This is a genomic window from Micromonospora sp. WMMD1120 (assembly GCF_029626235.1).
In the GTDB taxonomy this organism is placed as follows: domain Bacteria; phylum Actinomycetota; class Actinomycetes; order Mycobacteriales; family Micromonosporaceae; genus Micromonospora.
Map to the genome: position 1 here is coordinate 3,397,929 of NZ_JARUBO010000005.1, position 56,352 is coordinate 3,454,280.

Here is a 56,352-nt window from a genome sequence, read left to right on the forward strand (position 1 = left end):
CGCGCCGCGCAGCTCGGCGTACGCCTGGTCGGGCTGGACGAGCTGCTGCGCGAGAGCGACTTCATCTCGATCCACCTGCCCAAGACCCCGGAGACCGTCGGTCTGATCGGGGAGAAGGAGCTGGCGCTCGTCAAGCCGGGCGTGCGCATCGTCAACGCCGCCCGCGGCGGGCTGGTCGACGAGCAGGCGCTCGCGGATGCCATCGCCGAGGGGCGGGTCGCCGGGGCCGGCGTCGACGTGTACAGCAAGGAGCCGTGCACCTCGTCGCCGCTGTTCGCCTTCGACAACGTGGTGGCCACCCCGCACCTGGGCGCGTCAACGCACGAGGCACAGGACAAGGCCGGTCTGGCCGTGGCCCGGAGCGTCAAGCTGGCGTTGCAGGGCGAGTTCGTTCCGGACGCGGTGAACGTGCAGGCCGGCGGCGTGGTCGCCGAGGACGTCCGGCCGCTGCTGCCGCTCGCGGAGAAGCTCGGTCGGGCGTTCACCGCGGTCGCCGGCGGGGTCGCCGCCAGCGTCACCGTCGAGGTCCGGGGCGAGATCGTCAGCCACGACGTCTCGGTGCTCAAGCTCGCCGCCACCAAGGGCCTGTTCAGCTCCGTCGTCGAGGACCAGGTCACCTACGTCAACGCCCCACATCTGGCCGCCGAGCGTGGCGTCGAGGTCACCCTCGCGACGCTGGCCGAGACCGCCGAGCAGTCCACCCTGGTGACGGTGCGTGGCGCGCTGCCGGACGGCCGGACGGTGAGCGTCTCCGGCACCGTCACCCACTCCGGAGCGCGGGACGTCATCAAGCTGACCGAGGTGGACGGCTTCGACGTGGAGATCGGCGCGGAGGGCATCCTGCTGTTCCTGCGCTACGTCGACCGGCCCGGTGTGGTCGGCACCGTCGGAACCCTGCTCGGCGAGGCGGGCATCAACATCGCCGCCATGCAGGTGGCGCGGCGGGAGGCGGGCGGCGAGACGTTGATGACGCTCACCGTCGACCAGGCGCTCGGCGCGGACCTGCTCACCTCGGCCGCCGAGTCGATCGGCGCCACCTCCGCCAGCGCGGCGGACCTGCGCGACGAGTAGTCGACGGCACGCGTCACGGGGGCCCGGCGAAACCGCTGGGCCCCTGTGTCGTGTCCGGGCTGGGCTGCCCCTGGTCAGCCGGGCATCCGGGCCGGCGGCGGGTAGACCGATCCGTCCTGCGGGTCGAAGAGCATCAGCCCGTGCTCGCCCGCCAGCCGCTCGATGTCCAGCAGCACCTGGTCCGCGCAGGTCGGATGCAGCTTCAGCTCGACGTGGTCGTGGGCCGCGTGCAGGGGCGCCACCGCCCACGGGGTGTCCGGGCCGGGGTGACGGTCCGGATAGGAGGCGGTGATCGCCCGGTAGAAGCTGACCACCCGCGGGTCGGGGTAACGGTCCACGTGCCGACCCTGCCGGCAACCGTCGACCGCTGTCCGCACATCCTCGGGCGTCGCCCCGTCCTCAAGGGCCCACACGCTCAGATCGAAACTCACGGCGGATAGCGTGCCATCCGCCGTTCACCATGTCGAAACTGCCTCGCCGCCGGTGCCGCCGATTCCCGCGGTCGGGGTGACGAAGGTCCGCTGTGGAGACTGTTGCGTCGAGTTGCGTCGATTCGCTAGCGTACGCACTGCGGTCACTGGCCGAGTTCGAGGCGCCGGCCCGTCTTCGGGTGGCGCGGTCGACGTCCGGCCCGACCGGTCCGCACCCCTCGATTGTGCGAGCCACGCACACTCGTCGCTGACCGGCCCCCACGGTCGTTGCCGAGACTGTGGGGGCCGATCGCAGGCCCGACCGGCCGACCACCACCGGCAATGACCGCCGTGCCAGCGGCACTGGCAACGGCCGGCTCACCAGCGGCGGGCGGCCGAGGCGCGAATCGGGCCGGAGCGCCGCGGGGAGGCGGGCTCGGTGCGGCGACGTCCTCAGCGGCGGTGTGCGAAGAGCGCGCGATAGTCGGAGCTGCCCCGGAACCACTGCAGGCCGGTGGGGCCGGCGGCGTACAGCGCTGTGGCGTAGGCGTCGGCGATCGCCAGGTCGGGCCCCGTGACGGTGGCGGCCACCAGATGGTCGGCCGGATCACCGGTGTGCGGGTCCACCACGTGCCCCTGCCGCCCGGTCACACCGGAGGTGCCGACCGCCCCGTCGGTCATCTCCAGCATCAGTGGCGCGCGTTCGGGCGCGGTCGGGTGGTGCACCGCCACGCGCCACGGGCCACCGTGTGGGGCGCGGCCACGGACCACCAAATCGGCGCCGGTGAGGACGGCGTAGTCGTGGACGCCCGCCGCGCGCAACCGCGCGGCGGCACGCTCCACCGCCCATCCGTTGAGCAGGCCGCCCGGGTCGAAGCCGCCGGGCACCGCCCAGGCGTCGAACCATCCGTCGGTGGCCGCCCGCATGGCGGCGCAGCGGTCCACCAGCTCGGCGAGCGGTGGGTACGAGTCCGGGCTGATCTCGCCCCGGCGCAGGCGGGAGACCAGGCTCTCCGGACGATTGGGGCCGTAGGTGAGATCGATCGCACGCAGCTCCGCGACGCTGTCCCGCAGCGCCTCGCCGACGCCCCGGCGGCCGAGCCACTCGGGGGCGTTGAGCAGCAGGGTGTATTCGGCGGTCGCGGTGCGGACGGTGTGCTGCACCGCGATCCGGCCCTCCGCTGCGGGACCGGGCTCCATGCGGTGCCGGCGGCTGCCGAGCCGGAGGTCCGGCCGGCGGCTGCGAAACGCGGACAGGTCCGGCCAGCGGGTCCGCGGCTGCTCGTCGGTGCGCATCGCATTCGCCCCCTTGCGCGAGACGCCGTGTCGTCCCGACCGGCGTTGGTCGGTAGGCCCCCGTGACCCACTGACCATCACGGTAGGCAGCGGAGATGACCGCCTCATGAGTCTTGGCTGAGAGGGTGCTGTGCATTCCGGCGTCCCACTTTCTGGACGCCACGTACCGGGAGGCGGGACAGGGACGTACCGTTGCCGGGACGGAACCGTTGAGCAGAGGAGTGCGGTCGTGGCGCGGATCGCTGTGGTGGCCGGGGACGGCATCGGGCCCGAGGTGGTCGCGCAGGCCCGCAAGGTCCTCGACGCGGTCCTGCCCGACGTGCAGGCCACCGAGTACGACCTCGGCGCCGCCCGCTGGCACCGTACCGGAGAGGTCCTGCCCGACTCGGTGCTGGCCGAGCTGGCCGGGCACGACGCGATCCTGCTCGGCGCGGTCGGCGACCCGACCGTTCCGCCGGGGGTGCTCGAGCGGGGTCTGCTGCTCAAGCTGCGGTTCGCCTTCGACCAGTACGTCAACCTGCGCCCGTCCCGGCTCTGGCCCGGCGTCACCGGCCCGCTGAACACCGTGAAGCCGGGCGAGGTCGACCTCGTGGTGGTGCGCGAGGGCACCGAGGGTCTCTACGCCGGGGCCGGTGGCTCGCTGCACCGGGACACCCCCGCCGAGGTCGCCACCGAGGAGAGCCTGAACACCCGGCACGGCGTGGAGCGGGTCATCCGTGACGCGTTCGCCCGCGCCAATCGCCGGGAGCGGCGCAAGGTGACGCTCGTGCACAAGACCAACGTGCTGACCCACGCGGGCTCGCTGTGGTCGCGCGCTTTCGACGCGGTCGCCGCCGAACACCCGGACGTCGCCACCGAGTACCAGCACGTCGACGCGGCGGCCATGTTCCTGGTCACCCAGCCGCAGCGCTACGACGTGGTGGTCACCGACAACCTCTTCGGCGACATCCTCACCGACATCGCCGCCGCGGTGACCGGCGGGATCGGGCTGGCCGCCAGCGGGTGCATCAACCCCGAGGGGGCGTACCCCTCGATGTTCGAGCCGGTGCACGGCTCGGCGCCGGACATCGCCGGGCAGGGCGTGGCCGATCCGGTCGCCGCGGTGCTCTCCGCCGCGCTGCTGCTGGAACAGCTCGGGCACGGCGAGGCCGCCGCCCGGGTGAACGCGGCGGTCGCCGCCGAGCTGGCCGGTCGGACTCCGGGCGTGACGCTGCGTACCGAAGAGGTGGGCGACCGGCTCGCCGCCCACGCCGTAGCCTGACTGTCCCGACCGGGAGGGACGGGCGGCCCGACAGGGGCCGCCGGGGCGGCCGGTATCGCCCGACCGGCGCTACCCGCTGAACGACCGTTCGGGGTAGGTTTCTGGCACAGCCATGTCGGTGTGCGGTCCCGCATGCCGTTGTCCCCCAGGGAGGTCAGCGCGATGAGCGGTGGTGACAAGATCGATTTCGAGATCCGTCCGAGTGCCGCGCCGGTATCCGCCGCCGACCGGGCCGCACTGCTGGTAAACCCCGGTTTCGGTCGGGTCTTCACCGACCACATGGTCACCGTCCGTTACGCCGACGGCAAGGGGTGGTACGACGCCCGGGTGGAGGCGCGCGCCCCGATCCCGATGGACCCGGCCAGCGCGGTGCTGCACTACGCGCAGGAGATCTTCGAGGGGCTCAAGGCGTACCGCACCTCCGACGGTGGCGTGACGATGTTCCGGCCGGACGCCAACGCCGCCCGCTTCGCCGCGTCCGCGCAGCGGATGGCGATGCCGGTGTTGCCGGCCGAGGCGTTCGTCGACTCGTTGCACCGGCTCATCGAGATCGACAGGGAGTGGATCCCCACCGGCGAGGACGGCAGCCTCTACCTGCGGCCGTTCATGTTCGCCAGCGAGGTCTTCCTCGGCGTCCGCCCGGCCAACGAATACCTCTACATGGTGATCGCGTCGCCGGTCGGCGCGTACTTCACCGGTGGCGTCAAGCCGGTCACGGTCTGGGTCTCGCCGGACTACACCCGGGCCGCGCCCGGCGGCACCGGCGCGGCCAAGTGCGGCGGCAACTACGCCGCGTCGCTCGCGGCCCAGGCGGAGGCGATCGAGGCCGGCTGCGACCAGGTCGTCTTCCTCGACGCCGTCGAGCGCCGGTTCGTCGACGAGTTGGGCGGGATGAACGTCTTCTTCGTCTACGACGACGGCACAGTGGTCACCCCGCCGTTGACCGGCACGATCCTGCCCGGCATCACCCGCGACGCCGTCCTCACGCTGGCGGAGGCCGCCGGGCACCCGGTCGAGGAGCGGCCGGTCAGCTTCGCCGACTGGCAGGCCGACGCCGCCAGCGGCCGGCTCCGCGAGGTGTTCGCCTGCGGCACCGCCGCGGTGATCACCCCGATCGGTGGTGTGCGCTTCCCCGACGGCGAGTTCCTGATCGGTGGTGGGGAACCCGGCTCGGTCACCATGGCGCTGCGCCAGCAGTTGGTCGACATCCAGCGCGGCAAGGCGGCCGACACGTACGGCTGGGTGCGGCGCGTCCTCTGACCCGGACGCCGGTCGGCCCGTCCGCACGGACGGGCCGACCGCGCGGGGTCTACGCCTCGTCCAGCAGGTGGTCGCGCAGCGCCGCGAGCTGCTCGTCGGTCACCCCGGCGTGACGCAGGTACGCCTCGACCGAGCCGTGCCCCTCGCGCAGCTCGTCCAGGAAGATCTGCATCGCCTCGGCGGGTGAGCTGAGAAACGGCGCCGGGATGTCCACGCCGTCCGGCTTGATCGAGGCCAGCCAGGCGCTGTACCGCGCCGACGCCTCGGTGCTCAGCGCGTAGTCGGCGGTGATGTCGGCGTCGTCGACGCCGAGCACGGCGAGGGTCAACGCGCAGACGATGCCGGTGCGGTCCTTGCCGGCCACACAGTGCACCACCACCGGCGCGTTGGCGGAGTCGGCGATCAACCCGACCGCCTCGGCCAGCCCGGCGGTGCCGGTCTGGGCCAGATCCGCGTACCGGTCCGCCAGGTAGCGGGCCAGGCTGGTGCCCGACTCGTGCGGTGTGGCCGACCAGTCGTCGTGCTCGGGGTGAATGTGCCGGTAGCTCAGCCCCTGGTACGCGGGCACCCGCCCGTCCCGCTCCACCTCGGTGGGGCGACGCAGGTCGATGACGGTGCGGATACCGATCGCCGCGAACGCGTCGGCGTCCTGCTCGGTCAGGCGGTGCAGCGAGTCGGAGCGGAAGAGGCGACCCCGGCGTACCGTTCGGTCGTCGTGGCCGAGATAGCCACCGACGTCGCGGAAGTTGAAGGTGGCGGGCAGCGAGGTCTGACGGTTGTCGTCGATGGCGTCCACGTTCACACGGTAACGGCCGGTGGGGTCGCGCCCCACCGGCCGACGGGTCGGATGGTCACCGTGCCGTGCCGGGCGGCAGCGCGCCGTACGTCTCGTCGTAGTAGCCGCCCAGCCGATCCCGGTAGGTCGGGTCGCTGTGGCTGGCCTCGTCGTACTCCGGTGCGGCCTTGATCTGGTCCCGGGTCCGGTCGACGGAGACGGTGCGCTGGTCGTGGTTCACCTGGTTGACGGTGCCGGCGGGCAGCATCACCTTCTTGCCGAAGATCCATGGCCCGGTGTCCACGACCAGGTAGCTGCCACCCACCTCGTGGCTGGCGCTGTCGATCTTGCCGACGCCGCCGTCGGTCGCCTCGACCTTGTAGCCCACCAGGTCGGCGTCGGCGACGCCGGCCTGGTCCCGGTAGCGCCAGGGGTCGAACATGCCGGTCGGCGCGCCCCCGGGCACCGTGCCCTGGTCGCCGTCACGCAACGGGTCCGGCCCGGCGTGGGTGGCGTGCGGATCGATCCTGTCCATGCCGCTCACTCCTGACTGTCGACGAGCACCTCGTGTCCCCGCAGGAGCTACCCGGCCGCCGGGCACGGGAAACGACGACGGATGTCCCGCTATGTGGGTTGTTCCTCCCAGATCCAGGAAGGGGTGGCAGAGTTACCGTCGTGACCAGCACCGCCCTGATTATTGCGACCTAGCGCGCCGGCTCTCCCTCCGCCGAGCGCGCAGACCTCCCGCATCCGCGGGAGGTCTTTTTGTTGCTCCGAGAAAGGATCCTGATGACGTTCCAGGTGTACGACACGACGTTGCGCGACGGCGCCCAACGCGAGGGACTCACCTACTCGGTGGTCGACAAGCTGGCGGTCGCCCGCCTGCTCGACGAGTTCGGTGTCGGCTTCATCGAGGGTGGATGGCCGGGCGCGGTGCCCAAGGACACCGAGTTCTTCCGCCGAGCGCGCACCGAGCTGAACCTGCGGCACGCCGTGCTCGTCGCGTTCGGCGCCACCCGCAAGGCGGGAGTGCCGGTCGCCGACGACCCGCAGGTGCGCGCCCTGCTGGACGCGGAGACCCCGGCGGTGGCGCTGGTCGCCAAGGCCGACATCCGGCACGTCGAGCGCGCGCTGCGCACCACCGGCGCGGAGAACCTGGCGATGATCCACGACACCGTCAGCCACCTCGTCCGCGAGGGCCGACGGGTCTTCGTCGACGGCGAGCACTTCTTCGACGGCTACCGGCACGACCCCGCGTACGGCGCGGCGGTGGTGCAGACCGCGCTGGCCGCCGGCGCCGAGCGGATGGTGCTCTGCGACACCAACGGCGGCATGCTGCCGTCCCAGGTGACCGCCGCGATCGTCGCCCTGACCGACACGCTCGGCATCGACGCGGGACTGCTCGGCATGCACGCGCAGAACGACACCTCCTGCGCGGTCGCCAACACCGTCGCCGCCGTGGAGGCGGGCGTCCGGCACGTGCAGGGCACCGCCAACGGGTACGGCGAACGCCCCGGCAACGCCGACATCTTCGCGGTCGTCGCCAACCTTCAGCTCAAGCTGGGCATGCCCGTCCTACCGGAGGGTTGCCTGGCGCAGATGGTGCGGGTCTCGCACGCCATCGCCGAGATCGCCAACATCGCCCCCGACACCCACCAGGCGTACGCCGGGGCCGCTGCCTTCGCCCACAAGGCGGGGCTGCACGCGAGTGCGATCAAGGTGGACCCGTTGCTCTACAACCACGTCGACCCGTCGGTGGTGGGCAACGACATGCGGATCCTGGTGACCGAGATGGCCGGCCGGGCCAGCGTCGAGCTCAAGAGCCGCGAGCTGGGGCTCGACCTGGCCGCCAGCCCGGACGCGCTGAACCGGGTCACCAAGCGGGTCAAGGAGTTGGAGGCCGGGGGCTGGTCGTTCGAGGCCGCGGACGCCTCGTTCGAGCTGCTGGTCCGCTCGGAGCTGCCGGAGGGCGGTCCGGTCCGGCCATTCACGCTGGAGTCGTACCGGGTGCTCGTCGAGCACCGCGAGGACGGTTCGGTGGTCTCCGAGGCCACCGTCAAGATCCGGGTACGCGGGGAGCGGGTGATCGCCACCGCCGAGGGCAACGGTCCGGTCAACGCGCTCGACGAGGCGCTGCGGACGGGGCTGGCCCGGCACTACCCCCAGCTGCGCGACTTCGAGTTGGCCGACTACAAGGTGCGCATCCTGGAGGGCAGCCACGGAACGGGGGCGGTGACCCGGGTGCTGCTGGAGACGGCCGCCGGCAGCGGCCGGGACTGGACCACGGTGGGCGTGCACCCGAACGTGGTCGAAGCGAGCTGGCACGCCCTGGTAGACGCCCTGACCTACGGCCTAGCCCCCACCCACGCCTAGAACTCCCACCCTCCCCGCCCCGCCCCCACCTCGCCCCGTCCCCACCCCCCACCCCGCCCTCGCCCCGCCCCGCCCCGCCCCGCCCCCGCCCTCGCCCCGCCCCGCCCCCGCGATCTTGCACTTCCGGAAGTCCTTATGCGGCTTTTGGATACCTATGTCGCCACAGAAAGTGCAAGATCGCGCGGGAGAGCGCGGGAGAGCGCGGGAGAGCGCGGGGGAGCGCGGGAGAGCGCGGGGACGGGGCGCGGGAGGGCGCGGGGACGGGGCGCGGGGTGGGTCAGGGGAGGGTCAGGGTGGCCAGGACGGGGCGGTGGTCGGTGTTGGGGAGGGGGAGGACGCGTACCGAGCGCACCGCGATGCGTCTGTCGACGAGCACGTGGTCGATGGTGACCGGGGGGATGAGGTCGCCGTCGTACGGACCCCAGGTGCCGGTCAGGCCCTCCCCGGCGGCGTCGGCGGCGTCGACGTAGCCGGTGGCCAGAAGGGCCCGTAGTGGACTGTGGTCGAGGGTCGCGTTGAAGTCCCCGGCGAGGATGCGCAGGCCGCCGTCCGGCGTGGCCGGTGGTTGCGCGGTCAGGTCCGCCCGCCAGGCGCCGACCTGGTCCAGCGCGTACGGCGCCGACGGGTGGGCCGACTCGACCCGTACCGGGGGCCCGCCCGGGACGCTGACCGTCCCGTACGCCTGGGTGAAACCCCAACCGTTCAGGTTGTGCCGCAGGCCGACGTCGCTGAGGGGCCATCGGGAGTAGAGCCCGGAGCCGGGGGTGCCGACCTCGGCGTTGAGCTGCCGGTGGGGCAGTAGCCGGTCGAGGCCGAGGCGGTCCAGGGCGGACTGCGCGTCCGGCGTGAACTCCTGCACGGTGAGCACGTCCACGTCGTGCCGCCGCACCAACTCCACCAGCGTCCGCGCGTCGGCGCCGCCGGCGAGCAGGTTGGCGGTGAGCAGCCGCACTGTCGGCCCGTCGGCGGCCGGCTGGCTGGCGGCCACCGCCCGCGGCGCGACGACGCCGAGCAGTGCCACCGCCGAGAGGGCCGCGAGCGCCGCCGGCCACCAGCGCCGCAGGGCGAGCGCGAGGAGCAGGGTCAGCACGCCGACCCCCGCGGCGTACGGCGTGAAGGCGAGCGCCTGCACCAGGGGCCCCCGGTCGAGGCCGATCAGCCGGACGGCGGCCCAGAGGGCGGTGGGCGCGACGGCCAGCCAGCAGAGCGCCGTGCCGAGCCGGGCGCTCCGCACGGACCGCACATCGACGATCATGACGGCAATCCTAGTCGGCCCGGCGAAACCATTTCGTGAATGGTCAGGGGTTCACATTTCACAATTATCTGACGGTTGCCTGACAGCTTGGAAAAGTGAGATCAACTATTGACTCTCCGCTTTTTCTGGTGCTACGTTCCATCTGGCTAAAACGACGCAACTCTGAGTAGTAATACCAGCTCAGATGCGGTGTTGGTCGTTAACAATTCGACCCAAACCGGGGGTGGGGCAGCCGACTTTCCCCGCTTTGTTGTCGTCGCTCGCCTATTTCTGGGCAGCCATCCGTCCCGCCCCGCGGGTCGGCCGAATTCACCCGGTCACACAAGGGGGACCTGTCATGAGCACATCCTTCCGACGTAAGGCGGCGGCGATCACCTTCGCCGTCCTGGCGCTCAGTCTGGCCGGTGGGGGCATCGCTGTCGCCCAGCCGTCGGCGAAGGCGCCGCAGGGGGCCGTCCAACCGGCGGCCCGCGACACGGGCAACCAGCCGCCGGTCACCGCCGAGTCGGCGCGTACGGCGAGGGCCGCGTTGCAGGCGGGTGGAGCCACCACGTTGGCGGCCACCAACGTCTTCACCGTCGTCAACGCCAACGGCACCAAGGCGCGCGGCACCGGCACCGTGATCAAGTACGGCGCCGGCCAGTACGAGGTGGTGTTCGGCTACAACGTCTCGGCCGGCGCCTTCCTGGCGACCATCTCGTACGCCGGCTCCTGCTGCATCCCACCGGCCGGCGAGGTCTCTGTCGCGCCACGGCTCAGCACGCCCAACGCGGTCTTCGTGCAGACCCGCAACTCGGCCGGAACCCCTGCCGACCTGGGCTTCACCCTGCTCACCCACACTCCCTGACCGAACCGGTTGCGGCCCCCGCGTCCCGTGCGCGGGGGCCGTACCCTGCCGTCTGTCGAAAAGCGCCCGCGATGGTCGGGTCGTCCCGGCTCGGGCCGACCCGCGCCGCTCGTCACTCTTGCGCGCGGCTCGTCCCCGATCCGGCCACTCCGGTGCGGTCCGTGCCGCACAATCCGACGTTTGCCCGGCGGGTGCCCGGGAAGCAAGGACCGTGACGGACATCTCGGACACCCTGGCCAGCATGCCCAGCCCGGTCGATCCGGAACCGAGCGGCATCGAGCTGGAGCAGACCCTCTTCGAGGTCAAACGCGTGATCGTCGGGCAGGATCGCCTCGTCGAACGCCTGCTCATCGCCCTGGTCGCCAACGGGCACTGCCTCCTCGAAGGGGTACCCGGGGTGGCCAAGACACTCGCCGCGCAGACCCTCGCGACAGTGGTCGGCGGCACCTTCTCCCGGATCCAGTTCACCCCGGACCTGGTGCCCTCCGACATCGTTGGCACCCGGATCTACCGGGCCTCCAAGGAGACCTTCGACATCGAGTTGGGCCCGATCATGGCCAACCTGGTGCTCGCCGACGAGATCAACAGGGCGCCGGCGAAGGTCCAGTCGGCGCTGCTGGAGGCGATGGCCGAGCGGCAGGTCTCGATCGGCGGCCGCAGCTGGCCGATCCCCGAACCCTTCCTGGTGCTGGCCACCCAGAACCCGATCGAGTCCGAGGGGGTCTACCAGCTCCCGGAGGCGCAGCGCGACCGGTTCCTGATGAAGGTTCTGGTGGACTACCCCAGCGACGCCGACGAGTTGTCCATTCTCTACCGGATGAGCACCGACCGGCCGAGCCCTCGCCAGGTGCTCGACCCGCAACGGCTGCGCGACCTCCAGGCGCAGGCCGAACGGGTCTTCGTGCACCACGCGCTCGCCGAGTACGTGGTGCGGCTGATCCTCGCCACCCGTGACCCGGGCCGGTTCGGGCTGCCGGAGATCGCACCGCTGTTGGCGTACGGCGCCAGCCCGCGCGCCACCCTCGGCCTGGTCGCGGCGGCCCGGGCGCAGGCACTGCTGCGCGGGCGGGAGTACGTGCTGCCCGAGGACATCAGGGAGTTGGCCGTCGACGTCCTCGCCCACCGGCTGGTGCTCTCCTTCGACGCGGTCGCCGACGGGGTCTCGGCCGAGCACGTGGTACGACGACTGGTGGAGGCGGTACCACCGCCACGGCTGGCCAACGGGCAACCTCAGCCGGCGTCCGACCTGGCGGCGGCATGAGGCGCGCGGCCACGGCGCCCGCCGACCCCGGCCTCGCCGAGCTGGCCCCGGACCAGCGCCTGCGTCGCCTGGAGCTGACCGTCACGCGCCGGCTCAACGGGCTGCTGCACGGCCAGTACCGGGGCCTGCTCCCCGGTCCGGGCAGCGAACCGTCCGGCAGCCGCGAGTACCGGCCGGGCGAGGACGAGGTGCGGCGGATGGACTGGGCGGTCACCGCCCGTACCGCGGTGCCGCACGTCCGCCAGGTCGACGCCGACCGGGAGCTGACCACCTGGCTGCTGGTGGACGGCAGCGCCAGCATGGAGTTCGGCACTGCCGAGCTGGACAAACGGGAGCTGGCGGTGGCCGCGGTCGCGGCGGTCGGTTTCCTGACCGCGGGAGTCGGCAACCGCCTCGGCGCCCAGGTGCTGCGCGTCGACGGGGTACGCCGCTTCCCGGCGCGCAGTGGGCGTACCCATCTGCTCGCCCTGCTCCGCACGCTGCTCGCCGCCCCCCGGGCCACCGCGCCCACCGACCGGCCGGGGCGCGGCCCGGCTGTCGCGTCGCCGGACCTGGCGGACGGCCTCGACGCGCTGCACCGGGTGGCGACCCGGCGCGGTCTGGTGGTGGTGGTCTCCGACTTCCTCGACGGGCTGCCCGACGACCCCGGTCAGCCCGCGCCCTGGGAGCGGACCCTGCGTCGGCTGGCCGCCCGGCACCAGGTGCTGGCCATCGAGGTCACCGACCCGCGTGAGCTGGAGCTACCGGATGTCGGCCTGATCACGCTCGTCGACCCGGAGACCGGCCGCCACCGCGAGGTGTGCACATCGGACCGTCGGCTGCGCGAGCGGTACGCCGAGGCCGCCGCCGCCCAGCGCACGCAGGTGCGGCAGTCGGTGCGCCGCAGCGGGGCCACCCACCTGCCGCTGCGCACCGACGGGGACTGGAGCGCGGACATCGTCCGGCACGTGCACGCCCAGCGTCGGCTGGCCGCGGCGCCGGTCGGCCAGCCCCGGGGAGGTGTGGCGTGAGCTGGCAGTCGCCGCTGCGACTCTGGTTGCTGCTCGGCGTGCTCGCCCTCGTCGTCGCCTATTTGGTGCTACAACGGCGGCGCAGCCGGTACGCGGTGCGTTTCACCAACCTGCGACTGCTCGACCGGGTGGCGCCGGATCGGCCCGCCTGGCGTCGGCACGTGCCGGCCGGGCTCTTCCTCGCCATGCTGGCCCTGCTCGTGGTCGGCTTCGCCCGGCCCAGCGCCGAGGTGCGGGTGCCCCGCGAACGCGCCACGGTGATGGTGGCGGTGGACGTGTCCACGTCGATGCTCGCCACCGACGTCGAGCCGGACCGGTTGGGCGCGGCAAAGCAGGCGGCCCGCCGCTTCGCCGAAGGGCTGCCCGACGAGTTCAACGTGGGACTCGTCGCGTTCGCCGGCAGCGCTGCCGTCCTGGTGCCGCCGGGCACCGACCGGGACGCCCTCGACGAGGGGATCGGCCGGCTCGCCGAGGGGATCACCGGCGTGCAGGGCACCGCTATCGGTGAGGCGATCAACACCTCGCTCGGCGCGGTGAAGAGTCTGGACAGCGCGGCCGCGAAGGAACCGCCGCCGGCCCGGATCATCCTGCTCTCCGACGGCGCCAACACCGCCGGGATGGACCCGATGGAGGCGGCGACGGAGGCGGTGTCGGCGGAGGTGCCGGTGCACTCGATCTCCTTCGGGACGCCGAACGGGTTCGTCGACCGGGGTGGTCGGCCCATCCAGGTGCCCGTCGACGGGCAGACCCTCAGGGAGGTCGCCGAGGAGACCGGCGGAATGTTCCACGAGGCCAGCACGACCGACGAGCTGCGCGCCGTCTACGACGACATCGGCAGCTCGGTGGGCTACCGCACCGAGCGGCAGGACGTGTCGGCCCGGTTCATCGGCCTCGGACTGGTGTTCGCGATGGGCGCCGCCGCCGGTTCGATGCGGTGGTTCTCCCGACTGCCCTGACCGCCGCGCCGATGTCGACAGTGAGGAGTACGCATGGCAGTGCAGACCGGACTGGGCGAGCCGCGTGGTCCCTGGTTCATCTCCCCGGAACTCGGTCCGGACGGGCGCGGGTGGTGGGACGCGCCGGACCGCGACCCGGGCGGGCAACGGCCGCGACGGCTGCTCGCCGTGCTGGCCGTGGTGGCGGTCTCCGCCGTTTCGGGCGCGCTCGCCGGCGGCGTGGTGGCCTCCCGGGACGGCGGTGCCGGACCGGCCGCCGCGTCCGCCGCCCCGGTGCCGGCCGAGTTGGTCACCGCTGCCGAGCGGACCGTGCCCGGGGTGGTGTCGGTGCTGACCGGCGGTACGACGAGCGGGTCCGCGACCGGCTCCGGCTTCGCGGTGGACGACCAGCAGCACCTGATCACCAACGACCACATCCTGGCCAAGGGCGGCGGTGGGCCGGTGACAGTGGAACTGCCCGACGGCCGGCGGTTCGCCGCCGAGGTGGTCGGCCGGGAGCCGCGCAGCGACCTGGCGGTGCTGAAGGTGCCGGCGTCGGCCGGCCTCACCCCGTTGCCGCTGGCCAAGCCGGGTGGAACCCGGGTCGGTGAACCGGTGCTCGCGGTCGGGTCGCCGCTCGGTCTGGCCGGGACGGTGACGGCGGGCATCGTCAGCGCGCTGGACCGCGAGGTGCGGCTGGGCAACAACCGGCACACCGCGGTGCAGACCGACGCGTCCATCAACCCCGGCAACTCCGGTGGGCCACTGGTCAACGCGCGGGGCGAGGTGGTCGGCGTGAACACCGCCATCGCCACCATCGACGGCAACGGGTCGATCGGCATCGGGTTCGCCATCCCGATCGAGCAGGTGCAGCAGACTGCCGACACGATCATCGGCAAGGGCGGCTGACCTGCCCGGACGGCCCGTGCCGCCGGCTCTGTCGGATATCCGGCGCGGCGGGATCGAATTATGGAAATATCGCCGGCGGTCTGGATACTGGCGGAGGTGGAGCGTCCTCTTCTCGTGGTCCTCCTGCTGGTGGGCCTCGTCATCGGGTGTGCGGTGGGGTCGGCGTACGCGCGGGCACGACGCGGGTGGAACGACTACCAGACGGTCAAGAGATCGGTGCCCGGCGCTCGTCGGGGCGCCTGGTCGCTGATCCGCGGGGTCACCGTGAAGGCCGTGGTGATCGCGCTGTTGCTCTTCGGCGCGGTGGCGTACGCGGCGGTCGGCGCCGACGAGGAGACCGCCGGTCCGGCGCCCAGCCAGTCGCCGGGCGGGAGCGGGCAGCCGCACCGGTGACCCGGACGGCTCGTTCCGGGTTAGCCTCGGGACGTGGACGACGGACTGCGGGTGACCGACCGGTGGGTCGTCCCCGCCGGGGAGCTGCGGGAGCGCTTCTCCCGCTCGTCCGGGCCGGGCGGGCAGGGCGTGAACACCGCCGACTCCCGGGTCGAGCTGAGCTACGACCTGGCCAACTCTCCGGGCGTACCGGAGTCGCTGCGCGCGCGGGCGTTGGCCCGGCTGGCCAACCGGCTCGTCGACGGGGTGCTGACGATCGCCGCCAGTGAGCACCGCGCGCAGTTGGCCAACCGGGAGGCGGCCCGGGAACGGATGGCCGCGCTGCTGCGGGAGGCCGCCGCGCCGCCACCGCCGCCCCGTCGTGCGACCCGTCCGTCGCGCGGGGCCAAGGAGCGCCGGCTGGCCGAGAAGAAGCGCCAGTCCCAGCGCAAACGCGACCGCCGCGTCGACGGCGAGTAGTCCACGCCTCTGCACGAGGCTTGATCGGCTGGGGAACCGTAACGGCAGCAGTTCGAGGGTCGTTGCTACCTGTGCGAGGCCCGCCAGGACCGCAGGCCCCGGCGTGCCCACGATCAGCGACGGAGTGGAACCGATGACGATAAGACGGCGAGTGGCGAACCTGCTGACTGGTGGTGTCAGTCCGGCACTGACGGCTCGGGTCGGCTCGGCCTATCTGTCCGCGCTGCACCGGACCCGTTGCCGGGTGCGGTACGTCGACGGCGAATGGATCCACCGCTACCCGAGCGGCACCGTGGTGAACACCTACCTCTGCCCGATCACTCCGGAGCAACAGGATCGGGAAGCCGAGGACTACTCGCTCCACGACTACCGGATCCAGCCGGGCGACACGGTTGTCGACTGCGGCGCGGGGGTCGGCGGTGAGGTCCGGCTCTTCTCCCGGCTCGTCGGGCCCAGCGGAAAGGTGGTCGCGATCGAGGCACACCCACGGACCTTCGGCTGCCTGCGCCGCTCGATACAGCTGAACGGCCTGACGAACGTGGTGCCGGTGGAGTGCGCGTTGGTCGAGGAGCCGGGCACGGTCCACCTCGACGACGACCAGGAAGGGCACATCAGCAACGGGCTGACAACGGATCTGGCGCACTCGGTCGCAGTGACGGGGCGCACTCTTGAGGAGCTGTTCACCAGTCTGGGCATCGAACGCGTCGATCTCCTGAAGATGAACATCGAGGGTGCCGAGCTTCCCGCGCTCCGTGGCGCATCGGGCGCGCTGAAGCGGGTTCGCCGGCTCGTCGTCTCCTGTCACGACTTCCGGGCGGACCGACCCGGGTGCGAGTGGCAACGCACCTTCAAGGAGGTGGTCGAGCTGCTGCAGGAGGCCGGTTACACGATCAAGACCCGCCCCGACGACCCCCGCCCCTGGGTGCCCTACTACGTGTACGCCACCCGCCCCCCGGTCGCCGGATGGATGCCGTAGTCAGCGCCGTGTCGGATCGCGTCCCGTCGCTCGGTGCTGACAAAATCTGGAATCTGTTAGCCAGATGATGTACGTTGGTGTCGTCACCCAGGGAAGGACGACATCATGAACAACCGCACCCTCGGCACCACCGGCCCCACCGTCTCCGCGCTCGGCCTCGGCCTGATGGGCATGTCCGACCTCTACGGCGCCGCCGACGAGGCGGAGAGCATCGCCACCATCCACGCCGCGCTCGACGCCGGTATCACGTTGCTCGACACCGGCGACTTCTACGGGATGGGCCACAACGAGATGCTGCTGCGCGACGCGCTGCGCGGCCGCAACCGCGACAACGCGGTGATCAGCGTCAAGTTCGGCGCGCTGCGTGACAGCGAGGGCGGCTGGAACGGCAACGACGTCCGACCCGTCGCGATCAAGAACTTCCTGGCGTACACGCTGCGCCGGCTCGGCACCGATCACGTCGACATCTACCGCCCGGCCCGGCTCGCGCCGGACGTGCCGGTCGAGGACGTGATGGGCACCCTGGCCGACCTGGTCAAGGCCGGTCACATCCGGCACATCGGCCTGTCCGAGGTGAGCGCGGAGACCCTGCGCCGCGCGCACGCCGTGCACCCCGTCGCCGATCTCCAGCTCGAATACTCGTTGATCTCCCGGGACCCCGAGGCCGCGATCCTGCCCACCGCCCGCGAGCTGGGCGTCGGCGTCACCGCGTACGGGGTGCTGTCCCGGGGCCTGATCAGCGGCCACTGGACACCGCAGCGGGAGACCGACTCCACCGACTTCCGCAGCCACCTGCCCCGGTTCGCCGGTGCGAACCTGGACCGCAACCTCGCCCTGGTGGACGCGCTGCGCACCGTCGCCGAGGCGCGTGGCGTCACAGTGGCGCAGATCGCCATCGCCTGGGTGCTGTCCCGGGGCGGGGACATCGTGCCGCTGATCGGCGCCCGCCGCCGGGAGCGGCTGACCGAGGCGCTCGGCGCGGCGGAGGTCACCCTGACCGAGGCCGACCTCGCCGCGATCGAGGCCGCCGTCCCGTCCGGGGCGGCAGCCGGCTCCCGCTACGACGAGGCGCAGATGGCGTTCCTGGACAGCGAGCGGGCATGACCGCGGTGCCGTGGCGCGACCGTCGGCCGGGGGTCGCGCCACGGTCGGCGGCCCGGTCAGGAAGGCTGGGCTCATGAGCGACACCACCGCCCTGACGGCCGACCGCATCCTGGACACCGCCGAGGAGGTGCTGCGCCGCTACGGGCCGGCCAAGGCCACGGTGTTGGACGTCGCCCGTGCCCTGAGCGTCAGCCACGGCAGCGTCTACCGGCACTTCGCCAGCAAGGCCGCTCTGCGCGAGGCGGTCGCCGAGCGCTGGCTGGCCCGGGTGTCCACCCCCCTGATCGGCGTGGCCACCGGTTCCGCCTCCGCGCCGGAGCGGCTGCGCCGGTGGCTGGCCGAGCTGAGCGGCACCAAGCGGCGGATGGCCCGGGAGGACCCGGAGCTGTTCGACAACTTCCACCAGCTCGCCACGCTCTCCGAGGGGGCGGTCGCCACCCACCTCGAGGTGCTCGCCGGCCAGCTCAGCGTGATCGTGGCGGACGGGGTGGCGGCCGGCGAGTTCGGCGTGGCCGATCCGGCGGTCGCCGGTCGGGCGATCCTCCAGGCCACCGCCCGCTTCCACCACCCGGCCCACCGCACCGAATGGGACGAGCCAGGGCTCGCCGACGACCTGACGGCGGTGGTCGACCTGCTGATCGACGGGCTGCGCACCCGCGCCCCGAGCTGACCTCTCCGGGTCAGGCCGGTACCGCGGCCAGCAGCCGCTCGCGCAGCACCGCGGCCCGCTCGGCGAACCCGCGCTGCGCCGCCGCGTACTCGGCGCGTCCCTCCGGGGTCTCCACCCGCACCGGTGGGTAGCCCAGCGCCGCCAGGTCGTACGGGCTGGCCCGCATGTCCAACGTGCGGATCTCCCGGGCCAGGTCGAACGCGTCGGCCACCAGCTCCGAGGGGACCAACGGCGACAGCTTGTACGCCCACTTGTAGAGATCCATGTTGGCGTGTAAGCAACCCGGCTGCTCGTTCGCGTGCTGCGTCTCCCGGGTCGGCGTGAGCACGTTCAGCGGACGGGCCGGCGGGGTGAAGAACCGGAACGCGTCGAAGTGGCTGCACCGTACGCCCCGGTCCTCGACGACGGCGGCGGTCCGCTCCGCGCTCAGTCGCAGCGGCCACGCGTTGTGGCGCAGCTCCTCCTGCGTCTGCCGGTAGACCATCGCCCACTCGTGCATCCCGAAACAACCGAAGTGCGGCGCCCGCCCACCCGTCGCCAGCAACAGCGAGCGGATCCACGCGATGGACTCGCCGCGCCGCGCGCGTACCCCAGCGGTGTCGAGGGTGACCCCGGCGGCGGTGGCGCGGTAGTCCCGGCCGAACTCGGCGGTGGCGGCGTCGCGCAGCTCGACCCCCGCGCCCGGATGCCACCGGCGCAGCTGGGCCGGGCGGTGCGAGTAGTAGGTGAACAGGAAGTCGGCCACCGGATGCCGTTCACCACGGCGACGGCGCGAAAGGTGCGGGGTGAGCCAGACGTCCACCCGCTCCTCGTGGGCCAGCCGGCGGGCCCGCCACTGCGCCGCGTCGAGCACGGCGGGGGCGAGGGCGGCGGTCACGCACCCAAGGGTACGACCGCCGCCCCGCCCGCCGATCAGGGCATCTGCACCCGGACGCCGGCCGAGAACACCCCGCTGCGCAGCTCCAACTGTCGGGGCGGGTCCCGTCCGTCGACGGTGAACACCAGTGGAAGAACCACCCGGCTGCCCGCCGCCATCGGGTCGGCGAAGACGTCCCGCCCGAGGTTGGCCGCGCGGGTGGCCGTCTCGTCGGTGCTCACCCAGCGCCCGCCGGGCAGGTACGCCCGTTGCAGCTCGCTGTGCCACGGCTGGTGCTCGCCGGTGACGTTGCGCACGCCCACGGTGGCCTGGCAGCGCTGGCCCCTGGCCGGCGCCGCGGTGCCGCCGGTCGGGTCGGGCGCGCCGCAGGTCATCCGGTACACGGTGAACTCGAAGGCCGACTCGCGCAGCGGCACCCCCACCGGCCCGCTCACCCCGGTCCCCATCCACGCGCCGTTGGTCGGCTGCTTCTGCGTGTCGATGCCGGCGACCTGCCGGGTGGCCGTCCAACCGGCGGTGCCGACGACGCCGGCCAGCACCGCGACCGCGGCGCCCACCAACAACCAGACCGGCGGGGTACGCCGACGCCGCGCCGCCGGCGGCGCCGACGGACGGGGATAGACGGTTCCGCGTTTCCCGTCGCCGGTGCTCAGGGCGGCGGCCGTCAGCCGTCGCCCGCGTCCGCGCCGCCGTCGCCACAGCCACACCACCGCGGCGCTGACCAGCAGCAGGACGGCCAGCCCGGCGAGCAGCACCGGATAGCGGCGCCAGGGCGGCGCCTCGGTGACCTCGGCCGCCGGTGCCGCCGCCGCCTGCCAGGTGGCGGTGGCGCAGTCGTACGGCCGGCTGCCGTCACTGGTGAACGCGCAGGTCGGCGCGGTCAGGGGCCGGCCCGGCGCGGTCGCCGCGAGCGCGGTGCCCAGGGTGGTGGTGCTGTGCGCGGGCAGCCGCAGCCGCCAGGTGACCTCGGTGGTGGAGGTGCCCGCCCGGGTGGATCGGCCGCCGGCGCTGATCGCGGTCGGGGACGACCCGGGTGGTAGCTCCTGGCGGACTGTCGTGTCCACCGGGGCGTTGCCCACGTTGCGGACCTGGATCCGGTACCTCGGCGCGGGGCTGCTCTCCGGGGCGACCGCCACCGTGACCTGCTGCGGCGGCGGCTTCGCCGGTGCCCGGCTGGGCGGCGCCATCGCCGGTGGGGCCGACGGCGGGGTGGGCTCGGCCGTGCGGGTGACCACCGCCACCGGTCGCGGCGCGGCCGCCGGGCCGGCCGTCGGTGGCGGTGTGGTCGCCGTCGCTTCCGGCGTGGTCGCCGCCGGGCGCGGCGTGGCGGCTGGTGGGCGTGGCGCGGCGGCCGCCTCCGGGGCCGTCGCCGGCAGGGCCGGTACGGCGGCGAGGATGCCGAGGCAGTGCACGAACACTGCGAGGGCTCTGTGGTGTCGTGTCGATGCAGGCATACGAACGAACCTCCGGAGCCGACGCTAGGGGCCCGTCGCGTCCGTGCGGGTACGAAGTCGGGAAGCCGGCCCCGGTCACCTCCGGCTCCGGTAAGCTGCCGCGCGGTGCCGCGTTGCGCACATCCACGGGCCGGTCCTGGCCGGTCGCGGCGCTGGCGGAGCTAGATTGGCCGGGTGCGTATCGCTCGTTTCGCCCATGCCAAGGGAATGTCGTTCGGTGCCGTCGAAGGCGAACCGGAGGCCGGGCCGCAGGGCCTGACCATCGCCGAGATCGAGGGCCACCCGTTCGGCAAGCTCTCCTTCACCGGGGCCCGCTGGGCCCTCTCCGACGTCCGGCTGCTCTCCCCGATCCTGCCCAGCAAGGTGGTCTGTGTCGGCCGTAACTACGCCGACCACGCCGCCGAGCTCGGCAACGAGGTCCCCAAGGAGCCGCTGCTCTTCCTCAAGCCGTCCACCTCGGTGATCGGCCCCCGCGACGCCATCCGGTTGCCGATCTTCTCCAAGCAGGTCGAGCACGAGGCCGAGTTGGCGGTCGTGATCGGCGCACCCGGCGCCCGCCGCGCGGACCGGGCCGCCGCCGAGCGCGCCATCTTCGGCTACACCTGCGCCAACGACGTGACCGCGCGGGACCTCCAGCGCTCGGACGGGCAGTGGACCCGGGCCAAGGGCTTCGACTCGTTCTGCCCGATCGGCCCGTGGATCACCACCGGGCTGGACGTCTCCGACCTGGAGATCCGGTGCGAGGTGGGTCGTAACCCGGAGGAGATGGAGGTACGCCAGCTGGGCCGGACGAAGGACATGGTCTTCGACGTGCCGGGCCTGGTGTCGTACATCTCGCACGTGATGACGCTGCTGCCCGGCGATGTCGTTCTCACCGGCACTCCGGCCGGGGTTAGCCCGCTGCTCGAGGGGGATACGGTCACCGTGCGGATCGAGGGCATCGGCGAGCTCACCAACCCGGTGGTGCCCGTCGCCTGATCCGTCCGGTGCCCCTGTTTCCGCAGCTCAAGGGTGGTTCGGGGGGATCGGATTTGGCCTGCCGGCACCGGGAGGGTAAAGTTCACTCCCGGCGCCGCAAGGGGCCAATGGGGTATGGGGTAATTGGCAGCCCGACTGATTCTGGTTCAGTTAGTCTAGGTTCGAGTCCTGGTACCCCAGCGCTGCTGGAATTCGCGAGAGTTCCGGACGCTGGATTCTGACGGAGTTCGACTCCGCCCCGACGGGGCGGAGAGATGATCTCTGGTAGAGTGCAGCTCCTCCGCCCGTCAGGGTGGGGGAGCGAAACAGTTCTGGCCCCGTCGTCTAGCGGCCCAGGACGCCGCCCTCTCAAGGCGGTAGCGCCGGTTCGAATCCGGTCGGGGCTACACCGCGCACAGCCCGTCTCACCTGTTGAGGCGGGCTGTTGTCGTTGTCCGTCGTGAACGGGCTGTTGTCGTTGTCGGTCTTGAGCGGGCTGTTGTTCTCCGTCCGCATGCGCCTCGGTGGTGCTACGGGTGGCCCGCCGCAGCCCCAGGTACCCCGCGCTCGGGCCACCTGACAGTGCCGCTAGACTACAGTCGCACCGCCCGCGAGGGTGGTGAACGGAAAAGTTCTGGCCCCGTCGTCTAGCGGCCCAGGACGCCGCCCTCTCAAGGCGGTAGCGCCGGTTCGAATCCGGTCGGGGCTACACCCCGAAAGCCCGTCCCGCCCCCGGCAGGACGGGCTTTCGCCATCCCACCCCCGCCCCACCCTCCCTGCGCCCCGCCCTCCCTGCGCCCCGCCCTCCCTCGCCCCGTTGATCATGAAGTTATTGCCATCCGCGTCGGCGTGTCGTGGCCACGACTTCATGATCAACCGGGAGTGGGCGGGGGGAGGGGGCCGGGGCGGGGGGAGGGGGGCGGGGGGTTAGAGGCCGGATAGGCGTTGGCCGGCTCTTACCACTGCCATGGCGTGGCGTTCGCCGGGGCGGCGGCCGAGGCGTTCGATCGGGCCGGAGATGCTGACCGAGGCGATCACGCGGCCGGTGCGGTCGCGGATCGGGGCGGAGACGCTCGCCACTCCCGCCTCGCGTTCGGCGACGCTCTGCGCCCAGCCGCGGCGGCGTACCTCGGCGAGGGTGCGGCCGGTGAACTTGCTCCGGGGCAGCAGCGGCATCACCGCCTCCGGCGGCTCCCAGGCGAGCAGGATCTGCGCCGCGGAACCGGCGGTCATCGGCAGCACCGAACCGACCGGCACGGTGTCCCGCAGGCCGCTGGCGCGTTCCGCCGCGGCCACGCAGATCCGCTCGTCGGCGCGGCGCAGGTAGAGCTGGGCGCTCTCGCCGGTGGCGTCGCGCAGCGCGGCCAGCAGGGGCTCGGCGGCGGTCAGCAGCACGTCCGGTGCGGCGTTCGCCAGTTCGCCCAGGCGGGGGCCGGGTCGCCACCTGCCCTGGGTGTCCCGGACCAGCATCCGGTGAATCTCCAGGGCCTGGGCCAGCCGGTGTGCGGTGGCTCGGGGCAGCTTGGTGCGTTCAACGAGTTCGGCCAGGCTGGCGCCGTCGACACAGGCGGCCAGGATGACCACCGCCTTGTCGAGAACGCCGACACCGCTCATACTGTGTCCCACAAGCCGAAATTTACCTCCCAGAATTTAGGATGTCCAGATGGTGGGAGTCACTCCTGAGCCGAGGACCCTGGCCGAGAAGGTCTGGGACGCGCACGTCGTACGGTCCGCCGCCGGTGAGCCGGACCTGCTCTTCATCGACCTGCACCTGCTGCACGAGGTGACCAGCCCGCAGGCGTTCGACGGGCTGCGGCTCGCCGGGCGCCGGGTGCGTCGTACCGACCTGACCCTCGCGACCGAGGACCACAACACCCCGACCGGGTACGCCGACCCGGCGTTCCGCCTCCGCCGTGGTGACCTGCTCACCATCGCGGACCCCACGTCGCGTACGCAGATCGAGACGCTGCGCCGCAACTGCGCCGAATTCGGGGTGCGGTTGCACGCGCTCGGCGACGACAACCAGGGCATCGTGCACGTGATCGGCCCGCAGCTCGGTCTCACCCAGCCGGGCATGACCATCGTCTGCGGCGACTCGCACACCGCCACCCACGGCGCCTTCGGCGCGCTCGCCTTCGGGATCGGGACCAGCGAGGTGGAGCACGTCCTGGCCACCCAGACACTGCCGCAGAGCCGGCCGAAGACGATGGCCGTGAACGTCACCGGCCAGCTCGCCCCCGGTGTCACCGCCAAGGATCTGGTGCTCGCGCTGATCACCCAGGTCGGCACCGGCGGCGGACGCGGGCACATCGTGGAGTACCGCGGCGAGGCGATCCGGGCCCTCTCCATGGAGGGGCGGATGACCATCGCCAACATGTCCATCGAGTGGGGCGCCAAGGCCGGCATGATCGCGCCGGACGAGACGACATTCGCGTACCTCAAGGGGCGTCCGAACGCGCCGCAGGGCGCGGACTGGGACGCGGCCGTGGCGTGGTGGCGGACGCTGCCCACCGACGAGGGCGCGCGTTTCGACGCCGAGGTCACCCTGGACGCCAGCCGGATCACGCCGTTCGTCACCTGGGGCACCAACCCCGGGCAGGGTGCGCCGCTGAGCGCGCCGGTGCCGGACCCGGAGGAGTTCAGCACCGACGCGGAGCGTGCCGCCGCTCGGCGCGCCCTGGAGTACATGGAACTGCGCCCCGGCACGCCGCTGCGGGAGCTGCCGATCGACGTGGTCTTCGTGGGCTCCTGCACCAACGGCCGGCTGGAGGACCTCCGGGCCGCCGCCGACGTGCTGCGGGGTCACCGGGTCGCCGACGGCGTCCGGATGCTCGTGGTGCCCGGCTCCGCCGCCGTACGGGAGGCGGCCGAGGCGGAGGGCCTGGACAAGGTCTTCGCCGACGCCGGGGCCGAGTGGCGGTTCGCCGGGTGCTCCATGTGTCTGGGGATGAACCCCGACACGCTGAAGCCGGGCGAGCGCTCCGCCTCCACCTCGAACCGCAACTTCGAGGGCCGTCAGGGCCGGGGTGGGCGCACCCACCTGGTCTCGCCGCCGGTGGCCGCCGCCACCGCAGTGGTCGGCCGGCTGGCCGCACCCGCCGACCTGTAGAAGGGGACCGAGGAGATGGAGAAGTTCACCACCCACACCGGCACCGCCGTGCCGCTGCGCCGGTCCAACGTGGACACCGATCAGATCATCCCGGCCGTGTACCTCAAGCGGGTGACCCGGACGGGTTTCGCCGACGGGCTGTTCAGCGCCTGGCGGGAAGATCCGAAATTCGTGCTCAACGATGAAAACTATTCCGGGGCGTCGATCCTCATCGCCGGTCCCGAGTTCGGCACCGGCTCGTCCCGGGAGCACGCCGTCTGGGCGCTGCGGGACTGGGGCTTCCGGGCAGTCGTGGCACCCCGCTTCGGTGACATCTTTCGCGGCAACGCCCTCAAGGAAGGTCTGTTGCCGGTCGAGTTGGAATTGAAAGCCGTAGAAGAGTTGTGGGCTCTGGTCGAGGCCGATCCGACCACGCAGGTGACCGTCGACCTGACCGCCCGGCAGCTCTCCGCCGCAGACGCCAGCTGGTCCTTCCCGCTGGACGACTTCAGCCGGTGGCGGCTGCTGGAGGGCCTCGACGACATTGGACTCACCCTCCGGCATGCCGCCGACATCGACTCGTACGAGGCGCGTCGACTGCCGTTCCTGCCCTCGGTGGCATAGCCGTACACCTCGGCGGAGAGCGGATTTCACCCCCATCGGGCCGACCGGTGGGGGTGAATCCGTTACGACACAAGGCCTTTTTTCTACCGAATGTTTGTGTCTCGGCAGCACAGGGCATACCGTGCGCGCAGAATGGCTCGCGTCGAGTCAGTTGCACAATCGGGAGGAAGTCGTGAACAAGGCCGAGCTCATCGAGGCGCTCGCCGTTCGCCTGGGGGACCGGAAGATGGCGACGGCCGCGCTCGACGCGGTCCTCACCGAGGTCCAGGCGGCGGTCACCAAGGGCGAGAAGGTGGCGATCACCGGATTCGGAGCATTCGAAAAGCGTGTGCGTGGCGCACGAACAGCGCGCAACCCGCGTACCGGCGAGGCGGTGAAGGTCAAGAAGACGTCAGTCCCGACCTTCCGCCCCGGCGCCGGGTTCAAGGAGATGGTGGCCAGCGGCAAGGTGCCGAAGGCCACGGTGGCGACGAAGAAGGCCACCACCGGCACCACCACGGCCAAGGCGGCGGGCACGAAGGCGACCACGGCCGCCAGCAAGAAGACCACCGCGGCCAAGGCGAGCAAGAGCACCGCGGCGACCAAGACGGCTGCCAGCAAGAAGACCGCCCCGGCCAAGGCGAGCAAGACCACGGCGGCGACCAAGACGGCTGCCAGCAAGAAGACCGCCCCGGCCAAGGCGAGCAAGACCACCGCGGCGACCAAGACGGCCGCCGGCAAGAAGACCACCGCGGCGAAGAAGACCACCGCGGCGACCCGGTCGACGGCGGCGAAGAAGACCACCGCGTCGGCGAGCAAGAGCACGGCGGCCAAGAAGTCGCCGGCGAAGAAGGCGGCCAGCAAGCGCTGACCGACCCCGCTACCGAAGGGCGTCCACCCGTGGGGTGGGCGCCCTTCCGGCGTACGCGGGCCGTTGACCCGGTTGACGCCCTCGCGCAGAATCGCCGTGCCGGCCCCTCCGCCGGCCCGCGAACGGGAAATGGGGCGCCGGTGCGCTACCGCCAGCTCACCACCGGGACGCTCGCGCTGGGCGTCCTCCTGCTCATCGACGTGCTGCGGGTGTGGCTGCCCGGCATCATCACCATCTTCGGCCAGGCGGCGTCCACCCCGGCCGAGCTGATGGGCGCGTTCGCCCTCGGCTGGTTCGTGCTCGCGCTCGGCGCGCCCGCGCTGGTCCGCGCTGTCGGCGCGCGCCCGGTCACCGTCGTCGGCGCCGTCCTGCTCGCCGTCGCCCGGCTCGCGCTCACCGCCGCGCCCGGTGGGCGTGCGCAGCTCTGGCTGGCCACCGCCGGGTTGCTCGCCGGGCTGGTCTGGTTGGTCGGCGTCGCCGCCGACACCGACCGCCCGGTTCCGGGGCTGGCGCTGGGGCTCGGAGTCAACGCGGCGGCGCACGCGGTGCTGGACACCGTCGACCTCATCTGGCGCGGCGACGCGTTGGCCTGGCTGCTCAGCATCGTCGCGGTGGCGCTGTTCCTGCTCGGCGTGGTCCGAAGCGGCCCGAGCGCCGCTGCGCCGACCGATTCGAGCGCCGCTGCGCCGACCGATTCGAGCGCCGTTTCGCGGACCGGCCCGAGCGCCGTTTCGCAGACCGGGCGGGACGCCGGTTCCTCCGCCCGCCGGGGTGGGGCGCGGGCCTGGCTGCTGGCCGGGCCGGCGCTGCTATTGGCCGGCATGGTGGCGCTCTCTCCGGCGCTGGCCCGGACCGGGATGTCGTACCTGGTCGCCGGGGACGGCGTCGCGTCGTCGCCGCTGTTCGGCCTGGCTCCGCTGCCGGTTGCGGTCGCCGGATTCCTGTACGCCGCGCTGACCCGGCCGCCCCGGGGGTGGCGCCGGACGTACGGCCCGCTGGCGCTGCTGGCCGGCGCGGTGCTGTTCGCCCTCGACAACGGTGACCTGCTCGTCCCGGCCGTTCTGCTCGCCGCGCTCGGCCTCGGCGCCTGCCTCGCCCTGACCGACGACGCCGTCCGCGCGCCGGCCGACGACGCCGTCCGCGCGCCGGCCGACGACGCCGTCCGCGCGCCGGCCGACGACGACGCCGGCAGCCCGACCGCGACCGGGGTACGGCGGGGATACGCGGTCGCCGTCGGCATGCTCGTCTTCGCGCTGGCGGCGGTGGGGTACTACTCGGCCTACGACCTCGGCTACCCCAACGCCGCGGTGCCCGTCGTGGTGGCCGGGCTGGTCGCCGTGGTGGCGTTACGGGCCCGTCCCGTCGTCCACCGGCTCCCCGGACCGTTCCCGCCGCTGCGGACCGCCGCCGCGGTCACCGCGTTGGCCCTGCTGTCACCGGTGTACGCCGACGAGGTGCCGGTCGCCAGCAACCGGATCGGTCCACCGCAGCGGCTGACAGTGGTGGCGTACAACGTGCGGATGGGCTTCGGGTTGGACGGTCGGTTCGACTTGGTAGGGCTGACCGAGACCATCCAGCAACGACGACCCGACGTGGTGTTGCTGAGCGAGGTGGACCGGGCCTGGCTGCTCAACGGCGGGCACGACACCCTGGACCTGCTGGCCGAGCGGCTCGGTATGCCGTACGTCTTCGCGCCGGCGGCCGACGCCGTGTGGGGTGACGCGGTGCTGAGCTGGTGGCCGGTGACCGACCTGCGTACCCTCCCGCTGCCGTCCCTCGGCGCGCCCACCGGCGCGCAGGCGCTCGCCGCCACGCTCGACCTCGGCGACGGCATCCGTACCGCTGTGGTGAGTACCCACCTGCAACCACCACCAGGACAGGGCCCGGTGGTCCAGGCCCGCGCGGTCGCCGACTTCGCCGTCCGGTACGCGGCGGGCCGCCCGCTGGTCGTGGCCGGCGACCTGAACACCGAGCCGGGCGACGAGGCGTTCGCGCAGTTCGAGGCCGCCGGTCTCGTCGACGCGCTGGCCGCCGCCCGACCACTGCCGACCAGCCCGGCGGACGACCCGCGCGAGCAGATCGACCACATCTTCGTCTCGCCCGACCTGATCCCCGGCGACCCGGGGGCGCCGCGTGGCACGGCCAGCGACCACCTGCCGGTCGTGGTGACGGTGACCCTGCCAGCCCGCTGACGGCGCGCCTGCCCGGCCGCCGGCCTACAGACGGTCGGTCGCCAACAGCCGGTCGGCGGCGAAGGCGAGCAGCCAGCCGCCGCCCTTCGGTGTGGTGAAGTCCTCGTCGGTACGGCCGGTCAGCCGCTCCAGGGCGCCCGGCAGCACCTTGCCCTGGGTGCAGACCGCAACCTGTCCACCGGCGACGGCCAACTCCAGCACGCGTGCGGCGGTGGCCAGGACGCGCTCGTCGCCCTGCTGGCCGGGCTGGGGTTCGTCCAGGTCCCCGCAGACCTCGATGGGCAGGTCGAGCAGCGTGGCGGCCGGATCGAGGGTCTGCACGCAGCGACGCGGCGACGCCGACACCAACCGCCCCGGTCGGATCAGCGCGATCAGCGCCGCCAGCGTGGACGCCTGCGCCCACCCCTCGGCGTCCAGGGGACGCCCGACGTCCGGGCCGGACCAGGTCGCCCGCTTGCCGGCGTGCGCGTGCCGGACCAGCGCCACCGTCGCGGTCACCGTCGGCAGCGCGGCGAACGCCGCCAACACCTCGGCGTCGTGGGGATAGCTGACCAGCCGCATGGCGTCGTCCACGGCGAGCCAGCGGATGTCGTCCACCTCGGTGCCCGGCTGGAAACCGCCGCTGGCCACCGCCCGCATCGACCAGTAGTCGACGAGCTTGGCCTGCCCCTCGCTGCGGTAGCGCACCGACGGCAACCGGACCTGCGGCACACCCCGTACGTCGGCCTCCTCGGCCACCTCACGGACCGCCGCGGCCAGCGCGTGCTCGCCGGGCTCCAGCTTGCCCTTCGGTAGCGTCCAGTCGCCGTAGCGGGGGCGGTGCACCACGCAGACGCGTACGCCGTCGTCGGACCGCCGCCAGGCCACCCCGCCCGCCGCCCGGATGCCCGTCACGGCAACCAACCGGTCCGTCGGGGCCGGGTCGCCCGGTGCCAGGCGGCCGGGAAGAGCGCCCGCATCCGGCGTACCGACTCGCGTTCCCGCTCGGCCAGCCGTCCGGCGGTGACCGCGAGGTCGTGGTCGTCCGGCCGCTCGGCGGCGATCTCCAGCCAGGTCTCCGCCGCCACCGCCGCGTCCTGGTGCTCGCCGAGCACGTCCTGCACCCGGGCGAGGGCACGGGACAGCCGGCGGGCGCGCTTACCGACCGTCGGGGCCACCGCGGTGACCGCGTACCGGGCCTGTTTGCCGTCCTTGCGGACGGCGTGCCACCGGTCGTCCGGCGACCGTGCGTCCAGTCCGTCCACGCCCTCCGGGCCGGTCAGCCGCCGCCACGGTCGCGCCACCAGCGCGGGCAGCGCCTCCGTCGCCGGCGCCGCCGCACGGCCGGTGAGCCGGGGCGCGCGGGCGGCCAGCACCAGGGCGTCCACCAGGGCCACGTACCGCGCCGAGCGCAGCGCCTCGTCGATGGCGGCGAGCGCCGTGCGCTGCCGTCCGGCCAGCACCTCGTCGAGCCGCCGCACAGCACCCCGGTCGAGCGGGCTGAGCGGGTCGGCGTCGGCGGTACGGCGTAGCCGCGCGCGCAGCACCTCGGCGTCCCGGGCCGCACCCAGCACACCGGCCAGCCAGCGCAGCTCGGTACGCAGCGGACCGGACCACGTCTTGCGCAGCAGCGGTTTGAAGGTGCGCAGATCACTGCGGAGCCGGCGACAGGCCACCCGCATCTGGTGCACACCGGTGTCGCCGCCGTCGCCCGGGGCGCGCATCCTGACCAGCGGATCGTGGGTGAGCAACCGGCCGGTCTCCTTGCGGATCGCCTCGGTCACCACGTCGCCGGCGCTCGGCTCGTCGCCCAGCCCGGCCGGCGCGACGAGGTCCGGCTCGGCCTGCGCCGTGGCTCCCAGCGCCCGTACGTGCTTCGGGGTGAAGGAGCCCTGCCGCGCGCCGGCCCCGCGCAGCACCGCGCCGACCCGGTCGAGCAGCTTCCGGTCACCGGCCTTGAGTTCCACCTCCACCTCGCGGAACGTGTCGGTCACCAGGTCGGCGTCGTCGAGCACCGTCACCCGGTCGTCCATGACCTCGGCGAGCACCGTCCCGGCCCGGTCACACACCTCGTACCCGTGCCGGACCGTCCGCACCACCGCCACCGGGCCCAGCGGCGCCCCTCGGTGCAGGACGGTGACCAGCTCCACCAGCTCCGGCGGCGGCCGCCCCTTCGGGCCGGGACGGGAGACCTCGTGGCGCACCCCGGGGGTGCCGGTCGGGAGTTTCACCGTCCAGGGCAGCTCGTCACCCTTGCGGTGCCGCAGCGAGGCCCCGGCACGGGCCAACCGCAGGTCGACGGTGTCGAGGTAGCGGGCGACCAGCGTGACCGGTGGCAGCGCCCGGACCCGCCCACCGGCCGGGGCCGTGCCGGCCAGATCCGGCAGCACGAAGGCGTCGTCCACCTCGTACTTCTGCTCCTCCTCGATCATCACACCAGCCTAAGCGCTGCGCGGTCAGCTGGCCGTGCCACCGACCCGGCGCAGCAGCAGTTCCTGGAGGTGGGCGCCGGTGCTCTCGTCGTCGCCGGTACGCCGGGTCCAGGTGCCGTCACCGGCCAACTCGAACGCGTCCACGTCCGGGCTCATCGCGGCGGTCAACACCTGATCCAGCTCGGCACGGGCGATCGGGTCGCTCACCTGCACCAGCGCCTCCACCCGACGGTCGAGGTTACGGTGCATCAGGTCGGCCGAACCCATCCAGAACTCGGCCTCGCCGTTGTTGCCGAACCGGAATACCCGGGAGTGCTCCAGGAACCGGCCGAGGATCGAACGGACCCGGATGTTCTCCGACAACCCCGGCACCCCCGGGCGCAGCGTGCACATGCCCCGGATGAGCAGGTCGACGTGCACGCCGGCCTGGGAGGCGCGGTACAGCGCGTCGGTCACCTCCTCGTCGACCAGCGAGTTCACCTTGAACTGGACCAGGCCGGGCATGCCCAGGCGGACGTGCGCGATCTCCCGCTCGATCCGTTCGATGAGCCCTCTGCGGATGCCCTGCGGGGCGACCAGCAACCGCCGGTACGCGGTCTGCCGGCTGTACCCGGTGAGCACGTTGAACAGGTCGGTGAGGTCCGCGCCGATCTCCGGGTCGGCGGTGAGCATCCCGAAGTCCTCGTACAGCCGGGCGGTCTTGGGGTGGTAGTTGCCGGTGCCGATGTGGCAGTAGCGGCGGATCTGGTTGCCCTCCTGCCGGACGACGAGCGCGGTCTTGCAGTGCGTCTTGAGGCCGACCAACCCGTACACCACGTGGCAGCCGGCGCGTTCCAGCGTGCGGGCCCAGCCGATGTTGGCCACCTCGTCGAAGCGGGCCTTCACCTCCACCAGCACCACCACCTGCTTGCCGGCGGCGGCCGCGTCGACGAGCGCGTCGACGATCGGGGAGTCGCCGCTGGTCCGGTAGAGGGTCTGCTTGATGGCCAGCACGTTCGGGTCGGCGGCGGCCTGCTCGACGAAGCGCTGCACGCTCGTCGCGAACGAGTGGTACGGGTGGTGCACCAGGATGTCCCCGTCCCGCAGGGTGGCGAAGACGCTGCGCGGCACCTCGCCCTCGGCGAGCCGGGGATGGGTGGCCGGCACGAACGGCGGGTCCTTGAGGTCCGGCCGGTCGGCCTCGCCGTAGACCTGCCAGAGCGCGGACAGGTCGAGCAGGCCGGGCACCCGCAGCACGTCCTGGTCGTCCATGTCCAACTCGCGGACGAGCAGCTCCAACACGTGGTCGGAGATCGACGCGGCGACCTCCAGGCGTACCGGCGGGCCGAACCGTCGCCGGGCCAGCTCCCGCTCCAGGGCCTGGAGCAGGTCCTCGTCGCGGTCCTCGTCGACCTCCACCTCGGCGTTGCGGGTCACCCGGAACAGGTGGCACTCGACCACCTGCATGCCGCTGAAGAGCTGCCCCAGGTGCACCGAGATCAGGTCCTCCACCGGCAGCATCCGGACGCCCGGCTGGTCCCGGTCGACACGGACGAAGCGGGGGACGTTGTTCGGCACCTTCACCCGGGCGAACAGCTCCGAGCCGCCGTCCGGGTCGCGGACCGCCACCGCCAGGTTGAGCGACCGCCCGGAGATGTACGGGAACGGGTGCGCCGGGTCCACCGCGAGCGGGGTCAGCACCGGGAAGATGTGCTCCCGGAAGTAGGTGCGCAGCCGCTCCCGCTCCGGGTCGCCCAGCTCACCCCAGCGCAGGATGCGGATGTCCTCGTCGGCGAGCTTGGGCAGCACGTCGTCGACGAAGCAGGCGGCGTGCCGGGCGACCAGCGCCGCGGTCCGCTCGGCGATCAGCTCCAACTGGGTGCGCAGCGGCAGCCGGTCCCCGCCGCGTACCGGCAGGCCGGCGGAGAGCCGCCGCTTCAGGCCGGCGATGCGCACCATGTAGAACTCGTCGAGGTTGCTGGCGAAGATCGCCAGGAACTTCGCCCGTTCCAGCAGCGGGGTGCGCTGGTCCTCGGCCAGGGCGAGCACCCGGGCGTTGAAGTCGAGCCAGGACAGCTCCCGGTTGAGGAACCGGTCCTCCGGCAGCGGTGGCGCCGCCGGCGGTTCGTCGTCCGCCACCACGGGGTTCGACAGGCCGTCGGGCAGGGCCGGATGCACGTCGGCGGCGCTCGGGGTCGCGCCTTCGGTGACCGGCTCGGGTTCGATGACCTCGTCCAGCCCGGAGGAGGCGGCCGCGGGGTCGTCGGCGAGGGTGTCGGCGCGGGCCGCGCCGGCCCGCTCGGCGCGGGACGGCCGGAAGCGCCCGTCGGCGCCGCGCGCGGGGGAGCCGTTGCGGAGGTCGGTGGAGGGCGGGGTGGCCTGGTGCTCGCGAGGGGTGCTCACCCGCTCATAATCACCCGATTACGGTGAACGCAAAATGAACTTGGGCTCGCCAGCTCAGATCATCGTCGGCAATGTCACCCGGACGACCTCACCGTCGGGATCGGTGTCGATCCGCACCCGCTGCCCGAGCCGGAGTAACCGCAGCCCGGAGGCGTCGAAGGCGCGGGCGGGAAAGCGCATCTCGGTGCCGTCGTCGAGCAGCAGGACACCGCTGCGCGTCGCCGCGTCGTAACTGGCCACCGTGCCCTGCATGCTGAGACCGTACACCCGGATAGGGCCGATCAGCCCGCGGAGCGGGCGGTGCCGATCAGCCCGCGGAGCGGGCGGTGCGACCGGCGGCGACCAGCGCGGCGGTGCGCGGCCCCAGCCCGAGCCCTGCGGCGGCGGTCAGGTCCGCGGGGGTGTCCACGTCCCGGCGCAGGCTGGGCCAGTCGCCGGCGAGCGGCAGCGCCCCGCTCGCCGCGTGCGCGACCGCCGAACCCACCCCGAAGCGGGGGTCCAGCGGCACGCCCGGTGGGGCGGCGAGCAGCACCGTGCCGCTGCCGGGCGCGTCCGGCAGGAACCGGCGTACCCCGGGGTGACCGTGCTGCGCCGCGAGCAGGGCGGCGGCCAACTCGGCCGGGCGCAGCGCGGGCAGGTCAGCGGTGATCCCGGCCACCCAGCCGGCGGCGGCCCTCGCCGCCCCGTGCCGGAAGGCCGCGTTCAGGCCGGCGTCCGGCTCGTCCGGCGACACCCGCGCGCCGGCCGCCAGCGCCGTCGCCGCCACCCGCACGTCGTCGGTGACCACCAGGATCTCGGCGACCACCGGGCAGGCCAGCGCCGCGCGGAGCGTGTCGGCCGCCAGGGCCAGCGCCAACTCCTCGTGGGGTACGCCCGGCAGCGCGCCCCGCAGCCGGCTCTTGGCCGTGGACAGCTGCTTCACCGGCACCACCACTGCCCACCTCGGCTGACTCACGCCGGCAATCCTGCCAGCCGGACGACGGGACCCTCGCTGGCCGTACCGGGGGCGAGCAGGCATGATTTCCGCTGCGGGTGTCGCGGGCGGGGTTTCGCGGCGGGGTCGGGCGCGACGAGGAGGCACAGTGGCACGGCGAAGGCTGGGATTCTGGCAACGGTTCGCCGTGGGGCTGGTGAAGCCGGTGATGACCGTCTGGACCCGGCGTACCTGGCGCGGTCAGGAACACCTCCGCCGCGACGGCGGCATGATCATTGTGGCGAACCACATCTCGCACGCCGACCCGCTGGTCTCCGCGCACTTCATCTACGACGCCGGGCGCTGGCCGCAGTACCTCGGCAAGGCCAGCGTCTTCCGGGTGCCGGTGGTCGGCTGGATCCTGCACCGGTGCCGGCAGATTCCTGTCGAACGGGGCAGCGTCGACGCGGTCCGCTCACTGGACGCGCTGGTCGCCGCGCTGAAGCAGGGCGGCGCCGTGGTGATCTACCCGGAGGGCACCACCACCAGGCAGCCGGAGCTGTGGCCGATGAAGGCGAAGACCGGTGCGGCGCGGCTGGCCCTGGCCACCGGCGCTCCGGTCGTACCGGTGGTGATGTGGGGGCCGGAGCGGATCTTCGACCCGCGCACCAGCCGGGTCAGCCTGCGCCCCCGAATCCCGGTGACGGTCGCCGCCGGTGAACCGATCGACCTCAGCCGGTGGGCGGACGCCCAGCCGACCCGGGCCACCCTCGAAGAGATGACGGAAACCATCATGCTGCGGCTGCGGGACATGCTCGCCGAGATCCGGGGCGGCACCCCGCCGCCACTCTGGGAGCGGCCGTCGCGGTCCTCCGCCGGGCGCGAGCAGCAGGGTGAGGCGGCGTGACCGGCCACGTCGCGGTCCTCGGCGCCGGCTCCTGGGGCACCGCGTTCGCGAAGATCCTCGCCGACGCGGGGCGGGACGTGACGGTGTGGGCCCGTCGCGCGTCCATCGCGGAGAGCATCCGGGTCGACCGGCGCAACCCGGAGTACCTGCCGGACCTGCTGCTTCCGGCCCGGGTCACGGCGACCGCCGACGCCGTCGAGGCGATCACCGACGCCGAGGTGGTGGTGTTGGCCGTTCCGTCGCAGACCCTGCGCGGCAACCTCGCCGAGTGGGCTGCGCACCTGCACCCGGACTCGACCCTGGTGTCGTTGATGAAGGGCATCGAACTCGGCACCACGAAGCGGATGAGCGAGGTCATCGTGGAGACCGCCGGGGTCGCCGCGGACCGGGTGGTGGTCGTGTCCGGTCCGAACCTGGCCCCGGAGATCGCCGCCGAGCAGCCGGCCGCGACAGTGGTCGCCGGTACGAACAGCAACCGCACCGCCCTCGTGCAGGCGTCGATCCGGACCCCCTACCTGCGCCCCTACACCAACGACGACGTCATCGGCTGTGAGCTGGGCGGGGCGGTCAAGAACGTGATCGCCCTGTCGTACGGCATCGCCACCGCGATGGGTTTCGGCGACAACACCCGGGCCATGCTGATGACCCGTGGGCTGGCCGAGACGGCCCGCCTGGGCGTGGCGCTCGGCGCGGACCCGATCACGTTCGCCGGCCTCGCCGGCATGGGCGACCTGGTCGCCTCCTGCTCGTCCCCGCTGGCCCGCAACCGCACCTTCGGCGAGCACCTGGGCCGGGGCGAGACGTTGGAGCAGGCCCAGGCCGCCACCCGGCAGACCGCCGAGGGCGTCAAGAGCTGTCTGGCGATCCGCGACCTGGCCCGTGCGCACGGCGTGGAGATGCCGATCACCGAGCACGTCGAGCGGATCTGCCACGAGGGCATGGACCCGCGCCTGGCCGTGGAGACCCTGATGAGCCGCACCGCCAAACCCGAGTCGTACGAGTGAGGGACCCGATGAGCGAGTGGGGGGACGGCACCCGCTGCGTCCGCGCCGGCCTGCCGGAGCCGAAACCGGGGGATCCGTTCCTGCCCGGTCCGGTCTTCGCCGCGCCGTACCACCTGGACCCGTTCCAGGGGCCGGAGGCGTCGCCGAACGGCTACGGTCGGCCCGACAACCCGACCCGGCGGCTGTTGGAGGCTGCCGTGGGCGAGCTGGAGGGCGGCGACTGCCGGGTCTTCGCCAGCGGTCAGGCGGCCATCACCGGCCTGTTGCTCACAGTGCTCCGGCCGGGGGACACAGTGGTGCTGCCCACCGACGGGTACTTCCCGGTGCGGGCGTTCGCCACGAACGTGCTGGAGGCAATCGGCGTCCGCGTCCTGCTCGTGCCGACCGTCGGGCCGTACCCGTCGTTCGAGGGGGTCCGCCTGGTGCTGGTGGAGACGCCGGCCAACCCGGGCCTCGACGTCGTCGACGTGGCGGTCCTGGCCGAGCGGGCGCACGCCGCCGGCGCGCTGCTCGCCGTGGACAACACCACGGCGACCCCGCTCGGCCAGCGTCCCCTCGACCTCGGTGCCGATCTGGTGGTCGCGTCCGGGACCAAGGCGCTCACCGGCCACTCCGACCTCCTGCTGGGCTACCTGGCCAGCCGCTCCGCCGAGCTGATCGAGGCGGTGACCACCTGGCGCACGACCACCGGCGCCGTTCCGGGGGCATTCGACGCCTGGCTGGCGCACCGTTCGCTGGCCACCCTCGACCTGCGCCTGGCCCGGCAGAGCGCGAACGCCGCCGCGGTCGCCGACCTGCTCGCCGCTCGAACGGACGTGACCGGCGTGCGCTGGCCCGGGCGACCCGACGATCCCGCGTACCCGGTGGCCGCGAGGCAGATGCGCCGGGTTCCCGGGGTGCTCTCGTTCGACCTCGGTGACGCCGACCGGGTGGGGCGTTTCGTCGAGACGGCCCGGCTGGTGGCGGCGGCGACCTCCTTCGGTGGCCTGCACACGACAGCGGACCGGCGGGCGCAGTGGGGCGACGACACCGCTCCCGGCTTCGTGCGGCTCTCCTGCGGGGCGGAGGACACCGCGGACCTGGTCGCCGACATCACCGCCGCGCTGGACGCCGCCCCGCCGGCATGAGGCTCCCGGTGGAACCGGCCCACCGCGCCGCCCTGGTGGGCCGGTTGCGCTCCGCCGGCTGCGTCTTCGCCGAGGACGAGGCGGAGCTGCTGCTGGCCGCCGCCGACTCGCCGGCCACGTTGACCGACCTCACCGACCGCCGGGTGGCCGGCGAGCCGCTGGAGTACGTGCTCGGCTGGGCCGAGTTCTGCGGCCTGCGGATCGCCGTCGACCCGGGTGTGTTCGTGCCGCGTGCCCGGACCGCCCTGCTGGTCGAGGTGGCGGCCGAGCTGACCGGCCCGGCGCCGGCCGTCGTCGACCTCTGCTGCGGCTCCGGGGCCACCACTGTCGCGCTGGCGCACCGGCTCGCGCCGCGTTTCCTGGCCGCCGCCGACATCGATCCGGCGGCCGTGGCCTGCGCGCGCCGCAACGTCGCCGGGCTCGACGTCGAGGTGTACGAGGGCGACCTCTTCGCGCCGCTGCCCCGGCACTGGCGGGGTCGGCTGGACCTGGTGCTCGCCAACGCCCCGTACGTGCCGACCGACGCGGTGGCGCTGATGCCGCCGGAGGCGCGGCTGCACGAGGCGGCGGTGGCGCTGGACGGCGGACCGGACGGGCTCGCCGTGCTCCGCCGGGTGGGCGCGGAGGCGGCCGGTTGGCTGGCCCCCGGTGGACACCTGGTGGTCGAGGCCGGCACCACGCAGGTGGCGACGCTCCGCGCGGCGCTCGAAGCCGCCGGCCTGACCACCGAGGTACGCCACGACGAGGACCGAGACGCCACCGCCGTGCTGGCCCAAAGCCCGCGCTGACCCGCCCTCGCGCCCCGCCCCTGTTCTCCGCGATCTTGCAGTTGTGGTTGACGTTTTGGGGTGAAGTGTTCTTTATGTTCCCGCAGTAAGTACAAGATCGCGGGGGTGGGGAGGTGGGGCGTGGCGGGGGAGGGAGCTTGGCACTAGCCTCGGCTCACACTCTTACGGCAGGGGGCGGTTTCGGTGGGCAGCGCAGGTGTGCCGGTGGTCGTCGGGTTGGACAACGGCGGCACGAGCAACAACGCCACGGTGCTGACGGTGGACGGCCGGTTCCTGGTGGACGGGCTGCTGGAGATCCCCAGCGAGGTGCAGGCCGGGCCGGACGCGGCGATCGAGGCGCTGGCGCAGGCGCTGGACGGCGCGCTGGAGCGGACCGGGGTACCACGCGAACTGGTCCAGGCGGTCGGGCTGGACACGCCCGGACCGGCCAGCGCCGACGGGGTCATCTCGTCGCGCGGCTCCACCAACTTCTCCCAGCCGGCCTGGCGGGGCTTCGACGTGCGCGGCGCGCTGGAGCGCCGGCTCGGCCTGCCGGTGATCTACCACAACGACGGCAACGCGGCCGCGCTCTACGCCCACCACGTGCACTTCGGCCCCGATGCGATGAGCCGCTCGTCGGTGTCCGCGATCGTCGGCACCGGCCTCGGCGGCGGTGTGGTCGAGAGTGGTCGGGTGATCGCCGGGGCGGCGGGGATGGCCGGCGAACTCGGGCACGTGCACATCCCGCTGGCCGGGCTGCTCGGCCCCGGCCAGCCGGAACCCACCTGCGCCTGCGGCTTCACCGGAGATGTGGAGAGCATCGCCTCGCTGACCGGCATCGAGCGCAACCTGCTGCCGTACTGGCTGACCCGCCACCCCGACCACCCGCTCGCCGCCGAGCCGCCGCGGCGCGCGGCGAAGCTGGTCCGGGGGTACGGCGAGCGGGCGGACACCCTGGCCCGGGAGCTGTTCACCCAGCAGGCGATGGCGCTGGGACGACTGTTCACCGTCGCCGCGAACTTCACCGACCCGCACGCGTACTTCGTCGGTGGTGGTGTGGTGGAGGCGGCCCCGGAGTTCCGGGACTGGTTCCTGGCGACGGTCCGCGAACACACGGTGCTGCGGGAGGAGCAGGCGGCGGTGGCCACCTTCGCGCTGGTGCCGGACCGGGACATGGCCGGCGCCCGAGGCGTCGCCATCGCCGCGTTGGAGGCGCTGCGCGCGGCCCCGGAGCCCCGTCCGCTGGTGGCCTGAGCCCCGGTCCGGCCAGGCCCTTCCGCACCCGACCCGGCCCGCCGCGCGCCGTGGTCAGCGGCGTGCGACGGGCCGGGTCAGCGGGTGGCGCGTCTGGTTCGTGCGGCGGGCCTGATCAGCGGTGGGGTGGCGCCTGGGCGAAGGCGGCCCAGGCGGTGGTCGCGAACAGCAGGGCCGGCCCGGCCGGGTCCTTGGAGTCGCGCACGGCCACCAGCCGCGGCAGAGCGGCCACCTCCACGCAGGCGCCCTCGTCGCCGCTGCGACTGCTCTTGCGCCAGGCCGCCGCGGCCAAGGCCGCTGTGATCGTCGGTGTCATCGGTCCTACCGTCCTTTCAGGACTGACAGGAGCATCTCGCGGCTGTCCGCCGGGCTGAGCGCCACGCTTCGGAGATGCTCCATGATCTTGGTGCAGGTACGTGTCTCGCCGGCCCGGTCGAGGATCATCTGACCGGCCACGGTCTCCACCGAGGCGATGATCGGGTCCTCCGGGTCGGCGAACTCGAGGATGTGCAGGGAACCCCGGGTGCCCCGGTGGTAGCCGGCGGAGAGTGGGATCACCTGGACGCTGATGTTCGGCAACTCGGCCATCTTGACCAGGTGGCGCAGTTGCCCGTCCATCACGGACTGGTCGCCCACCGGGCGGAGCAGCGCGCCCTCGTCGATGATCGCGTCGAAGATGGGCGGCTGCTCGGCGACGAGTCGCTGCTGCCGGTCGAGGCGGGCCTTGACCCGCTGCTCCACCAGGTCGTCGCCGAGGGTGTGCGGCCCGCCGCGCATCACGCCCCGGATGTAGTCGGCGGTCTGGAGCAGGCCGGGCACCACCGACGGCTCGAAGTTGGCGATCGCTGTCGCCTCGGCCTCCAACGCGATGAAGTCGATGGTGCGCCGGTCCAGCACGTAGGAGTACGACACCCACCAGCCGGGCTTGCGGGCGTCCTTGGCGAGCTGCACCGCGTCCGCCACCTCGTCGGCGCTCACCCCGTACGCGGTGAGCAGGGCGCGCACGGTGGCCGGAGTGATCAGTGTCTGCGCGTTCTCGTAGCGGGAGAGGGTGCTGCGGGTGCTGTTGATCTCATCCGCGGCGGTCTCCAGCGTCATCCCTGCGGCTTCCCGGTGGTGGCGTAGGGCGATGCCGAGCCGGCGGGCGCGGGCGGTCTTCGGGGCCATGCATCGATGGTCGCACACATTTACGGGAACGTCTGCATGAGAGAACACCGATGAGAGTTGCATTCACGGCTGTATACGTGTCAATCTGTTGTCGCGTCCTCACCGCCGGTTGTCGTGGCGACGGTGGTGGTGAGCGACCGGAGGGGATGGGGCGCGCGGCGATCGGGTTTCTCCCCCGTACCCGATCGTCGCGTGCCGCACCCGTCATCCCGGCCCGCCGGAAGGAGACGACGTGCGAACCGGCCCGGAGCCCCCCGCCGCACCCCTGGTCGGTGTGCGATGACCCGCTTCCTCGTGGTGCTCACCGACGTGCGTCCGGTCGAGGGCGTCGAGCGCAACGAGCGGATCGCGCCGGAGCGGCGCCGGCAGGTGGTCGGCGCCAGCAGCAGGGAGGCCGCGGACCGGATCGCCGGGGCGTTCATGGCCCTGGGCATGGTGCGGGCGGGGCGGCAGCGGGTCAAGGTCATCGCCGTCGGTCGCCGGCACGCGAGGGACTGAGGTCGCCGGCACGGCCGGAGCTGCCGTCGCCGGCCCGCCCGGGGCCGAATAGGCCCAGGTCAGCGACGTGCGACACGGTCGATCGTCCGATCACGCACCGTATATCCTCTGCTGACCGATTGCCGTGTCGCGCTGCGGCTCGCCGGGTATCGCCTCGCTCCATCGCCACGCACAGTAAGGTCAACCGGGTGAGCGCCACCGGCGAGCACGACCAGCCGCAGTCGCGTACGAAGAGGTGACCGGAGTTGACCACCCCAGGCAAGACCCGCGTGGCGATCGTCTTCGGCGGCCGCAGCCCGGAGCACGGCATCTCCTGCGTCAGTGCCGGCAGCGTGTTCAGCGCGCTCGACCCGGACGAGTTCGAGGTGGTGCCGGTCGGCATCACCCGGGCCGGCCAGTGGGTGCTGACCGACGGGGACCCCGCCCAACTGGCGATCAACGCCCGCCAACTGCCCGAGATCACCGCCGACTCCGGCGACGATGTCGTGCTGCGCGCCGACCCCACCGGCAACGGGTTGATGGTGCTCGACCCGACCGAGGGCCCGCGGGTGCTGGCCGATGTGGACGTCGTCTTCCCGGTGCTGCACGGCGCGTACGGAGAGGACGGCACGATCCAGGGCATGCTGGAGATGGCCGGCATCCCCTACGTCGGGGCGAACGTGTTCGCCTCCGCCGCCGCCATGGACAAGGAGTTCACCAAGAAGCTCTGCGCGGTCGAGGGCATCCCGGTCGGCGCGTACGCCGTGCTGCGCAGCGGGATGACGCTCAGCGAGCAGGACAAGGAGCGGCTCGGTCTGCCGGTCTTCGTCAAGCCGTCCCGGTCCGGGTCGTCCTTCGGTGTCAGCAAGGTCACCGACTGGGCCCAGCTCGACGACGCTGTCGCCGCCGCCCGGCAGTTCGACCCGAAGGTCATCATCGAGGCCGCGATCGTCGGCCGCGAGGTCGAGTGCGGCGTGCTGGAGGGCGAGGCCGGCGGCGCTCCCGAGGCGTCCGTGCTGGCCGAGGTGCGGGTCGTCACCGACCACGACTTCTACGACTTCGAGGCGAAGTACCTCGACGACTCCTGCGAGTACGACGTCCCGGCCCAGCTGCCGGAGCGGGTGACCCGTCAGGTGCAGGAGTACGCGGCCCGCGCGTTCACCGCGCTGGACTGCGCCGGTCTGGCCCGTGCCGACTTCTTCGTCACCCCGGAGCTGGACATCTACCTCAACGAGCTGAACACGATGCCGGGCTTCACGCCGACGTCGATGTTCCCGCGGATGTGGGCGGCCTCCGGGCTCGAATACCCGAAGCTGGTCAACCGGCTGATCCGTACCGCCCAGCGGCGCGGCGTCGGCCTGCACTGAGTCGGTCGGCCCGACCCGCGCCCGTCGTCGGACGGCGCGGGTCGGCCCGGCTCAGCGCTGGCAGCCGGACGGGATGGCCCCGCCGGACGGCACCGTCTCCACGATCGCGCTGGAGATCGTCGGCACCCACTGCAACGGCTGCTCGTACGAGCGCGGAACGCGCACGGTGATCGGCGTCTCCCGGTCGACGGTGGTCAGGACCGCCGCGTCTTCCTGTTCGGCCAGGTGCCAGCAGACCCGGTTGACCGTCCAGACCTCGTCCGTGCTGGGGAACGTCGGCTCGGTACCGCCGCAGGCCACAGTGAGCGCCGGGTCGCCGTACGCGGCGTTCTGCTCCGGGCCGGCGGTGACGGGTCGCTGCGCCCGGTCCCGGATGCGGTCCGGCAGTTGGGAGAGCAGCGCCCGGCAGACCGTGGCCGGACGGGCGGCCAGCGCCGGGGCGGCCATCTCCACCGGGGTCGTGGCCTGCGCTCCGACAGTGGTCGCGGAGGGGGTCGGCGTCGCCGTCGACGTCTCCGGACTGATCTTGTTGAAGGCCAGCACCGCCACCAGCAACGTGATCGGCAACGCGACGAGCGTGGCCAGCAGGGCGGCGCCCCGCATGGTCCGGTCCCGCCCGGCCGGCGCGTCGGCGGCCGGATCGGCAGGTTCGCGGTTACCGTCGGCCGGCTCGGGCGTCCCGTCGGCCGCGTCGCGCGCCGCGTCGCCGTCCAGGGCAGCGGAGGACTTCGCCATCTCGTCCACTTACAGCCGCACCACCGAACACGTGAGGGTACGGGTGATGCCGGGCACCATCTGCACCTTGCTGACAATGAGTTTGCCGAGCTCGTCGACGGTGTTCGCCTCGGTGAGCACGACCACGTCGTACGGCCCGGTGACGGCGTCGACGCGAACCACGCCGGAGATGTCCGCGATGAGACCCGCCACGTCACGTGCGCGGCCGACCTCGGTCTGGATGAGGATGTACGCCTGTACCACGACTCGACCTCCGTCCGTCGCCGCCCAGGAGCGGCCCGAAGGGTGAAACTACCTTACGGACCAGGTCTGATCCCTATCGGTGGTCAAGGAGCAGCGGTGAGCGAGCAGGGCCGAGCCGGGCGCGACGGGCGGAGCACCGAGGGTGGCGGAAGTGTGTCCGGAATCGGGGAGTTCGGGCTGATCGAGCGGATCACCGCCCGGCTGTCGTACGGGCCGACGACCCTGCTGGGCCCGGGTGACGACGCGGCGGTGGTGGCCGCGCCGGACGGCCGGGTGGCAGCCTCCACCGACGTGCTCGTCGACGGGCGGCACTTCCGGCGGGACTGGTGCTCGGCCGGCGACGTCGGGCACAAGGCGGCGGCGGCCAACCTGGCGGACATCGCCGCGATGGGTGCCACGCCGACAGCCCTGCTGGTCGCCCTCTGCGTGCCGGCCGACCTGGACACCGCCTGGGCCGAGGAGCTGGCCGACGGGCTCGCCGCGGAGGCGGCGACGGTCGGTGCCAGCGTCGTCGGCGGGGACATGTCCGCCAGCCCCACGTTGACCATCGCGGTCACCGCGCTCGGCGACCTGGAGGGCCGTCCGCCGGTGCTGCGCTCCGGCGCACGCCCCGGGGACGTGCTCGCCCTGGCCGGGCGCACCGGCTACGCGGCGGCCGGGCTGACGGTGCTCACCCGGGGCTTCCGGACCCCTCGGCTGCTGGTCGAGGCGTACCGCCGGCCGGTGGTGCCCTACCCGGCCGGCCCGCAGGCCGCCCGGCTGGGCGCCACCTCCATGATCGACGTGTCCGACGGGCTGCTGGCCGACCTCGGGCACGTGTCGGCGGCCAGCCGGGTGGGCATCGACGTCCGCCGGGGCGCGTTCGAGGTGCCCCGGCAGATGGCAGACGCGGCGCAGGCGCTCGGCGTCGACCCGTACACCTGGATCCTCGCCGGTGGCGAGGACCACGCCCTGGCCGCGACCTTCCCCCCGGCGGTGGCGTTGCCGTCGGGCTGGCAGCCGATCGGCGTCGTCACGGACGGTGTCGGAGTGACGGTGGACGGCGCGCCCTACGAGGGCGTGACCGGCTGGGACCACTTCCGGTGAGGTCCGGCGCTCTCCGTACCCTGGATACCGTGAGTGAGATCGAGATCCGGACGGTGCCGTTCGACGCGCCGGTGGCGCAGCACCTGATCCGTGCCGCGCTGGCCGACCTGGGTGCCCGTTACCACAGTTCCGGCGACGAGACCCCTGTCGACGCCACCGAGTTCGAACCGCCCGACGGTGTGTTCCTCGTCGCCTACCTGGCCGGTGAGCCGGTCGGGTGCGGAGGCTGGCGCAGCCACGGCGAGGGCACCGCCGAACTGAAGCGTATGTACACCGCGCCGGCGGCGCGCGGCCGGGGCGTCGCCCGGACGGTGCTGGCGGCCGTCGAGCGCTCGGCCCGCGACCAGGGCCGCAAGCGGGTGGTCCTGGAATGCGGCGACAAGCAGCCGGAGGCGATCGCCATGTACCGCTCCGCCGGGTACGAGCGGATCCCGAACTTCGGCTTCTACAAGGACGCGGAGGGCTGCATCTCCTTCGGCCGTACCCTCTGAGCGGTGTGCCGGTGCGTCGCGGGACGGACCCGCGGCGCCGCCGGCCGGGGGAAACACGACTCAGCCGGCGGACCGCTGGTCCGCCGGCTGAACCGAACGAGAGGGTGGTGCTACCGCGTCAGGCGCGGGTGACCTTGCCGGCCTTGATGCACGACGTGCAGACCTTCAGCTTCTTGGTGTTGCCGCCACCGGCCGGGGTACGCACCGACTGGATGTTCGGGTTCCAGCGGCGGTTGGTCCGCCGGTGCGAGTGGGACACGTTGTGGCCGAAGCCCGGTCCCTTGCCACAGACGTCGCACACGCTAGCCACGGGATACTCCTGGGATTGATACGTTCATGGGGTCGCCGGCAGGTGCTGCCCGGGCAACCTGGTCAGGTTACCCGATGACTCGTCGACCCGGCCAACCGGCCCGGCGGCAACGGTACCGGAAGGGCTGGTCCACGACCCGGCCCGTGCCGGAGCGGGGCACCGGGGGACACGCCGGACGAGTCCGGCGCGTGTCGGTGCGCGCCAGTAGGCTTCTGCCGTGCTGGACACCCTCGACGCCGCCGCGGTGCGCCGCTGGTGCGCGGGCGGGTTGGCCGCGCTCAAGCGCCACCAGGGCGAGATCGACCAGCTCAACGTCTATCCGGTCCCCGACGGCGACACCGGCACCAACCTGGTGCTCACCCTCACCTCGGCCCAGCAGGCCCTCGCGATGGATCTGGACACCCTGCCCGACAGCGGGCCGACCGCGCACGGGCACGCGCTGCGGCTGATGGCCCAGGGGGCGCTCCTCGGCGCGCGCGGCAACTCCGGGGTGATCCTCTCGCAGATCCTGCGCGGCTTCGCCGACGAGATCGCGACGGCGCCGACGGTGCGGGGCCGAGGGCTGGCCGCCGCCCTGCGGTCCGGGGCCGCCGCCGCGTACACCGCGGTGGCCCGACCGGTCGAGGGCACGGTGCTCAGTGTGGTCGCGGCGGCGGCCGACGCGGCCGAGCGAGCCGGCACCGACGAGCTGCCGGTGGTGGCCGACGTCGCGGCGCGGGCGGCGGCCGACGCTCTCGCCCGGACCCCGGAGCAGCTACCCGCGCTGGCCCGCGCGGGAGTGGTCGACGCGGGTGGTCGGGGGTTCTGCGTGCTGCTCGACGCCCTGGTGGAGGTGCTGACCGGGGAGAGCGCCGCGGCGCCCGCGCCGGTGCCGCGCGCCGTCCGCCCGGCGGCCACCGTCGCCCGGGAGACCGGTTCCGAGGAGTACGCCTACGAGGTGCAGTTCCTGCTCGACGCCCCGGCCGAGGCGGTCACCGGGTTGCGGCGGGCGCTCGACGCCCTGGGTGATTCCCTCGTCGTGGTCGGCGACGGGCGTGAGCCGGTCGCCACCTGGAACGTGCACGTGCACGTCAACGACGTCGGGGCGGCGATCGAAGCCGCAGTGGTCGCCGGCCGCCCGTACCGGATCTCGGTGACCCGTTTCGCCGACCAGGCGGAGCACCTCGCCGGCCCGGCGACGGCCGGCCGGGCCGCGGTGGTGGTGGCCACCGGCAGCGGAATCGCCGAGCTGTTCGCCGCCGAGGGTGCCACCGTGGTGCCGGCCAACCCGTCCACCGGTGAGTTGCTGGACGCCGTCCGCGGCACCGGCGCGGCGCGGGTGGTGGTGCTGCCCAACGACGCCAACACGGAGGCGGTGGCGAGCGCCGCGGCCCGCGAGGCGCATCGGCACGGCATCAAGGTGAGCGTGGTGCCGACCCGCTCACCGGTGCAGGCGTTGGCCGCCCTCGCCGTCCGCGACGAGGACCGCCGCTTCGAGGACGACGTGATCGCGATGGCCGAGGCGGCGGGCGCCTGCCGGTACGCCGAGGTCTGCCACGCCAGCCGCGAGGCGCTGACGGTGGCCGGTCCCTGTCGTCCGGGCGACGTGCTGGCGCTGGTGGAGGGAGAGGTGCACCTGGTCGGCACCGACCTCACCGACATCTGCACGGGCGTCGTCGACCGGATGCTCGGCGGCGGGGGAGAGCTGGTCACCCTGTTGGCCGGGGTGGACGCCCCGGAGGGGCTCACCGACGCCGTCCGCGCGCACGTCGCCGGGCGCTGGCCGTTCGTCGAGGTGCACGCGTACCCGGGCGGTCAGCCGTTCTACCCGCTCCTGGTAGGGATCGAATGAGCGAACCAGCCACCGTGGACACGCCGCTGAAGAAGCTGGTGGGGGACAAGACAGCCAAGGCGTTGGCCGCGCACCTCGACCTGCACACGGCGGGTGACCTGGTCTACCACTTCCCGCGCCGCTACGACGAGCGGGGCGAGCACACCGACATCCGCTCGTTGGACGTCGGCGAGCAGGTCACCGTCATGGCCCAGGTGCAGCGCACCACGGTCCGCCCGATGCGCCAGCGACGCGGCAACCTGCTGGAGGTCACCGTCGGCGACGGCTCCGGCGGGGTGCTGACGTTGACCTTCTTCGGCAACCAGGCGTGGCGTGAGCGGGAGCTGCGCCCCGGCCGGTGGGGGTTGTTCGCCGGCAAGGTCACCGAGTTCCGGGGCAAACGGCAGCTCAACGGCCCGGAGTACGTGCTGCTCGGCGACGGCGGTGACGGTGAGGCGGCGGTCGGCGACGACATCGAGGAGTTCGCCGGCGCGCTGATCCCGGTCTACCCGGCCGCCGCCGCCGTGCCGACCTGGGTGATCGCGCGGTGTGTGCGGGTCGTGCTGGACACGTTCACCCCGCCGGACGACCCGCTACCGGCCGACCTGCGCGCCAGCCGCAAGCTGGTCGGGCTGGGCACCGCGCTGACCGACATCCACCGGCCGTCCAGCAAGGAGGCGCTCTACCGGGCGCGTCGGCGACTCAAGTGGGACGAGGCGTTCGCCGTCCAGTTGACACTGGTACAGCGCAAGCACCGGGCGGCCGACTGGCCGGCCCGACCCCGACCGGCACGCCCGGGTGGCCTGCTGGAGGCGTTCGACGCCCGGCTGCCGTACGAGCTGACGGCCGGCCAGCGGGACGTGGGCGTCGAGATCGCCGCGGACCTGGCCGCCCCGCATCCGATGCACCGGCTGTTGCAGGGCGAGGTCGGCTCGGGCAAGACGGTGGTGGCGCTGCGGGCGATGCTCCAGGTCGTCGACGCGGGCGGGCAGGCGGCCCTGCTGGCACCCACCGAGGTGCTGGCCGCCCAGCATTACCGCGGCATGCTCGACCTGCTCGGCCCGCTCGGCCGGGCCGGTGAGCTGGGCGCCGCCGAGCACGCGACCGGTGTGGAGTTGGTCACCGGCTCGCTGGGCGCGGCGGCCCGCCGCCGGGCGCTGGGCGAGGTGGCCAGCGGCGCGGCCGGCATCGTGCTCGGCACCCACGCCCTGCTCTACGAGGGCGTCGACTTCGCCGACCTCGGCCTGGTCGTCGTCGACGAGCAGCACCGCTTCGGCGTGGAGCAGCGTGACGCGCTGCGGGCGAAGGCCGACCAGCCACCGCACGTGCTGGTGATGACGGCCACCCCGATCCCGCGCACTGTCGCCATGACCGTCTACGGCGACCTGGAGGTCTCCACGCTGTCCCAGTTGCCGCGGGGCCGGTCGCCGATCGCCTCGCACGTCGTGCCGGCCGCCGAGAAGCCCGCCTACCTGGACCGCGCCTGGCGCCGGTTGCGCGAGGAGGTGGCCGCCGGCCATCAGGCGTACGTGGTGTGCCCGCGGATCGGCGCGGGCCCGGCGTCCGAGGAGGAGCCGCCGGCGGTCGACGACAACGGGCGTCGTCCGCCGCTGGCGGTGACCGAGGTGGCCCCGTTGCTCGCCGAGGGCCCGCTGCACGGTCTGCGGATCGGGGTGTTGCACGGCCGGCTGCCGGCCGACGAGAAGGACGCGGTGATGCGCTCCTTCGCCGCCGGCGACCTGGACGTGCTGGTCGCCACGACGGTGGTCGAGGTCGGCGTGGACGTGCCGAACGCGACAGTGATGATCGTGCTGGACGCCGACCGCTTCGGTGTCTCCCAGCTGCACCAGTTGCGGGGCCGGGTCGGTCGGGGCGCAGCCGCCGGGCTCTGCCTGCTGGTCACCGAGGCGGCCGAGGGTTCGTCGGCGCGGGAGCGGCTGGACGCCGTGGCGTCCACGAGCGACGGTTTCACGCTCGCCGAACTCGATCTTGAGCAGCGCCGCGAGGGCGACGTGCTCGGCGCCACCCAGTCCGGGCGCCGCTCGCACCTGCGGCTGCTGTCCCTGCTGAAGGACGCCGACCTGATTCGCGACGCCCGTGCCGAGGCGATCACCCTGATCGAGGACGACCCGGAGTTGACCCGCAACCCGGCGCTGGCCGCCTCCATCGCCGCGCTCGTCGACGAGGACCGCGCGGAGTACCTGGAGAAGGGCTGACACCGACCCGGCTGCCCTGATCCGCCCCCGGTTCCTGGAAACCGGGGCTACTCGCCGTCGGGTGAACCGGGTCATCACACTCGGCCCCGCACGGCGAAGGGCGCGCCGACCGGATGGTCGGCGCGCCCTTCGTTGTCAGCGCGGGTTGCCTCAGGCGGTGAAGCGCACCCGACGACGACGGGCCATCACGAACAGGACGGCACCGGCCGCGAGCAGCACCAGCGCGCCGGCGATGATGCCGCCGGTGGCGGCGCCGGTCACCGGGAGACCCGGCTCCTCGCCGCCAGCGCCACCGCCGCCGCAGTTGCCCTCCGGCGTGTAGATCGCCTCAAGCTCGAGGTCCATGTCCGGCAGGGCGACGATCGCGGTCTTGTCCTTGCCGGCCTTGAAGGTCACCGTCTCCGCCGCGCCGGCGGCGACCGTACGGGTCTCGGTCTTGCCGTCGTACGTGAAGGTCGCCTTGACCGGCAGCCCACCCTCGGGGTTGGTCGCGGTGAGGGTGAAGTTCTTGCAGTCGGCCTCGGTGGTGATGGCCGGCAGCGGGCAGTCCTCGGGGCGCTGCCACGAGTACGTGCCGTTCTCGACGACCTTGCCGTCGACCAGCACCTCGATCTTGCCGGCGTCGGCGGCGGGAACCACGACGCTGGTGTCGGCCTTGCCGGCCGGGACGGAGACCTTCTTGGTGAAGCCGTTCTCGCCCTTGACCTCGAACTCGACAGCGTACTTGCTGATCTTGCCGTCGTTGCTCAGCGAGACGGCGACCGAACCGTCGCAGTTGGACGCGAAGGTCGAGGCCGGGGTGGTGCAGCTCTTGCTGCCGCCGTTGTACCAGCCCTGCGGGCCCGTCGACCGGTTGCCCGGGGCGCCCTTCGAGCCGAGCTTCTCGTTGCCGTACCGCTTGCCGCCCTCGACCAGCTCCTCGATGACGCCCTCCTTGCCGCCCCAGATCAGGTCGACCTGGGTGTGGCAGTCCGGGATCTCGACGTCCAGCGTGATCTCGGTCTTGGTGCCACCGATCCAGTCGCTGTCCGGCGTGCCGTACACGTACTGCGGGGTGGCGAACTGCGGACGCGGCGCGAAGTACGACACCAGCGTGAACCACTGCTTGCCCTCGCCGCAGAGCGGCAGGTCACCGTCGAGCTTGACGGTGGCGGTGCCCTTCGGACCGTCGAAGGTGTGGCTGTACTCGGCCTTGTCGACGTCGACGCACTTCGGGGCCGGCGCGCAGGACTCGTCGGCGGCGATGTTGATGCTGCCGTCGTTCGTCTTCTCGGCGGTCTTGACGTCCTCGACCCACCACTCGGCGTGCACCTCGAGCTTGGCGGTGGTCGTGTTGCCCGGCACCCGCTGGACGGCGGTGACGGTCTTGCTCTTACCGAGCAGGTAGCCCTCCAGCGGCACCTCCTTCGCGCCCTCGATGGCGACGTTCACCGGGGTGTCCGGGGTCGTCGTCACCTTCTGGAGCGTCGCGTCCTTGTTGGCTTCGCTGTTCTGCACCGTCCACTCGATCACGCGCTCGCCGGTGAGCCGGTCGCACTCGACGGTGGCGTTGATGGTGGTGTGGTGTGCACTGGCTGGGGCGGCCACTGCGACGACCCCGGTGAAGCCGATGAGGGCGGCTCCCAGGATGGCCAGCGGTCGCCGGAGCGACAGCTTGGGACGGATCACGGGTACTCCTGGAGTGCTGAAGCGTCAGGGGTGTGGCACGAGAGTGACAGTGGACGGTCACTGCACGTCCGGTCGGAGAGGGGCCCTCCCGCGCCGCGGGCCGGTGGGTTGCCGCCGGCACCCGGCAGACCCTAGCGAGATCGCAGCGCGTGATACAGCGCTCAGGATTTGCTAAGACGGATGTTATGAAGTTGAGATCATTGATATACGGCAAGTGATCAGTCCGTTCGGTTGGTGGTACCTACCGTGTCGGCCGGGCGGTCCCGCCGGTCGCGTAGCGTCAGGGTCATGAGCAGGAGGAGACGGTGACCCGGATCGTGGCCGGGACGCTCGGCGGCCGGCGGATCGCCGCGCCCCCCGGCGCCGGCACCCGCCCCACCTCCGACCGGGTCCGCGAGGCGTTGTTCAGTGCCGTCCAGGCCGAGGTCGACCTCGACGGGGTCCGCTTCGCCGACCTGTACGCCGGCTCCGGCGCGGTCGGGCTGGAGGCGCTCTCCCGGGGCGCCCGGCACGTGCTGCTTGTCGAGTCCGACCCACGGGCGGCCCGGGTGATCCGGGAGAACGTGGCAGCCCTGCGTGCCGGCCCGGCGGCCCGCCTGGTCACCGGGAAGGTGGCGACGGTGCTGGCCGCCGGCCCGGACGGCGAGCCGTACGACGTGGTGTTCGCCGACCCGCCGTACGCGGTGCCGGAGGTGGAGATCACCGCGCTGCTGGCCGCGCTCGTCGAGCAGCGCTGGCTGGCTCCCGACGCGCTCGTGGTGGTGGAGCGATCCAGCCGGACCAGGGAGTTCGACTGGGTGGAGGGGATCACCGCCGCGCGCAGTCGCCGCTACGGCGAGACCACTCTTTGGTACGGTCGCCGATCATGAGACGTGCGGTGTGCCCCGGCTCGTTCGATCCGGTCACCAACGGACACCTCGACATCATCGGTCGGGCCAGTCGGCTCTTCGACGAGGTGATCGTCGGCGTGCTGGTGAACCAGTCGAAGAGTGGCCTGTTCACCGTCGAGGAGCGGATCGAGATGCTCCGCGAGGTGACGTCCTCGTACGACAACGTACGGGTGGAGTCGTTCCGTGGGCTGCTGGTGGACTTCTGCCGCGCCCAGCAGGCGAGTGTGCTGATCAAGGGCCTGCGGGCGGTGAGCGACTTCGACTACGAGTTGCAGATGGCCCAGATGAACGTCGGGCTGGCCGGCGTCGAGACACTCTTCATGCCGACCAACCCGCTCTACTCGTTCCTCTCGTCGAGCCTGGTCAAGGACGTGGCCAAGTGGGGCGGCGACATCTCCGCCCACGTCCCCGACCCGGTCCGCGAGGCCCTCCGGTCCCGCCTGACCCCCCGCCCCTAACCCCGCCCTCGTCCCCGCCCCCGCCCTCGCCCCCGCCCCCGCCCCCGCGATCTTGCACTTGTGGCTGTCGTATTGCCCCTTCATGGTCGATATGACGCAGCAGTAAGTGCAAGATCGACGAGGAGTGGGGGGTGCGGGGTGCGGGGAGTGACGTTGTCGCGACGCGCCGGGTTGGGGTCTGTGGGGCTGGTGTGGGACGGGCACGACATGATGGTGGCGCGGGGAACGGCCGTAGCCCGCATCATGGAGGTCGGCCGACGAACGACAGGAGTGAGGTAGCCGGTGGACCCGCTCGATCGCATCGACGAACTGATCGCCATCCTGGAGCAGGCCCGCTCCGTCCCGATGTCGCGCAACAACTGCATGGTCGACCGGGGTGAGATGATCGCGGCGCTCGACGAGATTCGCGCCGATCTCCCCGCCGACCTGCGTCGCGCCGCCGCGCTCCTGGAGGAGCGGGACAAGATCATGGAAGCCGGCAAGCGTGAGGCGGACCGGATCATTAGCGAGGGTGAGGCGGAACACGCCCGCCTGGTCTCGGTGAACGAGATCACCGTCTCGGCCGAGCACGAGGGCGCCCGGATCATCGGCGAGGCCCGGGCCGAGGCGCAGCGCCTGCGTGAGGAGGTCGACGACTACGTCGACACGGCGCTGGCCAACTTCGAGCAGTTCCTCACCCGGGCGCTGGCCTCGATAGAACGCGGTCGCGACAAGATGCACGCCCTGCGGGAGATCGGCACGTTCGCTGGGGACGAGGCGGAACGCCCGCTACCCTTCTGAGCGGCACCTCACCAGCCGACATTCTCGCCGCAGGCGTCGCCCCCGGTTCGACTGGCGGGCGGTCGTCCAGGTAACCTTTTTTGTCGGCCTCTCACCGGCCGGAGTCTAACTATGCCCAAACACTCGCCATCGACACTCGACCCCAGGTCGCCGCTGGTCCTCGACACGAGGGACCTGCCGCGCCGCCCTGGCCTGTTGCGTGAGGTCCAGCGGGTCGTGCCGGCACCGGCGGACCTCGGTGTGGAGTTGATCGGCGTGCCGGAGGGCGCGGACCTCGACCTCGACCTGAGGTTGCAGTCGGTGTCCGAGGGCGTGCTCGTCTCCGGGACCATCACCGGTCCCGTCCGGGGTGAGTGCGGCCGTTGCCTGCGCGAGATCAACGACTCGATGGGCGTGACGATCCAGGAGCTGTACGCGTACGAGGACAGCACCACGGACGCCACGACCGACGAGGACGAGGTGGGCCGGATGCAGGGCGATCTGATCGACCTGGAGCCGGCGCTGCGGGACGCGTTGGTGCTCACGCTGCCGACCAACCCGCTCTGCCGGGAGGACTGCCCAGGACTGTGCCCCGACTGTGGGGCGCACTGGGATGATCTGCCGGCCGACCACAGTCACCAGCAGATCGACCCGCGTTGGGCGGGCCTGTCGCAACTGACCGTTACAGAGGAGTAAGAACCGTGGCCGTCCCGAAGCGCAAGATGTCGCGCAGCAACACCCGGTCCCGCCGGGCGAACTGGAAGGCGACAGTGGTCGCGACCGTCGCGTGCCCGCAGTGCAAGTCCCCGAAGCTGCCGCACGCCGCGTGCTCCGTCTGCGGCACCTACAACGGCCGCCAGGTTCTCGAGGTCTGACCTGGACGCCGAGTGACGCCTCCGACCTCAGGTCGGGCGGCACGCGCATCCTGGCATTCGCCCGGTGCGCCGGCTCCCTCCGACGCCGGCCGGTCTGCTCCGGCCGGCGTTCCGGTGGAGCCGGGCGCCGCGCGGATCGCCGTTGACCTCCTCGGCGGGGACGACGCTCCCGCCGTCGTGGTTGACGGCGCTCTGCGGGCCATGCGCGCCGACCCTGACCTGCATCTTCTTCTCGTCGGTCCGGCCGAGGTCGCCGACGGGCTGATCGCTGCCCTCGATCCGGCGCAGCGCGCCCGGGTCACGGTGCGACCCGTCCGTGCCGTGGTCGGCATGGCCGACCATCCCAGCGCCGCCCGCGCCGAGAGCACCGTCCGGGCCGCCGTCACCGCGGTCCGGGACGGAACCGCCGACGCCCTGGTCTCCGCCGGCGCCACCGGCGCCACCGTCACCGCCGCAGTGCTCGGTCTCGGCCGCTGGCCGGAGATCCGCCAACCCGCGCTGGTCGCGACCCTGCCGGCGGTGGCCGGACCGGTAGTGCTCCTCGACGTCGGAGGCTCCCTGGAGCCCCGCCCCGCCACCCTCGCCCGGCACGCCGCGCTCGGCGCCGCGTACGCCGCCGTGGCGCACTCGATCGCCGCGCCCCGGGTCGGACTGCTCTCCGTCGGTACGGAGGCCGGCAAGGGGGACCGCGTCCGCCGGGCCACCGACCCGCTGCTCGCCGTCGAACACCTACCCGCCGGGGCGCGCTACGTCGGCCTTGTCGAGGGGTACGACGTCGCTGTCGGCGCCCGCGCCGACGTGGTCGTCACCGACGGGTTCACCGGTAACGTGCTGCTCAAGGCCGTCGAGGGGGCGTACTCGATGGCCGGTGGCCCGCCCGCCGAGGGCGGTGCCCCCCGGGCGGCGGCCCTGCTGGGCGTCGCGGGGACGGTCGTGGTCTGCCACGGGGCCGCCCGCGCCGACGACGTCGCCTCCGGCATCGCCCTCGCCGCCCACCTGTGGCGGCGAGACGCCACCGACCTCGTCGCCGCGCTGCTCGATGGCGACGCCGCGACGGACCGCACCGACCGCTCCACCGACACCGAGGTACGCACATGAGCAACGACAAGCGCCGACGGGCGTCCATCGGTCATCTGGAAGCCGCGTTCGGCGTGAGCCTGGAGCCGGAGCTGCTCCAGCGCGCGTTGACCCACCGCTCGTACGCGTACGAGAACGGCGGGCTGCCCACCAACGAGCGGCTGGAGTTCCTCGGCGACTCGGTGCTCGGCGTGGTGATCACCACGGCGCTCTTCCACAACCATCCCGACCTGCCCGAGGGGCAGTTGGCGAAGCTGCGCGCCAGCGTGGTCAACATGCGGGCGCTCGCCGACGTGGCACGTGGGCTGGGCCCGGACGGCCTCGGCGCGTACCTGCTGCTCGGCAAGGGCGAAGAGACCACCGGTGGTCGGGACAAGGCCAGCATCCTGGCCGACACCCTGGAGGCGCTGCTCGGCGCGATCTACCTCCAGTACGGGCTGGACACCACGGCGATCGTGATCCACCGGCTCTTCGACCCGTTGATGGCCGAGTCGGCCGGGCGGGGCGCCGCTCTGGACTGGAAGACCAGCCTCCAGGAGCTGACGGCGGCGCTCGGCCTCGGCGTCCCGGAGTACCGGATCGAGGGCACCGGCCCCGACCACCTCAAGACGTTCACCGCCTGGGTGGTGGTGGCCGGCAACCGGTACGGCGGTGCCGAGGGGCGCAGCAAGAAGGAGGCCGAGCAGCGGGCCGCCGAGGCCGCCTGGCGCACGCTCGCCGAGCAGAACGGCCAGGACGGCGCGGCAGGTCAGCGGGTGGGCACCAGCCAGGACGGCGGCGCCGCCGGCCAGAACGGCAAGGCCGCCGACGCGCTACCGAACCGGGCGGTGGGCACTGGCGACGCGACCGACCAGGGCGATCCCGGGCCGCTGGAGCGCGCCGGGCGGGCGGCGGAGGCCGAGCAGGCCGACCACCTGGCGCAGGCCCTGCCGGCCAGCGGCGCGGACGGCCACGAGACGGGGTTGCGGCGTGCCTGAGCTGCCCGAGGTGGAGACGGTCCGGCAGGGGCTGGCCCAGTGGGTCGTCGGCCGCCGGATCGTCTCCGTCGAGGTGCGTCACCCGCGGGCGGTCCGTCGGCACGTCCCGGGCGCCGTGCACTTCGCCGACGTGCTCGCCGGGCGCACGGTGCTGGACGCCCGCCGTCGCGGCAAGTACCTGTGGCTGCCCCTGGACAGCGGCGACGCGATCATCGGACACCTCGGGATGTCCGGTCAGCTGCTGATCCAGCCACCGGGAACGGCGGACGAGACCCACCTGCGGGTCCGGTTCCGGTTCGACGACGACGGCCCGGAGCTGCGCTTCGTCGACCAACGCACGTTCGGCGGGCTCGCCGTCAGCGAGGGAGGCGCCGAGTTGCCCGCCGAGATCGCGCACATCGCCCGCGACCCGATGGACCCGGAGTTCTCCGACGCGGCGTTCGGCGCGGCGCTGCGCCGCCGGCACACCGAGGTGAAGCGGGCACTGCTCGACCAGACGCTGATCTCCGGGGTGGGCAACATCTACGCCGACGAGGCGCTCTGGCGGGCCCGGCTGCACGGTGCCCGACCGACCGACGCGTTGACCGGCCCCGCGGCCCAGCGCCTGCTGGATCACGTCCGCGACGTGCTGGCCGAGGCGATCACCGAGGGTGGCACCAGTTTCGACGCCCTCT

The 56,352-nt window shown here is 72.8% G+C and carries 56 protein-coding genes, 3 tRNA genes and 1 pseudogene (2 of these 60 running past the window's edge); 41 read left to right on the forward strand and 19 right to left on the reverse strand.

Going from position 1 to position 56,352, the window contains the following annotated elements; genetic code table 11:
- Positions 1 to 1,071: the 3' portion of a phosphoglycerate dehydrogenase gene (serA, locus tag O7634_RS16035; RefSeq protein WP_278150930.1), read on the forward strand. Its footprint begins 528 nt before the window's first position; 1,071 of the gene's 1,599 nt are visible here — the last part of the coding sequence; its start codon lies beyond the left edge, outside the window; its stop codon occupies positions 1,069 to 1,071.
- A 74-nt stretch (positions 1,072 to 1,145) separates the two neighbouring features.
- Here the strand turns inward: serA and O7634_RS16040 are convergent, their stop codons facing one another.
- Together O7634_RS16040 and O7634_RS16045 are read right to left on the reverse strand one after the other, a co-directional pair.
- Positions 1,146 to 1,502, reverse strand: a complete 357-nt coding sequence (locus O7634_RS16040; RefSeq protein WP_278150931.1) for a hypothetical protein — start codon at positions 1,500 to 1,502, stop codon at positions 1,146 to 1,148.
- A 432-nt stretch (positions 1,503 to 1,934) separates the two neighbouring features.
- Positions 1,935 to 2,777 (reverse strand): FAD:protein FMN transferase, encoded by an 843-nt coding sequence (locus tag O7634_RS16045; RefSeq protein WP_278150932.1) that lies wholly within the window; start codon positions 2,775 to 2,777, stop codon positions 1,935 to 1,937.
- A gap of 229 nt (positions 2,778 to 3,006) precedes the next feature.
- Here O7634_RS16045 and O7634_RS16050 point away from each other — a divergent pair, with 229 nt between their 5' ends.
- Positions 3,007 to 4,038 carry a 3-isopropylmalate dehydrogenase gene (locus tag O7634_RS16050; RefSeq protein ID WP_278150933.1) on the forward strand — a complete coding sequence of 344 codons (1,032 nt, stop codon included), beginning with the start codon at positions 3,007 to 3,009 and terminating at the stop codon, positions 4,036 to 4,038.
- A 162-nt stretch (positions 4,039 to 4,200) separates the two neighbouring features.
- Positions 4,201 to 5,298, forward strand: coding sequence for a branched-chain amino acid aminotransferase (locus tag O7634_RS16055; RefSeq protein ID WP_278150934.1), 1,098 nt, complete (start codon positions 4,201 to 4,203; stop codon positions 5,296 to 5,298).
- 49 nt (positions 5,299 to 5,347) lie between these two features.
- Here the strand turns inward: O7634_RS16055 and O7634_RS16060 are convergent, their stop codons facing one another.
- Positions 5,348 to 6,130 (reverse strand): tyrosine-protein phosphatase, encoded by a 783-nt coding sequence (locus O7634_RS16060; protein ID WP_278150935.1) that lies wholly within the window; start codon positions 6,128 to 6,130, stop codon positions 5,348 to 5,350.
- A 19-nt stretch (positions 6,131 to 6,149) separates the two neighbouring features.
- Entirely contained in the window at positions 6,150 to 6,608 is a 459-nt protein-coding gene (locus O7634_RS16065; RefSeq protein WP_278150936.1) for a PRC-barrel domain containing protein, read from the reverse strand.
- A 254-nt stretch (positions 6,609 to 6,862) separates the two neighbouring features.
- Between O7634_RS16065 and cimA the strand changes: the two genes are divergently transcribed.
- Positions 6,863 to 8,446 carry a citramalate synthase gene (gene cimA, locus O7634_RS16070; protein ID WP_278150937.1) on the forward strand — a complete coding sequence of 528 codons (1,584 nt, stop codon included), beginning with the start codon at positions 6,863 to 6,865 and terminating at the stop codon, positions 8,444 to 8,446.
- Positions 8,447 to 8,723: 277 nt separating this feature from the next.
- On the opposite strand, the gene O7634_RS16075 is transcribed toward cimA, so the two are convergent.
- Positions 8,724 to 9,701 (reverse strand): endonuclease/exonuclease/phosphatase family protein, encoded by a 978-nt coding sequence (locus tag O7634_RS16075; protein ID WP_278150938.1) that lies wholly within the window; start codon positions 9,699 to 9,701, stop codon positions 8,724 to 8,726.
- A 337-nt stretch (positions 9,702 to 10,038) separates the two neighbouring features.
- Here O7634_RS16075 and O7634_RS16080 point away from each other — a divergent pair, with 337 nt between their 5' ends.
- From O7634_RS16080 to O7634_RS16125, 10 genes are all read left to right on the forward strand, one after another.
- Positions 10,039 to 10,548: a hypothetical protein gene (locus tag O7634_RS16080; protein WP_278150939.1), complete on the forward strand. Its 510-nt coding sequence runs from the start codon at positions 10,039 to 10,041 to the stop codon at positions 10,546 to 10,548.
- Between the two features lie 211 nt (positions 10,549 to 10,759).
- On the forward strand, positions 10,760 to 11,809 hold the full coding sequence (locus O7634_RS16085; RefSeq protein ID WP_278150940.1) for a MoxR family ATPase: 1,050 nt from the start codon (positions 10,760 to 10,762) through the stop codon (positions 11,807 to 11,809).
- Complete coding sequence (locus O7634_RS16090) at positions 11,806 to 12,819, forward strand: DUF58 domain-containing protein (RefSeq protein ID WP_278150941.1); 1,014 nt, start codon at positions 11,806 to 11,808, stop codon at positions 12,817 to 12,819. The genes O7634_RS16085 and O7634_RS16090 overlap by 4 nt, the downstream gene beginning before the upstream one ends.
- Entirely contained in the window at positions 12,816 to 13,775 is a 960-nt protein-coding gene (locus O7634_RS16095) for a VWA domain-containing protein (RefSeq protein ID WP_278150942.1), read from the forward strand. Before O7634_RS16090 ends, O7634_RS16095 begins: the two co-directional genes overlap by 4 nt.
- Before the next feature lie 33 nt (positions 13,776 to 13,808).
- On the forward strand, positions 13,809 to 14,663 hold the full coding sequence (locus O7634_RS16100; RefSeq protein ID WP_278150943.1) for a trypsin-like peptidase domain-containing protein: 855 nt from the start codon (positions 13,809 to 13,811) through the stop codon (positions 14,661 to 14,663).
- A gap of 96 nt (positions 14,664 to 14,759) precedes the next feature.
- Entirely contained in the window at positions 14,760 to 15,056 is a 297-nt protein-coding gene (locus O7634_RS16105) for a hypothetical protein (RefSeq protein WP_278150944.1), read from the forward strand.
- A gap of 33 nt (positions 15,057 to 15,089) precedes the next feature.
- A complete protein-coding gene (gene arfB, locus O7634_RS16110) occupies positions 15,090 to 15,515 on the forward strand; it encodes an alternative ribosome rescue aminoacyl-tRNA hydrolase ArfB (protein ID WP_278150945.1) in 426 nt (141 codons plus the stop codon).
- A gap of 133 nt (positions 15,516 to 15,648) precedes the next feature.
- Positions 15,649 to 16,491: an FkbM family methyltransferase gene (locus O7634_RS16115; protein ID WP_278150946.1), complete on the forward strand. Its 843-nt coding sequence runs from the start codon at positions 15,649 to 15,651 to the stop codon at positions 16,489 to 16,491.
- Positions 16,492 to 16,596: 105 nt separating this feature from the next.
- Entirely contained in the window at positions 16,597 to 17,595 is a 999-nt protein-coding gene (locus O7634_RS16120; protein ID WP_278150947.1) for an aldo/keto reductase, read from the forward strand.
- Between the two features lie 73 nt (positions 17,596 to 17,668).
- Positions 17,669 to 18,265, forward strand: a complete 597-nt coding sequence (locus tag O7634_RS16125) for a TetR family transcriptional regulator (RefSeq protein ID WP_278150948.1) — start codon at positions 17,669 to 17,671, stop codon at positions 18,263 to 18,265.
- A gap of 10 nt (positions 18,266 to 18,275) precedes the next feature.
- Here the strand turns inward: O7634_RS16125 and O7634_RS16130 are convergent, their stop codons facing one another.
- Together O7634_RS16130 and O7634_RS16135 are read right to left on the reverse strand one after the other, a co-directional pair.
- Positions 18,276 to 19,142, reverse strand: a complete 867-nt coding sequence (locus O7634_RS16130) for a 3-methyladenine DNA glycosylase (protein WP_278150949.1) — start codon at positions 19,140 to 19,142, stop codon at positions 18,276 to 18,278.
- Positions 19,143 to 19,177: 35 nt separating this feature from the next.
- The gene (locus O7634_RS16135; RefSeq protein ID WP_278150950.1) at positions 19,178 to 20,596 is read right to left on the reverse strand and encodes a hypothetical protein; all 1,419 of its coding nucleotides are present in this window, start codon (positions 20,594 to 20,596) and stop codon (positions 19,178 to 19,180) included.
- 174 nt (positions 20,597 to 20,770) lie between these two features.
- On the opposite strand from O7634_RS16135, the gene O7634_RS16140 reads away from it, so the two are divergent.
- The 4 genes from O7634_RS16140 to O7634_RS16155 all read left to right on the forward strand — a co-directional run bounded on the left by O7634_RS16140 (position 20,771) and on the right by O7634_RS16155 (position 22,262).
- Positions 20,771 to 21,574: a fumarylacetoacetate hydrolase family protein gene (locus O7634_RS16140; RefSeq protein ID WP_278150951.1), complete on the forward strand. Its 804-nt coding sequence runs from the start codon at positions 20,771 to 20,773 to the stop codon at positions 21,572 to 21,574.
- Between the two features lie 108 nt (positions 21,575 to 21,682).
- A tRNA-Gln gene (locus O7634_RS16145) sits at positions 21,683 to 21,754 on the forward strand.
- Positions 21,755 to 21,887: 133 nt separating this feature from the next.
- A tRNA-Glu gene (locus tag O7634_RS16150) sits at positions 21,888 to 21,960 on the forward strand.
- 229 nt (positions 21,961 to 22,189) lie between these two features.
- Positions 22,190 to 22,262, forward strand: a tRNA-Glu gene (locus tag O7634_RS16155).
- A 218-nt stretch (positions 22,263 to 22,480) separates the two neighbouring features.
- Here O7634_RS16155 and O7634_RS16160 read toward each other — a convergent pair.
- Positions 22,481 to 23,167, reverse strand: a complete 687-nt coding sequence (locus tag O7634_RS16160; RefSeq protein ID WP_007456408.1) for an IclR family transcriptional regulator — start codon at positions 23,165 to 23,167, stop codon at positions 22,481 to 22,483.
- Between the two features lie 49 nt (positions 23,168 to 23,216).
- Between O7634_RS16160 and leuC the strand changes: the two genes are divergently transcribed.
- The 4 genes from leuC (at position 23,217) to O7634_RS16180 (ending at position 28,307) form a co-directional block, all read left to right on the forward strand.
- Entirely contained in the window at positions 23,217 to 24,662 is a 1,446-nt protein-coding gene (leuC, locus tag O7634_RS16165) for a 3-isopropylmalate dehydratase large subunit (RefSeq protein WP_278150952.1), read from the forward strand.
- A 15-nt stretch (positions 24,663 to 24,677) separates the two neighbouring features.
- On the forward strand, positions 24,678 to 25,265 hold the full coding sequence (leuD, locus tag O7634_RS16170) for a 3-isopropylmalate dehydratase small subunit (protein WP_278150953.1): 588 nt from the start codon (positions 24,678 to 24,680) through the stop codon (positions 25,263 to 25,265).
- Positions 25,266 to 25,437: 172 nt separating this feature from the next.
- Complete coding sequence (locus O7634_RS16175; RefSeq protein WP_347404259.1) at positions 25,438 to 26,115, forward strand: HU family DNA-binding protein; 678 nt, start codon at positions 25,438 to 25,440, stop codon at positions 26,113 to 26,115.
- Between the two features lie 140 nt (positions 26,116 to 26,255).
- A complete protein-coding gene (locus O7634_RS16180; RefSeq protein ID WP_278150955.1) occupies positions 26,256 to 28,307 on the forward strand; it encodes an endonuclease/exonuclease/phosphatase family protein in 2,052 nt (683 codons plus the stop codon).
- Between the two features lie 24 nt (positions 28,308 to 28,331).
- Here O7634_RS16180 and O7634_RS16185 read toward each other — a convergent pair whose 3' ends face one another.
- Genes O7634_RS16185 through cofC form a run of 5 tightly spaced genes read right to left on the reverse strand, consistent with a single transcriptional unit; the run spans position 28,332 to position 34,055 of the window.
- Positions 28,332 to 29,210, reverse strand: a complete 879-nt coding sequence (locus O7634_RS16185) for an NUDIX hydrolase (RefSeq protein WP_278150956.1) — start codon at positions 29,208 to 29,210, stop codon at positions 28,332 to 28,334.
- Positions 29,198 to 30,718 carry a CYTH and CHAD domain-containing protein gene (locus O7634_RS16190; protein ID WP_278150957.1) on the reverse strand — a complete coding sequence of 507 codons (1,521 nt, stop codon included), beginning with the start codon at positions 30,716 to 30,718 and terminating at the stop codon, positions 29,198 to 29,200. The genes O7634_RS16185 and O7634_RS16190 overlap by 13 nt, the downstream gene beginning before the upstream one ends.
- Before the next feature lie 24 nt (positions 30,719 to 30,742).
- The gene (locus O7634_RS16195; RefSeq protein ID WP_278150958.1) at positions 30,743 to 33,100 is read right to left on the reverse strand and encodes an RNA degradosome polyphosphate kinase; all 2,358 of its coding nucleotides are present in this window, start codon (positions 33,098 to 33,100) and stop codon (positions 30,743 to 30,745) included.
- A gap of 54 nt (positions 33,101 to 33,154) precedes the next feature.
- Positions 33,155 to 33,352: a hypothetical protein gene (locus O7634_RS16200; protein ID WP_030335323.1), complete on the reverse strand. Its 198-nt coding sequence runs from the start codon at positions 33,350 to 33,352 to the stop codon at positions 33,155 to 33,157.
- Positions 33,353 to 33,407: 55 nt separating this feature from the next.
- Positions 33,408 to 34,055 (reverse strand): 2-phospho-L-lactate guanylyltransferase, encoded by a 648-nt coding sequence (gene cofC / locus O7634_RS16205; RefSeq protein ID WP_278150959.1) that lies wholly within the window; start codon positions 34,053 to 34,055, stop codon positions 33,408 to 33,410.
- A gap of 127 nt (positions 34,056 to 34,182) precedes the next feature.
- Here cofC and O7634_RS16210 point away from each other — a divergent pair, with 127 nt between their 5' ends.
- From O7634_RS16210 to O7634_RS16230, 5 genes are all read left to right on the forward strand, one after another.
- On the forward strand, positions 34,183 to 34,920 hold the full coding sequence (locus O7634_RS16210; protein WP_278150960.1) for a lysophospholipid acyltransferase family protein: 738 nt from the start codon (positions 34,183 to 34,185) through the stop codon (positions 34,918 to 34,920).
- Positions 34,917 to 35,924: an NAD(P)H-dependent glycerol-3-phosphate dehydrogenase gene (locus O7634_RS16215; RefSeq protein WP_278150961.1), complete on the forward strand. Its 1,008-nt coding sequence runs from the start codon at positions 34,917 to 34,919 to the stop codon at positions 35,922 to 35,924. Before O7634_RS16210 ends, O7634_RS16215 begins: the two co-directional genes overlap by 4 nt.
- Before the next feature lie 8 nt (positions 35,925 to 35,932).
- Positions 35,933 to 37,051 (forward strand): cystathionine gamma-lyase, encoded by a 1,119-nt coding sequence (locus O7634_RS16220; RefSeq protein ID WP_278150962.1) that lies wholly within the window; start codon positions 35,933 to 35,935, stop codon positions 37,049 to 37,051.
- 8 nt (positions 37,052 to 37,059) lie between these two features.
- Positions 37,060 to 37,839 carry a putative protein N(5)-glutamine methyltransferase gene (locus O7634_RS16225; protein WP_278150963.1) on the forward strand — a complete coding sequence of 260 codons (780 nt, stop codon included), beginning with the start codon at positions 37,060 to 37,062 and terminating at the stop codon, positions 37,837 to 37,839.
- Between the two features lie 183 nt (positions 37,840 to 38,022).
- The gene (locus O7634_RS16230) at positions 38,023 to 39,072 is read left to right on the forward strand and encodes an ROK family protein (RefSeq protein WP_278150964.1); all 1,050 of its coding nucleotides are present in this window, start codon (positions 38,023 to 38,025) and stop codon (positions 39,070 to 39,072) included.
- A gap of 115 nt (positions 39,073 to 39,187) precedes the next feature.
- Here the strand turns inward: O7634_RS16230 and O7634_RS16235 are convergent, their stop codons facing one another.
- Positions 39,188 to 39,388, reverse strand: a complete 201-nt coding sequence (locus tag O7634_RS16235) for a DUF397 domain-containing protein (RefSeq protein ID WP_278150965.1) — start codon at positions 39,386 to 39,388, stop codon at positions 39,188 to 39,190.
- 5 nt (positions 39,389 to 39,393) lie between these two features.
- A complete protein-coding gene (locus O7634_RS16240) occupies positions 39,394 to 40,239 on the reverse strand; it encodes a helix-turn-helix transcriptional regulator (RefSeq protein ID WP_278150966.1) in 846 nt (281 codons plus the stop codon).
- A 279-nt stretch (positions 40,240 to 40,518) separates the two neighbouring features.
- On the opposite strand from O7634_RS16240, the gene O7634_RS16245 reads away from it, so the two are divergent.
- Both O7634_RS16245 and O7634_RS16250 read left to right on the forward strand, forming a co-directional pair.
- Positions 40,519 to 40,737: a hypothetical protein gene (locus O7634_RS16245; protein ID WP_278150967.1), complete on the forward strand. Its 219-nt coding sequence runs from the start codon at positions 40,519 to 40,521 to the stop codon at positions 40,735 to 40,737.
- A gap of 245 nt (positions 40,738 to 40,982) precedes the next feature.
- Positions 40,983 to 42,083, forward strand: coding sequence for a D-alanine--D-alanine ligase family protein (locus O7634_RS16250; RefSeq protein WP_278150968.1), 1,101 nt, complete (start codon positions 40,983 to 40,985; stop codon positions 42,081 to 42,083).
- A gap of 51 nt (positions 42,084 to 42,134) precedes the next feature.
- Here the strand turns inward: O7634_RS16250 and O7634_RS16255 are convergent, their stop codons facing one another.
- A complete protein-coding gene (locus O7634_RS16255; RefSeq protein ID WP_278150969.1) occupies positions 42,135 to 42,818 on the reverse strand; it encodes a DUF3515 family protein in 684 nt (227 codons plus the stop codon).
- A gap of 9 nt (positions 42,819 to 42,827) precedes the next feature.
- Positions 42,828 to 43,061, reverse strand: a complete 234-nt coding sequence (locus O7634_RS16260) for an Lrp/AsnC ligand binding domain-containing protein (RefSeq protein ID WP_030335303.1) — start codon at positions 43,059 to 43,061, stop codon at positions 42,828 to 42,830.
- A gap of 153 nt (positions 43,062 to 43,214) precedes the next feature.
- On the opposite strand from O7634_RS16260, the gene O7634_RS16265 reads away from it, so the two are divergent.
- Positions 43,215 to 44,147 carry a thiamine-phosphate kinase gene (locus O7634_RS16265; protein ID WP_278153986.1) on the forward strand — a complete coding sequence of 311 codons (933 nt, stop codon included), beginning with the start codon at positions 43,215 to 43,217 and terminating at the stop codon, positions 44,145 to 44,147.
- 29 nt (positions 44,148 to 44,176) lie between these two features.
- On the forward strand, positions 44,177 to 44,638 hold the full coding sequence (locus O7634_RS16270; RefSeq protein WP_278150970.1) for a GNAT family N-acetyltransferase: 462 nt from the start codon (positions 44,177 to 44,179) through the stop codon (positions 44,636 to 44,638).
- 118 nt (positions 44,639 to 44,756) lie between these two features.
- On the opposite strand, the gene rpmB is transcribed toward O7634_RS16270, so the two are convergent.
- Complete coding sequence (gene rpmB, locus O7634_RS16275) at positions 44,757 to 44,948, reverse strand: 50S ribosomal protein L28 (protein ID WP_011905179.1); 192 nt, start codon at positions 44,946 to 44,948, stop codon at positions 44,757 to 44,759.
- A gap of 217 nt (positions 44,949 to 45,165) precedes the next feature.
- Between rpmB and O7634_RS16280 the strand changes: the two genes are divergently transcribed.
- Positions 45,166 to 46,779, forward strand: a complete 1,614-nt coding sequence (locus tag O7634_RS16280; protein ID WP_278150971.1) for a DAK2 domain-containing protein — start codon at positions 45,166 to 45,168, stop codon at positions 46,777 to 46,779.
- Entirely contained in the window at positions 46,776 to 48,974 is a 2,199-nt protein-coding gene (gene recG, locus O7634_RS16285) for an ATP-dependent DNA helicase RecG (RefSeq protein WP_278150972.1), read from the forward strand. Before O7634_RS16280 ends, recG begins: the two co-directional genes overlap by 4 nt.
- Positions 48,975 to 49,124: 150 nt before the next feature.
- Here recG and O7634_RS16290 read toward each other — a convergent pair whose 3' ends face one another.
- Positions 49,125 to 50,642, reverse strand: coding sequence for a cell wall anchor protein (locus tag O7634_RS16290; RefSeq protein WP_278150973.1), 1,518 nt, complete (start codon positions 50,640 to 50,642; stop codon positions 49,125 to 49,127).
- A 305-nt stretch (positions 50,643 to 50,947) separates the two neighbouring features.
- Between O7634_RS16290 and rsmD the strand changes: the two genes are divergently transcribed.
- The 8 genes and pseudogenes from rsmD to mutM all read left to right on the forward strand — a co-directional run.
- Positions 50,948 to 51,511 (forward strand): 16S rRNA (guanine(966)-N(2))-methyltransferase RsmD, encoded by a 564-nt coding sequence (rsmD, locus tag O7634_RS16295; RefSeq protein ID WP_278150974.1) that lies wholly within the window; start codon positions 50,948 to 50,950, stop codon positions 51,509 to 51,511.
- A complete protein-coding gene (coaD, locus tag O7634_RS16300) occupies positions 51,508 to 51,990 on the forward strand; it encodes a pantetheine-phosphate adenylyltransferase (protein ID WP_278150975.1) in 483 nt (160 codons plus the stop codon). Before rsmD ends, coaD begins: the two co-directional genes overlap by 4 nt.
- A gap of 282 nt (positions 51,991 to 52,272) precedes the next feature.
- On the forward strand, positions 52,273 to 52,770 hold the full coding sequence (locus O7634_RS16305) for a hypothetical protein (protein ID WP_278150976.1): 498 nt from the start codon (positions 52,273 to 52,275) through the stop codon (positions 52,768 to 52,770).
- Positions 52,771 to 52,881: 111 nt separating this feature from the next.
- Entirely contained in the window at positions 52,882 to 53,445 is a 564-nt protein-coding gene (locus tag O7634_RS16310; protein WP_278150977.1) for a YceD family protein, read from the forward strand.
- Between the two features lie 5 nt (positions 53,446 to 53,450).
- Positions 53,451 to 53,624 (forward strand): 50S ribosomal protein L32, encoded by a 174-nt coding sequence (gene rpmF / locus O7634_RS16315; RefSeq protein ID WP_030335284.1) that lies wholly within the window; start codon positions 53,451 to 53,453, stop codon positions 53,622 to 53,624.
- Between the two features lie 114 nt (positions 53,625 to 53,738).
- The gene (locus O7634_RS16320) at positions 53,739 to 54,722 is read left to right on the forward strand and encodes a phosphate acyltransferase PlsX (protein ID WP_278150978.1); all 984 of its coding nucleotides are present in this window, start codon (positions 53,739 to 53,741) and stop codon (positions 54,720 to 54,722) included.
- Positions 54,719 to 55,426, forward strand: a pseudogene (rnc, locus tag O7634_RS16325) (ribonuclease III); the annotation flags it as partial. The gene O7634_RS16320 and the pseudogene rnc, both read left to right, overlap by 4 nt.
- 244 nt (positions 55,427 to 55,670) lie before the next feature.
- Positions 55,671 to 56,352, forward strand: the 5' portion of a protein-coding gene (gene mutM, locus O7634_RS16330) for a bifunctional DNA-formamidopyrimidine glycosylase/DNA-(apurinic or apyrimidinic site) lyase (RefSeq protein ID WP_278150979.1). It continues 176 nt past the right edge of the window; the window shows 682 of its 858 coding nt (coding positions 1-682); its start codon is at positions 55,671 to 55,673; its stop codon lies off the right edge, out of view.

Coding starts and splice junctions, on each gene's coding strand:
- coaD (WP_278150975.1), top strand. CDS start 51,508: ATGAGACGTGCGGTGTGCCCCGGCTCGTTCGATCCGGTCACCAACGGA.
- O7634_RS16160 (WP_007456408.1), bottom strand. CDS start 23,167: ATGAGCGGTGTCGGCGTTCTCGACAAGGCGGTGGTCATCCTGGCCGCC.
- O7634_RS16135 (WP_278150950.1), bottom strand. CDS start 20,596: ATGCCTGCATCGACACGACACCACAGAGCCCTCGCAGTGTTCGTGCAC.
- O7634_RS16220 (WP_278150962.1), top strand. CDS start 35,933: ATGAGCGAGTGGGGGGACGGCACCCGCTGCGTCCGCGCCGGCCTGCCG.
- O7634_RS16200 (WP_030335323.1), bottom strand. CDS start 33,352: ATGCAGGGCACGGTGGCCAGTTACGACGCGGCGACGCGCAGCGGTGTC.
- O7634_RS16055 (WP_278150934.1), top strand. CDS start 4,201: ATGAGCGGTGGTGACAAGATCGATTTCGAGATCCGTCCGAGTGCCGCG.
- cimA (WP_278150937.1), top strand. CDS start 6,863: ATGACGTTCCAGGTGTACGACACGACGTTGCGCGACGGCGCCCAACGC.
- O7634_RS16115 (WP_278150946.1), top strand. CDS start 15,649: ATGACGATAAGACGGCGAGTGGCGAACCTGCTGACTGGTGGTGTCAGT.
- O7634_RS16245 (WP_278150967.1), top strand. CDS start 40,519: ATGACCCGCTTCCTCGTGGTGCTCACCGACGTGCGTCCGGTCGAGGGC.
- leuC (WP_278150952.1), top strand. CDS start 23,217: ATGGTGGGAGTCACTCCTGAGCCGAGGACCCTGGCCGAGAAGGTCTGG.
- O7634_RS16100 (WP_278150943.1), top strand. CDS start 13,809: ATGGCAGTGCAGACCGGACTGGGCGAGCCGCGTGGTCCCTGGTTCATC.
- O7634_RS16190 (WP_278150957.1), bottom strand. CDS start 30,718: ATGATCGAGGAGGAGCAGAAGTACGAGGTGGACGACGCCTTCGTGCTG.
- O7634_RS16090 (WP_278150941.1), top strand. CDS start 11,806: ATGAGGCGCGCGGCCACGGCGCCCGCCGACCCCGGCCTCGCCGAGCTG.
- O7634_RS16075 (WP_278150938.1), bottom strand. CDS start 9,701: ATGATCGTCGATGTGCGGTCCGTGCGGAGCGCCCGGCTCGGCACGGCG.
- O7634_RS16120 (WP_278150947.1), top strand. CDS start 16,597: ATGAACAACCGCACCCTCGGCACCACCGGCCCCACCGTCTCCGCGCTC.
- O7634_RS16240 (WP_278150966.1), bottom strand. CDS start 40,239: ATGGCCCCGAAGACCGCCCGCGCCCGCCGGCTCGGCATCGCCCTACGC.
- O7634_RS16255 (WP_278150969.1), bottom strand. CDS start 42,818: ATGGCGAAGTCCTCCGCTGCCCTGGACGGCGACGCGGCGCGCGACGCG.
- O7634_RS16310 (WP_278150977.1), top strand. CDS start 52,882: ATGCCCAAACACTCGCCATCGACACTCGACCCCAGGTCGCCGCTGGTC.
- O7634_RS16065 (WP_278150936.1), bottom strand. CDS start 6,608: ATGGACAGGATCGATCCGCACGCCACCCACGCCGGGCCGGACCCGTTG.
- O7634_RS16125 (WP_278150948.1), top strand. CDS start 17,669: ATGAGCGACACCACCGCCCTGACGGCCGACCGCATCCTGGACACCGCC.
- O7634_RS16235 (WP_278150965.1), bottom strand. CDS start 39,388: ATGACACCGACGATCACAGCGGCCTTGGCCGCGGCGGCCTGGCGCAAG.
- O7634_RS16080 (WP_278150939.1), top strand. CDS start 10,039: ATGAGCACATCCTTCCGACGTAAGGCGGCGGCGATCACCTTCGCCGTC.
- O7634_RS16045 (WP_278150932.1), bottom strand. CDS start 2,777: ATGCGCACCGACGAGCAGCCGCGGACCCGCTGGCCGGACCTGTCCGCG.
- recG (WP_278150972.1), top strand. CDS start 46,776: ATGAGCGAACCAGCCACCGTGGACACGCCGCTGAAGAAGCTGGTGGGG.
- leuD (WP_278150953.1), top strand. CDS start 24,678: ATGGAGAAGTTCACCACCCACACCGGCACCGCCGTGCCGCTGCGCCGG.